We start from the raw sequence: 55,396 nt of genomic DNA, 5'->3' as shown, positions 1-55,396 counted from the left end.
ATGCTGGCCACGGCCGACCCGAGGGCCAGGTTGAAGCTCGTCTGGATCTTGTTACGGGCGGCGGCCCGGACAGCGGCGGCGGTCTCGGGGAGCAGCACCAGCAGGGCGATCACGACGCCCACCACGGCCCGCGGCGCGCCCGCCACGGCCACCACGTGCTCGATCGCCGGTGACTCGACCTTGGCCAGGCCGACCACGGCGACCAGGCACAGCAGCAGCATGAGCAGGCTGACCGCGGCGGCTTTGCGGCCGGGCGGGACGCCGTGGTCGTCGCCGTCGGTCTCCAGCGGCAGGAAGTAGTGGCGGTGCCGGATCGTCTGCACGAAGACGAACGCCGCGTACAGCACCAGGGAGGCGATGCCGGCGAAGGCGAGCTGCGGCCCGGAGTAGGTCGGCCCGGGACTGCTGGTGGTGAACGACGGCAGCACGAGGGCCAGTGCGGCGACGGTGCTGAGCGTGGCCAGCGTGGCGGTGACGCCTTCGACGTGGAACTCGACCTCGCGGTGGCGCAGCCCGCCGACCAGCAGGCACAGTCCGACCACGCCGTTGCACACGATCATGAAGGCGGCGAAGACGGTGTCTCTGGCCAGCGTGGACGGTCCGGGCGGGGCCGACGTCATCAGCATGATGATCAGGCCGACCTCGATGGCGGTGACCGCGACGGCGAGGATGAGCGTGCCGAACGGCTCGCCGACGTGGTGCGCGACGACCTCGGCGTGGTGCACGGCAACCACGACGGCGGCGACCAGCGCGATCCCGACGACCACCAGGCCCACACCGCCGACCTTGTGCCCCCAGGCCGCCACGAGCACGATCACGCATATCGGCGGGATCAGCGCCCACCACGACAGCGCGCGTGCGGCTTTGAGCATGTACCGAGGTTACGCGGACAAACCTCACCTACCGGCCATAATCCCTGCAACAGGGCGGTGGGCTGTGCCCGTACCGCGCGGTGGCACTAGATTCTGCGGGTGCTCTCCCGATCTCTGGCAGCCGTGCCGCTGCGCCTGACCGCCCTGGCCGCCGTGCTCGGACTCGCCGCCTGCGGCAGCACCGCCCCGGGCGCGGCCGGACCGTCCGATCCGGCCTTCGTGCTGCCCTCCGGCACGGCGGCGCCCTCGGCCTCCGCGACCGTGAGCCCCAGCGCGGCGGTGTCGGCCTCCCCCACCGCCGGGCCGTGCGGGATCTTCCCCGCGAGCAGCGTGTGGCGCGCCGACGTGTCGAAGCTGCCCGTGCACCGCTCCTCGGGCGCGCTGGTGAACAGCATCGGCGCGGGCGCGCACATGCACCCCGACTTCGGCTCGGGCCTGTGGGAGGGCGCACCGATCGGCATCCCCGTGACGGCGGTCAAGCCCGGCCAGAAGACCGTCAAGGTCAGCTTCGAGTACGCGGGCGAGAGCGACAAGGGCCCCTACCCCATCCCGGCCGACGCGAAGGTCGAGGGTGGGCGCGGCAGCGACGGCGACCGGCACGTCATCCTGTACGACGCCGCGGCCTGCAAGGTGTATGAGCTGTACGCGGCGTACCCGGCCGGCGCGGGCTGGCGGGCCGGCTCCGGCGCGATCTACGACCTGCGCTCCAACAAGCTGCGCCCGGCGGGCTGGACCTCGGCCGACGCCGCGGGACTGTCCATCTTCGCCGGGCTGGTCCGCTACGAGGAGGTCGCCGCCGGACGCATCACGCACGCGCTGCGCATCACCGTGCCCCGCTCCCGCAACAGCTACGTCTGGCCCGCCCGGCACGCCGCGTCCAGTTCGTCGGACGCCAACCTGCCGCCGATGGGCCTGCGGCTGCGCCTGAAGGCGAACGTCGACACCTCGAAGATGCCCAAGCAGGCCCGGATCATCGCCGAGGCGATGAAGAAGTACGGCGTGATCGTCGCCGACAACGGCTCGCCCTGGTACCTGTCCGGCGCGCCGGACGACCGCTGGTCCAACGACGCGCTGCGCGCGCTCAAGAACCTGCAGGGCTCCGACTTCGAGGCCGTCGACACGTCCGGGCTGATGGCCGACAAGAACTCCGGGGCGGTACGCGGATAACCCGGTCGCGGGGGCGGCGCGGGGCTGCCAGACTGCCCCGCCATGGGCAACTCGTACATGTACCCCGTGCTGCGCACCCCCGACCTCGCCGAGGCGTACGCCCTCGCACAGCGGCTGCTGCGGCTGGCGGAGCAGGTCGACGAGGTGGAGGTGTGGGCGACGACCACGGGCCCCGCGCTGCACCGCTACATGTCGCTGACCGAAGCCGGCCTGTCGGCGCGGACCCCGGTGTCGCGGTCGGCCGAGATGATCGCCGCCCTCGGGGCCCTGCTCCCCGACCCGGAGCGGCAGCTCTCCCGGGGACGCGACACGCTGTGGATCCACCGGCTGGATGTGCGGGCGGCCGAGCCCCTGCGCCACCTCGACGGCGTGCGGATCGACCTGTTCGTCGTGAGGGCGGTGCCCGGCGCCGTCGAGGAGCGGTTCCTGGCCGCGGTCGGCTCCGATGTGGGCTCCGTCTACTGGGACGTCGCATGGCCGGAGGTGGACGAGCTCGACCTGGACCTGTGCGTGAAATACGCCGGCGTCGAGATCACGGTGAACAGCGCCGAGCCGTTCGAAGAGCGTTACTCGGGCGACCACACCGTGTGGATCCACACCCGCGCGGACGGGAGGGCGCAGTGGCTGGCGAAGCGGGCCGGCGCGAAGGTGCTCGGCCTGTGGGTGCTCGGCAGGTAGTGGGACGGGCGGCCGGTCAGAGGACCGTCGCGGTGACCGTCGCGGGCAGGCCGAGGAATCGGCCGTGGTGGTCGGCGGCGGCCTGCACCGCCGCGGCCCGGTCAGGGTCGAGCGGGGCGTAGACCAGCGTCTCGATCGCGACCCCGGTCCGGCCGACGGTGCGTTTCCAGTGCCCCGCGACCTGGCTGTCGACGATCAGCACGCCGTTGTAGACGGGACGGTCCCAGCGCTGCCCGCCGCCCACGCCGGCGAGGTTGAGCAGGTGCTTGCTCTCGGTGTAGCCGACGATGTACTCGTCGTAGGCCTGGAGCAGGTGCGCCACGGGTCCGTCCGCGGGGACCGGCAGCACGGGCTCCCCCGCGTACCAGTAAGTCAGCCCGTCGACCTCCACGCTGCGCACCTGGTCGCGGACCATGTCCAGGCCGCGGCGGATCTCGGCCTGGGTGAGGCTGGACCACCAGCGGAAGTCCTTCACGGTGGCCGGGCCGTGGCTGCTGAAGTAACGCAGGGTCAGCTCCGCCAGCGCGGCGTCCGGGTCGAGCACCCGGGCCTGCGGCGCCCGCTCGGCCAGCAGCGCGTACGTGTGCTGCTTGCCCTTCATCGCGCCGCTGCAGATCAGGCCGTTGAGTTCGGCGTTCATCAGGATGTACGCCATCCGGAAGCCCTCGGTGCCGATGCCCGCCGCCTGGACCAGCGCGGTCAGCTCCTTGCGGGTCAGCTGCGCGCCGGTCAGCGCCTCGACCAGCAGCGCGTCGCAGCGGGCCCGAAGCTGCTCGTCGAGGCCGAGCTGCCGGTAGTAGTACGCGTTGAGCTGGTGCACCCGGGGGCCGGTCAGCGCCAGCACCCAGCCGATGTCCTCCCGGGTGACGAAGTGCCAGGTCGGCCGCAGCACGTGGGTACGCAGCAGCGCGCCGTCGGCGAAGTCATGGTGCACGCGGTCTTCGCGCGCGGCCGTGATGCGCTCGCCGAGCGACCAGGTCGCCGGGCCGTAGTCCTGCGACTGCACCGCGCCGAGCCTGCCGACCACGTCCCCGGGCGCGGCGTCGACGGGGGCGTGCAGGCCGAGGTTGTGCATCCGCCACGAGGCCAGAGCAAGTGCGTCCATCAGCGCCGATGCTAACCGCGCGGTACGACAAGGTCGCCCTCCTGCGGTGTCGTACGGCAGGATGACGGGGTGGAGCTGGAAGCCTTTCTGCGAACCGCCGAGGCGCTGCTCGCCGTGCCGTCGACCGCCGACCGCCCCGACCAGCTGCATCGCGCGCTGGACCTGGTCCTCGACACGGTCGGGCCGGGGTTCGCGGTGGAGCGGTTCGAGTCCGCGGGCAAGCCGAGCGCGCTGCTCTACCACGACACCGGCGCGGGCCGGCCGGAGTTCCGGGTGATCCTCAACGGGCACCTGGACGTGGTGCCCGCCACGCCGGACCAGTTCACGCCGCGCCGCGACGGCGAGCGCCTGTACGCCCGCGGCGCGCAGGACATGAAGATCTCGGCGCTGGTGATGGCGCAGGTGTTCGCCGAACTCGCGCCGACACTGCCGTACCCGCTGGCGCTGCAGCTGGTCACCGACGAGGAGATCGGCGGGCGCAACGGCACCCTGCACCAGTTGGAACAGGGAGTCGCCGGGCAGTTCGTGGTCATCGGCGAGTTCAGCGGCCTGGAGATCGTCACCGATTCGAAGGGCATTCTGCAGGCGCGGCTGACCGCGACGGGACGCGCGGCGCACAGCGCGTACCCGTGGCAGGGCGACAACGCGCTGCTGCGGCTGACGGGCGCGATCGCGGCGCTGCACGCGGCCTACCCGCTGCCGACCGCGGAGGCGTGGGCCACGACGGTGAACCTGGCCCGCCTGGACACCCCCAACACCGCGTTCAACCAGGTTCCGGCGATGGCCGAGGCCTGGCTGGACATCCGGTTCCCGCCCGGCGAGCCCGGCTTCGACGGACGCACCGCCGAGCAGATCGCCGCGCACCTGGGCGAGATCTGCGGGCCCGGTGTCACGGTGGCGGTCGAGCACGCCGACGCCCCGCACCACGCCGACCGGGACTCACCCGAGGTGCGCGCCCTGCAGCAGGCGGCGCGGGCCCAGGGCTACCCGGCGGGGTTCCTGCGCAAGCACGGGGCCGCCGACGGGCGCTTCTACTCCCAGCGCGGCGTCGACGCGGTGATCTTCGGCATCGGCGGCGCGGGCCTGCACGGCCCCGAGGAGTACGCCGACCTGACCTCGATCGTGCCGTACCACCGGGCCCTGCGCACGTTTCTCACCTCGATCTGACGGCCGGCGGACATCGACGGAACGGCGCTGGGAGAAGATGGCATCGTGACCGACGTACCGATCCGTGATGACATGATCCGCCTGGGCCAGTTCCTGAAGCTCGCCTCCGTGATCGACACCGGTGGCGAGGCGAAGCTGCGCATCGCCGCCGGTGAGGTGACCGTGAACGGCGAGGTGGAGGTGCGCCGCGGCCGCCAGCTGCACCGCGGCGACGTCGTCGTCATCGACGGGGAGCGGCTGCGCGTGGCCTGAGCTTGGTCGCCGCGGCCGCCGCCGCGAGCCCGAGCGCGAGTCCGAGCAGCAGGCGTGCGCCCGTGGTGTGCAGCAGGAACGCCCCGGGCAGCTGGGACGACAGCGCCGCCGCGGCGGCGGTGACCATGGCCGCTACGGTCCAGAACAGGGCGGGCCGCACCGGCCGGGCCGGTGGTGCGCCGTGCCAGGCACGCAGCAGCCGACGGCGGCCGACGTGCACGGCCAGTGCCAGTGCCGCGATCGCGCCGCCTGCGGTGGAGGCCAGGTCGAGTACCGGCGCGGGTTCGGTGACGCGGTCCCAGAGCAGGTGGCTCGCTGCGGCGAGCAGCGCCGACACCGCGCTGACCGCGAGCGCGGGCCGGGTCGCGCCGAGCACGCCGTAGTCGCGCAGCGCCAGCACGGCGGGCCGAGAGGGCAGGTGCGCGGCGACCACCGGCGCGGCCCGACGCACCAGCAACGCCCCGGCCAGCGTCACGGGCAGGCAGAACAGGAACAGGCCCGGCCACTGGTGCGACAGCGGGAAGACCGGCAGGCCCGACCCGTCGAGGGCGTACGCGAGGTCGGGTGAGGCCGCGCCGACGGTCAGCGCGACGCCGTCGAACCAGCGGGGACGCCACAGTTTCAGCGGCAGGGGCAGCGCGGCGTGCGAGGGGAACGTCAGCGGCACCGCCGCAGGCTAACCGCTCGTTTCCCGTCCCGCCGACCCGTAATGCATTTGTGGATCATGGTGGGCGGGGTCAGGATGGCGGGATGAGAATCCGTGCCGCCCTGCCCGACGACGCCCCGGCCGTGGTCGCCTTACGCGCGATCGTGTACCCGTACCTGGTGCGCGGGGTCGTCTCCACGCGGCAGATGATCGCCGAACCGCCGGCCGGCGACTGGACCGCGTTCGTGGTCGAGGACGGCGGCCGGATCGTGGGCTGGGCCTCGGCGTTCCGGAACGTCAGCTCGTCCGAGACCGGCTTCGGCGAGATCTCGCTGCTGCACGTGCACCCCGACCACCGCCGCCGCGGCGCGGGCACGCTCCTGTTCGACACCGCCGCCCGGCACCTGTCCGCGCTCGGCGTGCAGCGGGTGCGCACCTGGGCGCAGGCGGACTCGCTGGACTTCGCGCGCGGCCGCGGGTTCACCCCGAGCCGCGACCTGCGCTACTCGATGCTGGAGACCCGGCTCGCACCGCCCCCGCCCGCCCCGCCGGGCGGCGTCACCGTGGTCCCGCTGTCCGAGCTGGACGAGCGGGAGCTCTACACCGCATACGTCGCGGCCAGCTCCGACGAGCCCGGCGACATCCCCTCGGACGCGATCTCGTTCGACGACTGGTGCTACGAGGTGTGGAACAACCTCGGCCTGGACAAGGACGCCAGCGTCGCGGCCGTCGACGGCGCCGACATCGTGGCGTTCACGCTGGTCAAGCGCGACGGGGAACGGATGTGGTCGGACATGACCGCGACGCTGCCCGAGCACCGCGGCCGCGGCCTGGCCCGGCTGGCCAAGACCGTGGCGCTGCAGCGGGCCGCCGCCGGTGGCGTGACGGTCGCGTACACCTCCAACGACGAGTCGAACGCGCCGATGCTCGCCGTCAACGCCCGCCTGGGCTACCAGCCGGTCGCTGCCCAGTGGTCCTGCCTGGGCGTCCTCCAAGGTTCGTAGGCACACGACGCGGTCGTGCCGGTGACGAGCACCCGGCACGACCGCGTCCCCCCGTTGCGTCTCAGGTCAGTTCTTGTCGTACTCGTCGTGCCGCCGCCACCAGAAACCCTGCTCGTTGCGGCCGAGCGGGGCGCGGTCGAGCCACTGGTACATGCCCCACAGCGCGTCCACGCCGCGCTCGTAGGTCGAGTACGTGTGGTAGACGACGCCGTCGTCCAGCACGAACGCGCTCATGCCCGGACCCTGCTGCCGGTAGGTCGGCCAGTCCACGCCGACCGACGCCGAGATCTGCGTCATCATCGGGTGCAGGTCGGTCGCGCCGATCGGGGTCACCTCCATCGCGCGGAAGTTGTAGTCGACCGTGCCCGTCCGCCATTCCTGCTCGGTGTGCGTGACGTGGTAGTCGTGGTTGAAGTCGCCCCCGTTGGACGACGCCCACGGGAAGCTCCACCCCATGCGCTTCTTGTAGTCCTGGAGTTTCGCCAGCGGGGCCTGCGACACGGCGCACAGGGTCACGTCGTGGTTGGCCAGGTGCACCACCGAACCGTCGAAGCCGTCCGCGATCGCCGAGCAGGACGGGCAGCCCGCCTGGTAGTCGGGGCCGAACATGAAGTGGTACACGAGCAGCTGCGAGCGCCCCGCGAACAGGTCGGCCAGCGAGGCGTCGCCGTCGTCGGTCGCGAAGCGGTACTCCTTGTCCACGCGTACCCACGGCAGGTCCTGGCGCTGCCGCGCCACCTCGTCGCTGCGCCGGGTCAGCTCCTTCTCCGCCGTCAGCAGCTCCAGCCGGGCCGCGAGCCACTCCTGCCTGGTGCCTGTCCTGTGGTCGATCATCATTGCTCACCTCTTCTGTCGTCAGTGGTGCGAGCGGTGGTGGCCGCCGCGGGCGCGCCCGCCTCCCCTGCGGTCGCTTCGTGCTCCGCCGCTTCGGCGAGGCGTTTGATGGTCGCCAGGCGGCGGTCCCAGTCGGAGGCGAGCGCCGCCATCCACCGGGCCGTCGCGGTCAGCGCCGCCGGACGCACCGCGTACCGCACCTCGCGCCCGGCCCGGCGACCGGTGACCAGGCCGGCCGTGTCCAGCACGGCGAGGTGCTTGACGATGGCCTGCCGCGAGATGGGAAGGTGCTCGGCGAGCGTCGTCGCGGTCGGCTCGCCCAGCACGGCGAGCAGGTCGAGCAGCTGCCGCCGGGTCGGGTCGGCGAGGGCCGCCAGTACGGCGTCGACCGGCGAGACGTCGCCGTGGTGCTGGTCTGTCACACGGAGGATTCTTCCGCCCGTGCCTTGAGCGCCTCCAGCTCCAGCGGCCAGCCGCCCGAGTTGTCCCGGTGCGCACCACTGCGCTGCTCCTCGGGCGCGGCCAGCGCCGCGAAGCCGCTCTCCACCACACGCAGGCGGGTCTTCTTCGCGCCCTCCGCGATCAGCGTGAACTCGACCAGGGTGCTGTTGTCGTCGCGCAGCTCCTCGCCCGGGAAGGCACTGGCCCAGCGGTACGCGAGGTAGTGCGGCGGATCGACCTTCTCCACGCGGACCGGGAAGTCGCCGTGGTGCGGGTTCTTCGCGACCATCGACTCCCCCGCCACGGCCACGGTGCCGGGCAGGCTCGCCTTGTCGGCCACCCAGAACCCGGGCTGGGCGACCAGCGTCCAGACCCGCTCCAGGGACGCCTCGATCAGGGTCTCGCGCTCGATCCGGTCCTCGCTCATGAAACAGGCTCCTTCAACGCCGTCGGTTGTCGTGCAACTCCAGAGTTGCACATCATGGTTCGAGGCGCAACCCCTGGGTTGCACATGTTCCCGGTGTCGCCCGCCGCCGCTACACTCCCGGCCATGATCGAACGTCCGACCGCCAGGTGGCGGCACAAGGTCCTGCGGGAGCGGGAGGCACTCGCCGCGGGCGCGTTGTCCCCCGACGACGCCTACGCCGAGCGCCTCTGGCCGCTGGAGTTCATCGAAGCGATAGACGCCGCGCTCGCCGCGTACGAGGCCGAGGTCGCCGCCCTGCGCGACCCGTCCGACGACGACCTGTTCGCCGCAGCGGAGCGGGTCGTGCTCGCCCTCAACGACGCCGACGAAGAACACGGCGCCATCGAGACCGGCGAGCGCGAGCAACTGATCGAGTACATCGAGAACGTGCTGACCCACACCGGCGTCGACGTGCCGGCCCTGTGCGCCCGCCGAGGCAAGGACCGCGAAGCCCTGACCGGAGCCCGCGACTGGTAACCGCCGCGCGTCGCCGAAGATCGCGACGATCTTGCGTGAACTGTTGCCGATTTGCCTGTTACGGGCGTTTCAACCCCACAGTTCACGCAAGATCGTCGCGATCAAGGGTGGTGGGTGGCTAGGCGATGCGGGTGAGGGGCGCTGGGCCGGGGGCGTCCGGGACGGGTGCGAAGTCGTAGCGGAGCAGGTCCGGGCCGAGGGCGAGCAGGGTGACCGAGCTGGAGCCGTAGCGCAGGTCGTCGCCGAAGGTGTGGCGCAGGATCAGGGCGCGCGGGTCGGTGCGGTCGATGCCCTCACCTGCGGCCAGGGACGGCCAGGTGCCCCAGTCGGCGGCGGGGTCCGGGCGTGGCGTGGCGCGCAGTGCGGCCAGGAGGTGTGCGGCGCGTGGTTCGGCTGGGTCGTCGCCGCTGTTGACGATCACCGTGTAGCCCTCGGGCAGGGCCGTCTCGGTGCGGGTGTCGCCGTCCCAGCCGAGCATCACCGCGCCGGTGAGATCGGCGGTGATCAGGTAGAACGGGTCGAAGGTGCGCAGGTCGGCGGGGATCGGCTGCCCGGCGGCGGCGAGCAGTGGCAGCTCGCCCCGGGAGCGGCGGCCGTGCTCCGGCGCGAGGCGTCCCCGGCCGTTGAGCACGAACGCGGCCCGGCGGGCGGCCGGATCAACGGCCAGCCAGGTGCCCCCGGCGACCAGGTCGATCCCGCCCAGCAAGCCGGGGTGGCGCGGCCAGTGCTCGGCCGGCGGTTCCCAGGGGCGCATCAGCAGCTCGTCCCGTACGGCCAGCACCAGTATCGGCACCGGGGACGACGGCTCGAAACTGACGGCGACCGTACACATGATCGGCACTATATGCCCGTCGGCCGGCCGCACGTCCGCGAGCACATGATGGTGCGGTGACGCCGGGCTGATCGTCCTCAGGTGAGATCGACGACGGGACGCAGCAGCACCTCGTCGACGTAGGCACGGTCGGCGTTCATCTGCTCGCCGAACTCGGGGTTGCGGTACGCCGTGGCGAGCGTCGTCCAGCTGAAGAAGTCGCCCGCGCCGCCGCAAATCGCGCTGCCACCGTCACCGCCGCAGAGGATCTCCCGCTGCGAGGTCCACTCGTGGCGGTAGGGGTCCTGGCCGATCGCCAGACCCCACAGGTTCAGCCGCCGGTGCGGGCCGTTCGGCAGGTCGTAGGGGTTCTCGGCAGGCGTGTCGTCGCCCCAGCGGAACAAGGTCCGCGCCCCCGCGCCGCAGGCGTACTCCCACTCGTCGGGCGTAGACGGCCGCAGTCCGAGTGCGGCGACCGCCTCGACGGCCTCCCCGTACGACGTGTTCCGCACGAGCCGAGCGTTGGCCACCTGACCGGACGCGTCGAAGCGCACCTCGAGGCCGCCCCCAGCGGTGTAGGTCCGGATACCGCCGCCCGGCCGGGCGCCTGAGGAGGCGACCAGGTCACGCACCCGCTCATCGTCGAGGTCGAGGTCGATCAGGCAGGCGTCGAGCGCCTCGACTGCGACCAGCGACGCGGGCAGATCGACGGTGCGCACCGGAGAGGTGTAGCCGTCGAGATACTCCGCGAGGTCGGGCGCGCCGTACTCGTCGACGGTCAGCGCGTAGTCGGCAGCCTGGGCGGCGGTGGGGGTGAAGGCGGCCCCGTCGTAGCCCAGCGTGACCCGGCCGCCGGGCACCAGGGCGAACGCCAGGCCGGCCCGATCGAACAGCGCGGTCCTGTGGGCCCGGCCGGCGAACTCGTGCATGCCGAGGTCGATCAGACGCAGGCCGTGCGCGTCGGCGATCGCCGACGCGACGCGGTGCGCCGCATCACCGTCGAGGTCCATCCAGGCGGCAGCGGTCAGCTCGGCGTAGGTCACGCGCGGATTCTGCCGCCATGATCCCCCGCATGCAATGCTGCGCGATGTCGGAGGTTCCTGATCAGATCGGTGGATGGTTGATAACCGCGTCGGCGACAGCACGTCTGAGCGGCGCTTGAGCAGGATCGCCGCCAAGCTGGCGACCGTCGAGGCCTCGCCGGACCGGTGGGGCGGTGTGTTCGGCGCTGAGGAACACAGCTTCCGCCTCAGTGCGCCGATGACGGAGGCGGCGGTCGCCGCGTTCGAGGCCGGCCATGGTGTGACTCTGCCTGGCGGCTACCGGCGATTCCTCCTGGAACTGGGATCTGAGGGTGCCGGCCCGGATTACGGGTTACGTATTCCCAGCTACGAGATTTGCGGAAACTTGGCCGCCCCGAGCTTCATCGAGCCTGGCCAGGAGCGGATCACGGACTGGTCCTACGCCTATCTTGATGCCGGGCAGAAGCGCTGGCAGGGCACGTTGGCAGTCGTCGACCACGGCTGCTCGGTGCGAACTCTTCTGATCGTGACCGGAAGGTGGCGGGGCCGCTTGGCTCACGCCGACGTCGACGGCGCGTACGGGCCGTACCTGCTGGAGGACACGGATTTTCTGAGCTGGTACGAACGGTGGCTCGACGAACTTCTCAGCGGCTGCAACGTCAGCATGTTCGGTTGGCAGAAGCTTCCGGGAAACGAGCACACACTTCGACACATCCTCACCTCGGATCCGTCACCTGCGCGGCGCCAAATGGCCGCGCGATCGTTGGCTGCTCTGCCACGGCTGAGCCGAAATGGTCGGCAGGCGCTGCTGGCGAGCACTCGTGACACCGACCCCCTCGTGCGAGAGGAAGCGTTGGAGGCCCTCACCAGATCGAAGACAACGAGCTCCGGAACAGTTGAGCGCTGAAATCTCGCCAAGACCATTCTGTTTCAGGTGCCTCCGTCCGTGATGCCAGGCTGCCGTCGGCAGGAGCGGCGACAGCGGGCTCTACATTGGTCTCATGTGGGTGTGGAACGCGCTCAGTTTTCTGGGCGGCGTGCTGGCGGTGTCGTTGACCGCGTACGTCTCGCTGGCCGTCAACCGCCGGAAGATGGACGGTGAGACACTGGCGCGCTGGGAGGCGGTGCTCTTCGAGAAGAGCGCCCAACTCGCCGAGGCCGCCCGGAGCCTGCGGCACCACGCGGAGCGCTACGCCGCCGGCGCCGACCAGGACGCCCGCCGGGACCGCGTCAACGACGCGCAGGAGCGGCTGCGCATCGCCATGGAGCAGTTGCGGCTGGTGGGCAACCGGCGGGTGCAGATCGCGGCGCGGGTGGTCGTGCACCACGCCTACGCGGTGGCCATGCTCGGGGTGGACGACCGCGATCCGCGTTCGGACCAGTATCCGGACACTCCGCCCGCCGCCCGCCTCAACGACGCCCTCCAGGAGTTCTACCGGGCGGTGCGCCAGCAACTTCGGGCCGCCGATCCCGAGGACGTGCTGCACGAGGACGATTTCGACGGCATCGCCGCCGGGCTGCGGCCACTGACGCCCGAGCAGCGCTCAACGAAGGTATGAGACGTCAGCGCACGTAGCGCACCAGCCAGTCGCGGGCCAGCACGGCTGCCTGCTGCAAAGTGCCGGGTTCCTGGAACAGGTGGGTGGCGCCGGGGACTATCTCGACGGCGTGCTCGCAGGTGAGCTGGGCGGCGGCGCGTTCGTTGAGTTCGAGCACGGTGTGGTCGAGACCGCCGACGATGAGCAGGGTCGGCGCGCGTACCTCGGCGAGGTGAGCGCCGGCCAGGTCGGGGCGGCCGCCGCGGGACACCACCGCCGCGACGTCGGCGTTGCCGTTCGAGGCGGCCCACAGGGCGGCGGCCGCGCCGGTGCTGGCCCCGAACAGGCCCACCGGCAGGCCCTGCGCCGTGGGCCGGGTGCGCAGCCAGGCCAGCACCTCGCCCAGCCGCCCGGCGAGCAGCCCGATGTCGAACACGTTGCCCCGGTCGTTCTCCTCTGACTCGTTGAGCAGGTCGAACAGGAGCGTGCCGAGGCCCGCGTCGCGCAGGAAGCGGGCGACGTACTGGTTGCGAGGGCTGTGCCGGCTGCTGCCGCTGCCGTGCACGAACACGACGAGCCCGGCTGCCTGCGGGGGTATGGCCAGGTGGGCCGAGAGTGCGGCTCCGTTCACGGGGATGACGACCTCGGCCGCTGTTCCGTTGTCTCCGGACGTGACTTCGTCCACCTCTCCATCCTTGCTCGCCCGGCGGCCCGCCGCTCGTGTTGGCGGCAGTTGGCGCATCTTTACGGGCCTGAAACTTGCACGTAACCTGAGTCACACTTTGCAAGAAGTTTCAGCCGCCGCTCCCCCGGCCACCACCCCCGCTCCGGGAAGGAAGACCATGCGTCGCCTATGGAGGTCCGTGCTCGCCGCCACGCTGGTGGCAGCCGGGTTGTCCCTCGTCTCCCCCACCGCGCCCGCCCAGGCCGGGATCGACACCCAGACCCTGGGCGGCCGCTACTCCGGCTCCAACGTGAACTTCCGGGTGTACTCGTCCCGGGCCACCCGCATCGCGGTCTACGTCTACTCCGCCGCCACCGGCGCTCAGGAGAAGGCGTCCTACCTGCTCACCAAGGGCACCGGGGACGTCTGGGCGACCACGGTCAGCGTGGCGACGCTGCAGGCGGCCGGGGTCACCGGCACCGTCTACTACGGCTACCGGGCCTGGGGCCCGAACTGGCCGTACAGCGCGAGCTGGACGAAGGGCTCGACCGTCGGGTTCGTCGCCGACGTGGACTCGGCCGGCAACCGGTTCAACCCGAACAAGCTGCTGCTGGACCCGTACGCCCGGGAGATGAGCCACGACACCGCGCTGCCCGACGGGGTGGCGAGCGACTACTCGTCCGGCCCGGCCAAGCGGGCCGTGGACACCGGCACGATCGCGCCCAAGGGCATCGTGCTGGCCGCGGACGGCACGAGCTTCGGCACCAAGCCGACCCGGGCCTTCAAGGACGACATCGTGTACGAGGTGCACCTGCGCGGCCTGACCAAGGCCGACCCGTCCATCGCGGCGGCCGAGCGGGGCACCTACAAGGCGGCCGGCCAGAAGGCGGCGTACCTGGCCTCGCTCGGGGTCACGGCGGTGGAGTTCCTGCCGCTGCAGGAGACGCAGAACGACAACAACGACGTCAACCCGAGCAGCACCAGCGGTGACAACTACTGGGGCTATATGACGGAGAACTACTTCGCCCCCGACCGGCGCTACTCCTACGACAAGACCCCCGGCGGGCCGACGCGGGAGTTCAAGGCCATGGTGAAGGCGTTCCACGACGCCGGGATCAAGGTGCTGGTCGACGTCGTCTACAACCACACCGCCGAGGGCGGCGCGATCGGGGACAAGAACACGTACCACATCTTCTCCTGGCGAGGGCTGGACAACCCGGCGTACTACTCGCTGACCTCGGACATGCAGGGATCGATCGACAACACCGGGCTGGGCCACAACTTCAACACCCGCAACCCCGCCGCGCAGAACCTGATCGTCGACTCGGTCGCGTACTGGAAGAACACCCTGGGCGTGGACGGCTACCGGTTCGACCTGGCATCGGTGCTGGGCAACACGTGCCAGCACGGGTGCTTCAGCTACAGCCGCACCGACGCGAACACCGCGCTCAACCGGCTGACCACCGAGATGCCCGCGCGCCCGGCGGGCGGCGGCTCCGGCGTGGACTGGATCGCCGAGCCGTGGGCCATCGGTGCGGGCACCTACCAGGTGGGCAACTTCCCGGCGGCGTGGTCGGAGTGGAACGGCATCTACCGCGACACGCTGCGCCGCGACCAGAACAAGCTCGGCGTCGACGCGGTGACCCCGAGCGAGCTGGCGACCCGCTTCGCCGGGTCGTCGGACCTGTACGGCGACGACGGCCGCCGCCCGTGGCACTCGGTCAACTTCATGGTCGCGCACGACGGGTTCACGCAGAAGGACCTGTACTCGTGCAACGGCAAGAATAACGGGCAGGCGTGGCCGTACGGGCCGTCCGACGGCGGCAGCGACGACAACATCTCCTGGGACCAGGGCGGGGTCGCGGCCGACCAGCGCAAGGCGGCCCGCAACGCGTTCGCGTTCCTGATGCTGTCGGGCGGCACCCCGATGATGACCGGCGGCGACGAGACACTGCGGTCGGTCAACTGCAACAACAACCCGTACAACGTCGACTCGTCGGCGAACTGGCTGGACTGGTCGCTGACCACCGACGAGACGAACTTCAAGGCGTACACGTCGCGGCTGGCCGCGTTCCGCAAGGCGCACCCGGCGCTGCGGCCGGTGAGCTTCTACACCGCGTCCGACACCAACGGCAACGGCCTGGGGCAGCTGGAGTGGTTCACCCCGGCCGGAGTCGCGCCGGACGGGGCCTACTGGGGCAACGCGAACAACCACGCGCTGGCCTGGCGCATCGACGGCACGGAGTTCGGCGACAGCGCGAGCGCGCTGTACACCGCCTACAACGGCTGGTCGGGCGACGTGGTGTTCACGCTGCCCGCGCCGCCCGCCGGAAAGCAGTGGTACCGGGTCACCGACACCGCCCCGTGGGCCGAGGGCGCGGACCAGGTCGCCGCGCCGGGCGCGGAGGCGGTCATCGGCGGGGCCGGGACGGCGTACACGCTGCGCGCCCGCGCGGTGCTGCTGCTCATCGCGAAGTGACGCCGGGCGGGGTCCTGTCCCGGCAAGGACGGGACCCCGCCGCGCGAGGTCAGCCGGCCGGGAACGCGAACGACGCCGTGACCGCCCGGTGGTCGGTCCCCGGGGCGCGTTGCACACCCGCGTCGGTAGCCGTGAGGCCCCGGTAGAGGACCTGGTCGGGGCGCAGTACGGGCACCGCGGACGGCCAGGTCAGGCCGAAGCCCCAGCCGGCGTCGGCCTGGGCGTCACGCAGCAGCGCCGACAGCGGGGCGAAGGCGCGGTCCTCGGCCGAGGTGTTGAGGTCGCCGAGAACGAGCACGCGGCTCGCGTCGTCGGCGCGTAACGCGTCGGCGAGGGCCTGGATGTTGCGGTCGCGGCTCGCGGTCTCGTTGAGGCGGGCCGAGCGCAGGTGGGCGACGTAGACCGCGACGTCGCCCCGGGGCGTCTCGACCACCGCCCGCAGCCCGCGGATCCAGCCCGTCTCGCTGTCGAGGCTGCTCACCCGCGTGATCGGGTACTTGCTGAGCAGGCCGACGGTGCCCTTGACCGCGTGCTGGGGGTAGGTCTTGCGCAGCCGCCCGGCGGCCGCCGTGATGGCGCCGTCGGCGGACTCCTGCAGCGCGATGAGGTCAGGCCCCTCGGCGGCCAGCGCCTGGACGGTCGCCGCCGGGTCGGGGTTGTCCGCGTAGAGGTTCTGCGAGACGACCCGCAGCTCGGCGGGCCCGCCCTGCGGCGGCAGCAGCGCGCCGCCGAACTGCGCCGCCCAGACGGCCGCGGGCAGCGCGACGGCGAGCAGCGCCGCCCGGGCGCGGGCCGCCAGCGCGAACAGCGCCAGCACGGGCACGGCGAGACCGAACAGGGGCGTGACGGAGTCCAGCAGGCTGCCGACGCTGTAGACATTGGGCACCAGGCGGTGCCCGGCGAGCACGGCCGCCAGCAGGAACGCGGCCATGACGACCATGGCCGCGAGCCACGGGTGGCCCGGTTCGCGGGTACGGGGGGCCGCCTTCACCAGCTGAGTCGTCACTGTGCGTACGCTACCGGCGGGACGCCCCGATTCCCTTGCCTGCCGCGGATTCTGCCGTGTGACAAGTATCCATCCGCGATTAACGGTGCCTTAACACAGCTCCCGGTATGCAGGGAGGCGGACGGGCCACCTCGCCGATCGATCGTCGACCACGCGCCCGTCAGGCTACGCTGTCACCGAACGTGACCAAGGTTCGGGCATCTGTGACAGTAAGTCCGATAAACCTCATACGGTGGATATGCCGATTACATAGCATCGGCTGCATGAGGCCCGTGCTCGTCGGCATCGTCACCGCCCTGGTGCTCTGCGCGGCGATCTACCTGGGCAGCCGGGGCCTGCACCACTTCGACTCCGCCCTGGCCCCGTACGCCATCGCCAGCGTATTCCTCGCCTTCGGCATCGCCTACCGCTACACGGTATGGATCTCCTCCCCCGGCGCGCGGCGGCTGTTCAGGAAGGGCTGGGGCGCGGCGCTGTCCTGGCAGAACCTGCGGCGCACGCCGACCGCGCTACCCAGAATGATCGCCACGTACCTCGGCTTCCAGAAGTTCCTCGGCGCGCGCTCGCGGGCCCGCTGGGCGGCGCATCAACTGATCTTCTGGGGCTGCCTGCTGGCGGCGGCGATCACCTTCCCGCTGTCCTGGGGCTGGTTCACCTTCACGTCGAACACCGGGGCCGGCCCGGAGTACACCATGAACATCTGGGGCTTCCGGGTCGTCGACTTCAACGCCCTGTCGCTGCTCGGGTGGGTGTTGTTCCACGGGCTCGACCTCGCCGCGGTGCTGGTCATCGCGGGTGCGACGTACTTCCTGATCCGGCGGATGCGCGACCGGGAGGCGAGCACCGGCCAGCGGTTCGGCTACGACCTGGTGCCGCTGCTCGCGCTGATCATCATCTCGGTGACCGGGCTGCTGCTGACGTTCTCCAGCGTCGCGCTGCACGGCGGCGGCTACGAGTTCCTGGCCGTGCTGCACATGGCCGCGGTCGTGCTGACGCTGCTGTACCTGCCGTTCGGCAAGTTCTTCCACATCGCCCAGCGCCCGGCCGCGGTCGGCATGCAACTGTTCAAGTACACCGAGCACGGGGAGATCCGGCACTGCCGCAACTGCGGCGAGCCGATCGACACCACGGCGTACGTGGACAACCTGCGCGCCACCATGCGCGACCTGAAACTCGACTTCGACGGCCTGGCCGAGGTGTGCCCGCGGTGCAAGCGGCTGCGGCGCGGGCAGGCCTACCGCACGAGCGTGAAGCCGGGGTTCTGACGTGACCATCCCGCTCGACCCGAACATCACCCCGCCGGGCACCGGGCGGTTCCGCGACGCGGGCGGGCTGCCCGCCGACCGCTGGCGGGCGATCCGGGGCGAGGAGCGGCTCGTGCCGACGCACTGCTGCTTCTGCGGCGTGCAGTGCGGCATGTACCTGCGGGTCCACGACGGCAAGGTGTTCGGGGTGGAGCCGCGCGACCACGACATCAACCGGATGCGGCTGTGCCCGAAGGGTCTGAACGCGTACCAGCAGGTCAACCACCCCGACCGGCTGACGGCGCCGCTGTATCGCCAGAGCCGCGCCGACGACCTGCGGCCGGTGTCCTGGGAGCAGGCCCTCGACGTGACCGCCGAGCAGATCCAGCGCATCCAGGCCGAGCACGGGCGGGACGCGTTCGGCATGCTCGGCGGGGCGAGCCTGTTCACCGAGAAGACGTACCTGGTGGGCAAGTTCGCGCGGGTGGCGCTGCGCACCCGGCACGTGGACTACAACGGCCGGCTGTGCATGGTCAGCGCGGCCGGGGCGAACAAGCTGTCGTTCGGCATCGACCGGGCCGCGAACCCGTTCGCGGACTGCCTGCTTACCGACTGCCTGCTGATCGCCGGCTCCAACGTGGGCGAGTGCTTCCCGGTGATGACGCAGTACCTGTGGGGCGCGCGGGACCGCGGCGCGAAGCTGATCGTGGTCGACCCGCGCGAGACGAGCATCGCGCGGACCGCCGACCTCCACGTGGCGCTGCGGCCGGGCACCGACGCGGCGTTCTTCAACGCGGTGCTGCACGTGGTCGTCGCCGAGGGCCTGACCGATGAGGCATTCCTCGCCGAGCACACCACCGGCTGGGACGAGGTACGGGCGGCGGCCGCCGAATACCCGCCCGAGCGGGCCGCCGAGATCTGCGGCATCCCCGCCGAGCAGGTCACGCAGGTGGCGCGGATGTTCGCCACCGCGCCGAAGGCGATGGCCTGGCACGCGCGCGGGATCGAGCACCACACCCAGGGCGTCGAGAACTGTCTCACCGTGATCAACCTGTGCGTGGCCACCGGCAACCTCGGCAAACCCGGGGCCGGCTACGGCACCATCACCGGGCAGGGCAACGGGCAGGGCGGGCGTGAGCACGGCCAGAAGTCGGACATGCTGCCGGGCGGGCGGTCCATCAGCGACCCCGTGCACCGGATGCAGGTCGCGAACATCTGGGGCATCGACGTGGACGACCTGCCGCAGGCGGGCACGTCGATGATGGAGATGGTGCACCAGATGAGCCGCGGCGAGATCCGCGGCCTGTTCGGGCTGTGCAACAACCCGTTCGTGTCGCTGCCCAACTACGCCGTGGTCAAGGCGGGCTACGACGCGCTGGACTTCCACGCCCAGTGCGACTTCTTCCTGTCCGAGACCGCCGCCAACGCGCACCTGGTGCTGCCGGTGACGAGCTGGGCCGAGGACGACGGGGTGATGGCCAACGCCGAGGCCCGGGTGGTGCGCCACCGCAAGGCCCAGGAGCCGCTGCCCGGGGTGCGCACCGACACCTGGGTGCTGTGCGAGCTGGCGCGGCGGCTCGGCGTCGGGGACAAGTTCGACTTCGCGAACTCCGAGCAGGTGTTCGGGGAGCTGCGGATCGCGTCGCGGGGCACGGTCAACGACTACTACGGCATCACGTACGCGCGGCTCGACGAGACGGGCGGCATCGCCTGGCCCTGCCCCGACCTGGACCATCCGGGCACGCCGCGGCTGTTCGAGGGCGGGCGCACGTACCACGCCGACGGCAAGGTCCATATGCAGGCGGTGCGCTGGCACCCGCCCGCCGACCCGTACGACGACACGTACCCGATGACGCTGACCACGGGCCGGACGGTGGCGCACTTCCTGTCGGGCAACCAGACCCGGCGCCTGGGCGGGCTGGTCGAGCAGACGCCACGGCCGTGGGTGGAGGTCCATCCGTCGCACGGTTTCAGCAACGGCGACGCGGTCACCGTGGTCACCCGACGCGGCTCGGCGACGTTCCCGGCGCTGGTCACCGAGGCGATCCGGCCGGACACGGTGTTCGTGCCGTACCACTGGCCCTACCCGGTAGCGGCCAACGAGCTGACCATCGACGCGCTGGACCCGCGCTCGAAGATCCCCGAGTACAAGGTGTGCGCGTGCCGGATCGAGCCCGCCGAGGCGGTCACGCCGGTGCCCGCGCCGCCGATGCCGCCGGGGCGCGAGCCCTACGCCGACGCGCAGCGGGCCCGCGCCGAGCAGCTGCCGCCCACGTCGTCGCAGGGAAGGGGGACGTCGCAACCATGATGGGACGCACCATCGTGATCGACCCAGGCCGGTGCATCGGCTGCCAGGCCTGCGTGTCGGCGTGCCGGGAGTGCGACTCGCACCGCGGCAAGTCGATGATCCACCTGGACTACCTGGACCAGGGCGGCAGCGTCGCGTCCAGCCCGACGGTGTGCATGCACTGCGAGGACCCGGTCGCGCCGTGCGCGCAGGTGTGCCCGGCCGAGGCCATCCTGGTCACCCCGGACGGGGTGGTGCACGACGCGGACAAGAGCCGCTGCATCGGCTGCGGCAACTGCGTCAACGCCTGCCCGATGGGTGTGCCGAAGATCGACCTGGCGGCGAAGCTCCAGTTCAAGTGCAACCTGTGCTACGACCGGACGTCGTACGGGCTGGCCCCGATGTGCGCGACGGTCTGCCCCACCGGGTCGATCTTCTACGGCACCCTGGAGGAGCTGCGCACCGAGCGGCCCGGCGTCGAGGTCGCCAGCACGTTCGACTTCGACGGCTCGATCATCTCCACCGGCGTGGCGATGGTGGTCCCCAAGGGACGGCCGGTCGGCGAGCCGCTGCCCGGCGGGGCCGGCGAGCACGCCCGCGTCACCGGCAGCCCGCAACCGGCCGGGCACCTGGAGCCGTCGGCGGACAACGTGCTGGGAGATCCGCTGTGACGGTGGAGGAGCAGGAGGTCGCGGCGTTGCGGGAGCGGATCGCGGCCGACTCGCTGACCAGCCGGCGCGACTACCTGCGGCTGGCGGTCACGATGTCCGGCGGCCTCGCGGCCGGTGGCGTGGCGGTGGCGGCGGGGATCTTCCACCGGCACGGCGAGGGTTCCGCTCCGCCGAAGCTGGTCGCGGAGCAACTGCCGCCGGGTGAGTCGGTGGCGTTCAGCTACCCGGGCGCGGAGGACCGAGCCGTCGCGCTGCGCATGGCCGACGGCACGCTGTGCGCGTACTCGTCGATCTGCACGCACCTGGCCTGCGGGGTGCTGTGGCGGGCCGACCGCGGCGAGCAGGGCGAACTGTACTGCCCCTGCCACGAGGGCGTGTTCGACCCGAGGACCGGCGCGGTCACCGCCGGTCCCCCGCCGCGCCCGCTGCCGCGGGTGCTGCTGGAGGAGCGCGACGGCGGCATCTGGGCCGTGGGCACCCTGGATTCCGGCGAGGAGCAGCCATGACCGACGCGCGATATCCGCAGATCAAACCCACCAGCGGGTACGGCGACCCGCGCATCCGCAGCACCGGCCCGGGGCCCGGCGCGGGCGGCGAGACCGACCCGGAACGCTCGTCGATGCTGTCCGGGCGGCTGGCGCTGGTGCTGTCCATCCTCGTCGGCCAGCTGTGGGCGATCGGGGTCGGGCTCAACGCCTGGATGATGGGAAACACCGCGGTCGCCTGGTGGGCGGCCGCGTTCGGGGTGGCCTCGTTCCTCGTCGCCCTGTGGGCGTGGCGGCTGGGCGAACGGCGCGACCGGTGACCGCCCCGGCCCGACGGGTGCCCCGGGGCGCCTACGTCAACCTGATCCTCGCCGCGCTGGGCTTCCTGCTCACCGCGTGGGCGTGGGGCCTGATCTCGCCCCTGTCCGCGTTCTACAAGCAGCACCTCGGGCTGTCCTCGGTGCAGCAGTCGGTCCTGGTCGCGGTGCCGGTGCTGGTCGGCGCGCTGGGCCGGATCCCGGTCGGCGCGCTGACCGACCTGCTCGGCGCCCGGGTCATGCTGCCCGCGCTCGCGTTCCTGACCATCATCCCGGTGCTGCTGCTGACCGTGGCCGGCGACTCGTACCCGGCGATGCTGGCCGTCGGGTTCCTGCTGGGCGTCGGCGGCACGCCGTTCGCGGCGGCGATCCCGCACGGCAACGGCTGGTTCCCGCCGACGAAACGCGGCATGGCGCTGGGCGTCATCGGCATGGGCATGGGCGGCACCGCGATCGCCGCGCTGCTGACCAAGCCGATGCGCGAGATCGGGCCGAACGCGCAGTTCTACCTGTGCGCGGTGGTGCTCGCGATCTACGGGGTCGTGGCGTGGCTGGTGCTGCGCGATCCGCCGGGCCGCACGGTGCCCGCCGAGCCGTTCGCGCACCGGTTCACCGACGCCGCCCACCAGCCGATGACCTGGCCGCTGTCGGCCCTGTACGCGGTCACCTTCGGCGGGTACGTGTCGTTCGCCGTCTACCTGGTCACCTACCTGCAGAGCCAGTACCGCCTGGAGCAGGGCGACGCCTCGCTGAAGGCGGCCGGGTTCACGCTGGTCGCGGTGCTGTTCCGGCCGCCCGGCGGCTGGCTGTCGGACCGGGTCGGGGCCGCCAAGGTGCTGAGCATCTGCCTGGCCGTGCTCGCGGTGATGGCGGCCTGGCAGTCTTCGGCCCCGGCGCTGTACCCGTGGGCGACGATCGCGTTCCTGGTCATGGCGGCGATGCTGGGCGCCGGTGCGGGCGCGGTGTTCTCCCTGCTCGCTCAGGTCGTGCCGGGCCCGAAGGTGGGCGCGGTGACCGGCATCGTCGGCGCGGTGGGCGGGCTCGGCGGGTTCGTGCCGCCCCTGGTCATGGGCGCGGTCTACGGGGCCACCGGCCACTACACCATCGGGCTGCTGCTGCTGGCCCTGGTGGCGCTGGCGGCACTCGCCTACACCTGGACCCAGCGCAACCGCCGGCCGCCGGTGGAAGCGGCGGCCCGGCCGCCGGGCCGACCGAACCTTAATACGCGATAAAAGCCCCCGAAAAGGGCATCACGGATACGCTCAGAACACATACCGACGGGTCCGTGCTGTCCATCGCGACCTGATGGGACCGTGGCGGCCTTCGCTCTCCGCCGCGACCGGGACCCGCCCCTCCAAGGAGATGGTGCACATGCCCACGGCGACCGACCAGTTCTTCGCCGACCTCGCCCAACGCGGCGAGGAACCGTTACTGCGGCGCAGCTCAGGCAGCATCCGATTCGACATCGGCGCGAAAGGGCACGTCGAACGCTGGTTCGTCACGGTCGATCACGGCAGGTTCGCCGTGTCCCGGCGCAACCAGAAGGCCGACTGCGCGGTCCTGACCGACGCCGACGTGTTCGAAAACATCGTCACCGGCGAGGACAACGCGTTCGCGGCACTGCTGCGCGGTGCGCTCGAAGCCGAGGGCGACCCGGAGTTGCTGCTGCTGTTCCAGCGCGTGTTCAGCGGCCCGGTGCGCAGCACCCACCCGGCGGCGGTCGGCCGTGGCTGACCAGGTGCGCATCCTCAACGGCAACACCTTCGTCGTCAGCGACGAGCGCGGCGACATCGAAGCGTCCCGCACCGACCCGACCGGGCTGTTCGCCTGGGACACCCGCTTCCTGTCGACGTGGGTGCTCACCGTCGACGGCGAGCGGCTGGGCACCCTGTCCGTCGACGACCTGCAGTACTTCGAGACCAGGTTCTTCCTCGCGCCCGGCGGCGGCACCGTCTACATCGACGCGAAGCTGTCCGTGATGCGCCAGCGCACCGTCACCGAGGGCTTCCGGGAACGGCTGGCGGTGCTCAACCACGGCGAGGAGGCCGTCGAGCTGACCGTGCGCATGGAGGCGGGCAGCGACTTCTCCGACCTGTTCGACGTCAAGAACGACGAGGCCAAGAAGGGCGAGCTGTACTCCAGCGTGGAACGCGATCGGCTGGTGTTCGGCTACCGGCGGGACACCTTCCACCGCGCCACCGAGATCACTTCGGAGCCGCGCGCGATCATGGACGAGCACGGGCTCATCTACAAGATCCGGGTCGAGCCGCAGTCGCACTGGACCTGCGAGCTGCACGTGACGCCGATCCTGATCGGCCGCAACGGCAAGCGGACCCGGCTCGGCGGCCCCAAGGCGGCCGAGGACATGGGCGACGACCTGGACCGCTGGCTGGAGGGCGCGCCCAAGCTGGAATGCGAGTGGGGACCGCTGCGGCAGACCTACCGGCGCAGCCTGATCGACCTGGCGGCGCTGCGTTTCTCCCCGCTGACCTCGGCCGGGCGCAGCCTGCCCGCGGCGGGACTGCCCTGGTTCATGACCATGTTCGGCCGGGACAGCATCTTCACCAGCCTGCAGTCCCTGCCGTTCGTGCCGGAACTCGCCGCCACCACGCTGCGCGAGCTGGCAGCCCGCCAGGGCAGCCGGTTCGACGACTTCCGCGACGAGGACCCGGGGCGCATCCTGCACGAGATGCGCTACGGCGAGTCGGCAGCCTTCCAGGACCAGCCGCACAGCCCGTACTACGGCAACGCCGACGCGACCGCGCTGTTCGTGGTGCTGCTCGACGAGTACGAGCGCTGGACCGGTGACAAGGCGCTGGTCCGCGACCTGGAACTGGAGGCCCGCGCCGCGCTGCGCTGGGTCGACGAGTACGCCGACCTGCTCGGCAACGGCTACGTCTGGTACCAGCGGCGCAACGAGAAGTCGGGCCTGGAGAACCAGTGCTGGAAGGACTCGTGGGACTCCATCTCCTACCGCGACGGCAGCCTGCCCGGCTTCCCCCGCGCCACCTGCGAGCTGCAGGGCTACGCCTACGACGCGCGGATGCGCGGGGCGCGCCTGGCCCGGCTGGTGTGGAAGGACCCCGACTACGCCAACAAACTGGAGAAGCAGGCCGCCGACCTCAAGCGCCGGTTCAACCGCGACTACTGGGTCGCCGACGGCGAGTACTACGCCCTCGCCCTGGACGCCGAGGGCAGGCAGGTCGACGTGCTCACCTCGAACATCGGGCACCTGCTGTGGAGCGGCATCGTGCCGCAGTCGCGCGCCCGCGCGCTGGCCCGGCACCTGATGGGGCCGCGGCTGTTCTCCGGCTGGGGCGTGCGCACACTGGCGCTGGGCGAGAAGCGCTACAACCCGATCGGCTACCACGTCGGCACGGTGTGGCCGTTCGACTGCTCGTTCATCGCCTGGGGGCTGCGCCGCTACGGATTCAAGAAGGAGGCGGCGCAGATCGCGGCCGGCATCCTCGACGCCGCAGAGTACTTCGACGGGCGGCTGCCGGAGGCGTTCGGCGGCTACCCGCGCGAGGAGACCAAATACCCGGTGCAGTATCCGACGGCGTGCAGCCCGCAGGCCTGGTCGACGGGTGCTCCCCTGCTGCTGCTGCGGACCATGCTGGGACTGCAGCCGCTGGAGGACAGCCTGGTCGTCGACGCGGCCCTGCCCGCGGGCATCGGCCAGATCGAACTGCTGGGCATCCCCGGCCGTTGGGGCCGGGTCGACGCGTTCGGCCGCGGGCTGCTGCGCACCGACCGGCAGGGCCGGATGCGGCCCGAACTCGGCACCGCCGCCACCAAACGGAAGAGGTCCGCCGCCGTGGTGTGACCGGACGGGTCCGGCCGCCTTGACGAATCACGCTCGCCGCGCACCGGCCCGTGCCTACGATGCAGGCACGGGCGCGGGGCGGGCGGTCACATCGCTGCTTGGGAGGCATACCGCATGAGCAAGACCGACGACGTGAGCGAGTTCGAGGAGATGGGGCCGATCGACTACGTGGTGATCGAGTTCCCCGGCAACCGGATGACCGGAGAGGGCATCCCGTTGCTGCTGGATCTCGTCGACCGCGGCGTCATCCGCATTCTCGACCTGGCCTTCATCCGCAAGGACACCGACGGCACCGTCACCGCCGTGGCCGTCGAGGACATGGACGCCATGGGCGCCCGCGAGTTCGCGGTGTTCCAGGGGGCGGCCTCCGGGCTGCTGGACCGGGACGACCTGAGTGAGGCCGCCGGCGCGATCGAGCCGGGCAACTCGGCGGGCGTCATCGTGTACGAGAACACCTGGGCGGCGCCGCTGGCCCGCGCCTGGCGTCGCGGCGGGGCGCAGATGGTCGCCAGCGGCCGCATCCCGGTGCAGGCGCTGCTGGCCGCCGCCGAGTCCGGCGCGTAGCGCAGAAACGGGGGATGTGATCATGGGATTGCTTCGAGGAGTGGCGCGCACGGCCGTGGTGGCCGGGACGGCGACCGCGGTGTCCAACCGCGTGTCGCGCCGGCAGGCCGGCCGGTGGGCGGCCCAGGAGGACGAGCAGGCGGCGCAGCAGCAGGCGTACGCCGATCAGGCCGCGTACCAGCAGCAGCTGGCGGCGCAGCAACAGCTGGCGCAGCAGCAGGCCTACCAGCAGCAGGTGGCGCAGCAGCAGGCGGCGGCACCGGCCGGGCAGCCGATGGACGCGAAGCTCACGCAGCTGAAGACGCTCGCCGACCTCAAGGCGTCGGGCGTGCTGACCGACGCCGAGTTCGAGCAGCAGAAGGCCGCCATCCTGGCCGGCTGACCGCCGCCCGCGTCCATGATCGTCCGACTTGCCTGGCACCTGGGCGTATCCGGCTTCAAGATACGCACACCTGCCCGGCAAGTCCGACGATCATGTGGTTGTCGGCGGCTTCAACGCCGCCGGGCTGCTCCAGCGCTCGGCGATGGGGATCGCCGACAAGCCGTGGGCGAGCACGCTCAGCAGCACCGTGGCCATGATGAGGCTGATCGCCAGCTGCGCCGAGACGCCGGTGAGCTGCTGCACGCCGATCAGCGCGAAGATCACGCTGGGCAGCCCGCGCGGGCCGAGCCAGGACAGCAGCCACACCTCACGCGGGTAGCGGCGCAGCCCGACCAGGCTCAGCGCGACCGGCAGCATCCGCACCACGGTCAGGCTCAGCACCGCGTACAGCAGGACGCGCCAGCTCAGCAGGTCGGCCAGGGTGTGCGGGATCAGCGAGCCGAAGGCGAACCAGACACCCGCCGCCAGCAGCGCGACCACGTCGTGCGTGGTCTGCAGGTGCCGCTCGGGCAGGTGCCGGTCGACCGCGCGGACCGCCAGGCCCGCGACGAACGCCGCGACGATGCCGTTGCCGTGCAACGCGTGGGCGGCCTCGAAGACCAGCACCCCGACGGCGAGGTAGGCCAGGCGCTCGGCCCGCGCCGCGCTCCACCCCCGGTGGCGGGCCCAGCGCAGCAGCAGGCCCGCGCCCGCGCCCGCGGCGATGCCCGCGACCAGTGCGATCAGCAGCTCGACGACGGTGTGGCCGAGCACCGCGCCGGGGGTGCGCTCGGTGCCCACGGCCGCGGCCGCCGCGGCGAAGAACACCACCAGCGGGGCGGCCAGGCCGTCGTTGAGGCCGCTCTCGACGGTCACCGCGGTGCGCAGGTCGTGCGGGATGCGCTCGTCGCGCACGAGCATGGTCGCCAGGCTCGCGTCCGTGGCGGTCAGCGCCGCCGCGACCATGGCGACGACCCAGATGTTCGCCTGCGGGAACAGCGCCAGGCCGGTGGCGAGGCCGGCGAGCACCGTCAGCGGGAACGCCACGAGCAGCAGCCGCAGCGGCAGGTGGCCGGCCGACCACAGGCGGCGCAGGCTGATCTCGGTGGCGTCGCCGAACAGGATCAGGGCGAGCGTCAGCTGGAGCACGTGCTGCACCGCCGAGGAGGACATGTCCACGGCGACGAGCGGGTCGTCGCCACCGGCCAGCAGCAGGCCCGCCAGCAGCAGCGCGATCGGGAGGGTCACGCTGTAGCGCGCCGCGCGGGCCGACACCGCCGCCCAGCCGATGAGGACGACGGCCAAGGCGATCAGCCCGTACACGCGCACCGCGCGGCATGACTGGGTGATTTGCCCGGGAATGTCACCGAATCATTGTGTCACCGGTCGGGCGTCCGGCAGGGCCGCTGCCGGAGACCGGGCGGACTCAGGGCCGGGCGACCGGGATCTCCATGGTCACGTCGGCCGGGGACGGGGCCCCCGCCTGTGGTGGCACGGCCGGCCGGGCGGCCGTGCCACGGCGGCCGAGGTCCTTGAACCGCAGCGCGGGCTTCTCCACCAGGAACCAGCTCGCCGCCGCGAACGGCACGACCGCCACCACGGTCGCGGCGATGTAGCCGACCACGCCCCACGCCGTGGCCCCGGCCATCGCGAGCAGTTGCTGCAGCGGGAACGCGTAGATGTACACGCCGTAGGAGATGTCGTTGCGGCGCCCGACCTTGTGCAGCGGCAGCCGCGCGCCCAGGTACATGGTGAGGTAGCCCAGCGGCAGCGCGGCGAACGCCTTCACGGTCTCGGTCGCCCACAGCACGCCGAGCACGGCGGTCGCCGCGACGGCCAGCCACCACACCGACGGGATCACGTCGGCGTACCGCTTGAGCACGGCTCCGGCGAGGAAGAAGCTGCCGAGGCGGAAGCTCATGTTCACGATGCCGGGCACGTCCGCGTCGGTGAACTCGAAGGCAGCGGTGCCCGCGGCGAGCACCGCGAACACGGCGAGGGTCACCCAGCGCTCGCGGCGCGCGTAGCCGAACGACAGCAGCACGCCGACGCCCACGTAGCAGGCGAACTCGTACATCAGCGTCCACAGCGACAGGTTCCAGGTCGCGTCGTAGGGCGCGCTCAGCAGCGTGTGCTGGATCTTCTGCTGGACCTCGACCAGGGTCGCGTTCGCGAACACGTACCGCAGCGCCGACACCGGGTCCCAGGACGCTCCCGCGTCGAAGGCCAGCGACATCGGGGCGAGCACGAACGCGGTGACCGCCAGCGCCGCCCAGTAGCCGGGGTAGATGCGCACCACGCGGTTCCACAGGAATTGCCGCATGTCCAGCCGCAGCCGGCTGCCGGTGATCAGCCAGCCGGAGATCGCGAAAAAGCCGGCCACCGCCCAGCCGCCGATCTCCAGGTCGCCCCACTTGTAGGGGTCGCGCCACCCGGCCACCTGGGGCGCGTGGGACACGATCACCGCGGCGGCGAGCAGCAGCCGCAGGGCGTTGAGGGAGTTCTTGCGCGGGTCGATCGCGGCGGACAGTGGCGTCACGGACGCAGACTCTAACGTGCGGCGTCGGGCGCACGCCATCGGCCGTTCACCGACGGCGACACCGTCCGACCCGGTCCGTGGCAGCCGTCCTGCGCGGCTTCACCAGGGCGGATCTCCTTGCCGCGCACCGCTGTCCGGGGCGCGGCGCGCGGACCGGAGCGACGGGAACCCGTCACCGCACACGAGCGGCAGCCGTCCGGCAGGGACGGCCGCCGCTTCGGGTCGCCCATGCTCAGCCGTACGTAGGGTGCTGCGGCCAGCCGTCCGGGGAGTCCTCCCAGTCCTGCATGCGCCCGTACGGGGCCAGGTCCATGATGCTGGCGGCGAAGTTCAGCCGGTCCACGCCGCGGGCGGTCGTGCTGTAGGTGCGGTAGACGTCGTCGCCGTCGCGCAGGAACACGCTGAGCATGAACCCGCCGCCCGCGCCGCAGTCGTCGGAGAAGGACGTGCCGTGCGACGACACGAACGGCAGCGTCCAGCCGCGCTCGGCCTTGTAGGCCTCGATCTGGGCCAGCGGCATGTTGGACACGGTCTGCCAGGTGATGCCGCGGGCGGCCAGCAGGGGCAGCGCGTGCAAGGGCACGTTGTCGGTGAACCAGGTGCAGCCGGGGCAGTAGTGCTTGGGCCCGCGGTCCATGAACTGGTACACCACCAGCTCGCCGCGGCCGTCGAACAGGTCGAGCAGGCTCCGGCCGCCCTCGGGCGTGTCGAAGACGTATGGCCGGTCGAACTTCACCATCGGCAGGCGGCGACGCCGGGCGGCCAGCGCGTCCTGGGCGCGGGTCAGCTCCTTCTCCGCCTTGAGCAGGTCGTCACGCGCCTGCTGCCACTCCTCGGCGCTCACGATCGTCGGTTTGTCCATACCCGCCATACTGCCCGGCCCGTCCGACACCTTTGTCCCGGTCCGCCCACATGATCACTCGACTTGCCAGGCACCTGGTCGAATGGCCGCTCAAGATACGGCCAGGTGCCTGGCAAGTCCGATGATCTCGGGCGGCGGCCGGGTCAGGCCGCCGGGTCGGGGACGGCCAGTTCGGCGGCGTGGGGCAGTTCGTGGCCGACCGGCACGACCACGACCGGGCAGTTGGCCTTGCCGATGCACTCCTCGCTAACCGAGCCGAGCACCGTGTGCATCAGCCGGCTGGTGCCGTGGCTGCCGAGCACGAGCAGGTCGGCGTCGGCGGCCGCGGCGGCGAGCACGTCGGCGGGCCGGCCCTCGACCACCTCCCCCGCGATCGCGACGCCCTCGCGCTGGAACGAGGGCAGCGCGCCGAGTTCCCGGTCGAGCATGTCGCCGGCGAGGTCGCGGGCGGCCGAACCGATGACGTCGTCGTCGGTATCGTCCCACCGCCAGGCCGCCACGGCCTGCACGGTGCCGCCGCGGCCGGCCGCCTCGTGCACCGCCCAGCGCAGCGCGCGCCGGCCGCCCTCGGAACCGTCGACCCCGACCACGATCCGGAAGTTCGTCATGCCGCGCCCCCTACCCTCGACCGGTCGGCGCTAACGCGCCATGGCGTGTCAGTGTGTGAGCCGCACCTTCTCCCGGGTCGCCCGCTGGATGTCACCGGCGGCGACGACCAGCAGGCGGTGGCCGAGGTCGGACAGCGCCCGCGCGACGGCGAGCTCGTCGCCGATCTCGGGGATGTCCCGGTCGTCCGGGTTGAGTTTGGCCCGCCCGACGCCGATGAGCCGGTCGCCGACCTCGTCGTCGAGCATTCTGGCCTCGGCGTAGGTGCGTCCTTCGTCCTCGCCGACGAACACCTCGATGTTCCAGCGCTTCAGCACGGTCATTGCGGGTGCCCCCCTTCCAGGATGTGCGCCGAGCCCTCCAGCAGGGCCACGACCTCCTCGTCCGAGGTCTGCCGGAAGTCGGCGTAGCGTTCACCGACCGCCATGAACAGGTCCGGGGTCTCCACGCAGACGACCTCGTCGGCGACCGTACGCAGCTCGGCGGCGGTGTCCGCGGCGGCCACCGGCACCGCCAGCACCACCCGGGACGCGCCCCGGGCGCGGGCGATCTCGCAGGCGGCACGGGCGGTCGCGCCGGTGGCGACACCGTCGTCGACGATCACGACCGTGCGCTCGGCGAGCGACTCGGCGTCGCGGCCGTGCCGGAAGCGCTGCACCCGGCGCTCCAGCTCGGCCCGCTCGGCCTGCTCGACCCGGTCGAGGGCGGCCGGGCTGATCCTGATCGCGTCCAGCACGCCCGGGTTGAGCACCCGTACACCGTCCTCGCCGATCGCGCCCATGGCCACCTCGGGCTGGGACGGCACGCCGAGCTTGCGCACCACGAGCACGTCGAGCGGGGCGTTCAGGGCGCGGGCGACCTCCACCGCGACGACCACGCCGCCACGGGGCAGCCCGAGCACGACCACGTCGGCGTCGTGGAGCCAGGTCAGCAGCTGCGCCAGGCGGTGCCCGGCGTCTGTGCGGTTCTGGAACATGGCGGCACCCTCCTCCACCATGGTCGTCCCCCGGAAGCCTTCGTGACCAGGACTTTCGTGACTCAGACGGAGGTCTGCGGATGTTCGGCGCGGAATGCGGCGACGGCGGTGGGCAGGGTGTGGAAGATCCGGTCGCGGCCGACCGCCTCGGCCAGGCCGAATGACACCATTTCGTCCATCAGTTCCTGTTTGACGTGGGCCATGCCGAACACGATGCCGCGTTGGGTCAGCTCGTTGCGCAGCTCCTCGACCGCCTCCATGGCGGTGATGTCGACCTCGACGATCGCCTCGGCGTTCAGCACGAACCACTTCACGTCCGGGGCCTGGCCGACCGCGGCCAGGGCCCGGCGGCGCAGGTCCTGGGCGTTGGCGAAGAACAGCGGCGAGTCGTACCGGTAGATCATCAGACCGGGCACGGTGCGCGCCTGCGGGTAGTCCTCGACGTCGTGCATCCCGGCCACCCCCGGCACGATGCCGAGCACCGCGTCGTGCGGGCGGGCGACCCGGGCCAGCATCTCGGCGACCGACAGCGCCACCGCCGCCAGCACGCCGTAGAGGATGTCGAACAGCAGCACCCCGGCGAACGCGGCGAGCGCCAGCAGCAGCTCGCTGCGCCGGAACGCGGCGAGCTTGCGGAAGCCGGGCAGGTCGATCAGGCGCAGCGCGGCGTACACGATGATCGCGCCCAGGGCGGCGGTCGGGAACGCCGACAGCACCGGGCTGGCGAACAGCAGCGTGCAGATCACCAGCACCAGGGCCGTCAGCGAGTACACCTGGCTGCGCGCGCCCGCCGCGTCGGCCAGCGCGGTGCGGCTGCCGCTGCTGCTGACCGGGAAGCCGCGCAGCACGCCCGACCCGAGGTTGGCCACGCCGAGGGCGAGCAGTTCCTGGTCGGCGTCGACCTCCTGGCGGTGCCGGGCGGCGAACGCGCGGGCGGTGAGCATGTTGTCGGTGTAGCCGACGAGCATCACGCCCACGGCGGGCAGCAGCAGGTCGGCGAAGTCGGTCAGGTCGGGCCACGCGAGCGACGGCAGCCCCGACGGGATCTTGCCGATCGTCGCGATGCCGTAGTCCTGCAGGCCGAACAGCGCGGTCGCCCCGGTGGCCAGCAGCACCGCCAGCAGCGGGCCGGGCAGCTTCGGGAACTGCCGCTGGACCAGGTAGAGGAACGCCAGCACGAGTGCGCCGAGCACCACCGTGGCCAGGTGGATCTGCCCCATGCCCTTGATGAACGACCACACCTCGCCGAGCAGCGTGCCGCCGTCGACCGGGATGCCGGTCAGCCGCTCCAGCTGACCGATGATCATGATGATGGCGACGCCCGCCATGTAGCCGACCAGGATCGGCTTGGACAGCAGATCGGCCACGAAACCGAGCCGGATCGCCCAGCAGACCAGGCACAGCAGGCCGACGATGACGGCCAGGCCCGCCGCGAGGGCCGCGTACCGGCCGGGGTCGCCCGCCGCGAGCGGGGCGATGACGGTGGCCGTCATGAGCGCCGTGGTGGACTCCGGGCCGACCGACAGCTGCCGCGACGAGCCGAGCAGGGCGTACAGCGCCAGCGCGGGCAGGGCGGCCCACAGTCCCGCCACGGGCGGCAGGCCGGCCAGTCCGGAGTACGCCATCACCTGCGGGATGAGGTACGCCGCGACGGTCGCCCCGGCGAGCACGTCCCCGCGCAGCCAGCCGCGGTCGTACGCCCGCAGCGTCACCACACCGGGCGCCTGCGGAATCCATCGTGGTCTGTCGGCCATGGTCACTTTTACCGCATGGCACCTCCGCGCGAAACCCCGCCGCCGGGACCCGGACATGATCGGCTACGGTCGGGCGGGTCCTACGACGACGGAGGTGCCCGGTGGGTGGACGGTCCTACATGCTCGCGACCCGGATGCCGATGTCGCGCGACGGCTTCGACGCGTGGCTGTCCACACCGCTGCCGGACCTCGGCGTGATCGCGAACCCGGACGAGATGTGGCGCGGCTGGGCGGCGGACGACGCCACGCCCGACTGGGCCCTGACCGAGCTCGCCGGCTCACCGGCCGCCGCCGCGACCTACCGCGCGAACCGGACCCGGACCCCGCTGGAGCTGCTCGCGGCGCGGGCCGCCGGCGGGTACACGCTCGCCCGCCACCACGAGGGGGCGCTGGAGGTCTACCTGTACGACTACCACGCCGACCACTACGCCACCCAGACCGACCTGCTCATGCTCGCCGGGGCGGGACGGTTCGCCGACGGCGACGCCGAGGTCCCGGTTCTGTACTGGGGCGGCGATGTCCATCCCGGCCTGCCCTTCGACGACGGCTCGGTGCTGTCGCTGCTGCTGGTGGGCGGCACGCAGGCGCGATTCAGCGCCGCGTACCCGTTCGCAGCGCTGGTCGAAGGGCTGCGAACGGTGGAGGTCGCATTCCTCGGGGCGGTCGTCGACCCGGACGGCGACGATCCCGGCTGGGACTCCGCGGGCGTGCTGGACCCGGCGATCGCCGTGCAGGCCGGTACCTGACTCACCCCGCTGCGCGGGCCGGACAACGCTTGTGATCGTGTCGGCGGATGACCAGATCTGCCGAGGAGATCCGCGCGCACCTTCGCCTGAAGGTCAACTACGCGCTGCGCCGGCCGGGCATGTGGGGCGGCGAGAGCACCCTGCGTGTGCTCCTCGAAGCGCTGGCATTCGCCGACGGCATCGAGGCGCAGTGGCACCGCGAGACTGAGGACCTGCGCGAACGCGGGTTGTTCCTGCCGACCGGCGTGCTCGGCACGGCCAAGCGGGTGATGCCGGACGACCCGGAGCCCGACCAGGTCATGGCGTCGATGTACGCCGAGTTCGCCCACCGCGTCGGCTGGCTGGACGTGGAGCGTCGGCTGACGGCGGCGGAGCACGCCGACCTGCTGGCGCGGCTGCCCGACTGGTGTACGGCCGACCGGACCCTGTCGGACGTCGTCGCGGCGTTCGGCGAGTCGTCGTTGCCGTACGGCCGCGCGGGCTCCCCGTGGCCGACCACTCTGGTCTACGCGGCGGACCCTGGCCTGCCGTTGATCTGCCTGCACACCTGGAACGTGATCGTCGGGCCGGGCGTGCAGGCGGCCCACCCCGAACCGGTGCTGCTGGCAGCGCATATCGGCGGACGCCCGTTCGAGACGGCCTTCCTGCGCACGCCGGAAGGACTCCGGCTCCGCCCGGAGGAACCGGACGACGACGAGGACGTGGAGGAGGCGTAACCACCTCGACCGTCCCCGGCCGGCACGGTGCGGGCGGATCGCGCACCAAGGTCCACCGACTTGCCAGGCACCTGGGCGAATGACGGGTCAAGATACGCACACGTGCCTGGCAAGTCGGATGATCGAGGACGGCCCGTCGCCGGGTCAGCCGGGCGCGCGGGGCACGACCAGGACCGGGCAGTGGGAGTGGTGCAGGACCTGGTGGCTGACCGAGCCGAGGAGCAGGCCGGTGAAGCCGCCGCGGCCGTGCGCGCCGACGACCACGAGCTGGGCCTGCTTGCTGAGATCCACCAGCACCTTGGCCGGCTTGCCGCGCAGCAGGTGCTCGCGCACCGTCACGTCGGGGTGGTTCTTGCGCTGCTCGGCCAGGGCCTCCTCCAGCTGGTGGCCCTCCTCCTCGGCGACGGTCGCGCTGTCGTGCCTGTGGTCGTGGTGCTCGCCGTGCGCGTGCCCGCCGGCGCGGGTCCAGGTGTGCACCGCGGTCAGCTCGGCCTTGCGCATCTCGGCCTGGGCGAACGCGGCCTCGACGGTCGGGGCCGAGTCGGGTGAGCCGTCCGCGCCGACGACGACGGGGCCGCTGTCGCGTTCCTCGCCGCGTACGACGAGGACCGGGGTGCGGCCGTGCGCGGTGCACTGCACCGCCACCGAGCCGACCAGCAGCCCGGTGAAGCCGCCGAGGCCGCGGTCGCCGATGACGAGCAGTTCGGCGTCGTGGGCGGCGCGCAGCAGCACCGGCGACGGCGCGCCGGTGACCAGGTCGGTGAGCACGGACACGGACGGGTCGGTCTGGGCCGCCAGGGCGGCGGCATCGGCGAGCAGGCGTTCGGCGTCGTGGCGCAGCCCGCCCTCGTGCGGCCCGGCCTCCGACGGGCCCATCTTGACGTGCATGAGCGGCCAGATGAACGCGTGCACGATACGCAGCGGCAGGTGGCGCCAGGCGGCTTCGCGGGTGGCGAGGCGCACCGCGGTCAGCGACGACGCCGAGCCGTCGACGCCGACCACGACGGGGCGGGCGCCGCCGTCCTCGGTGTTCATCGCCGGACCGGCACCTGCGTCGAGGCTGTTCATCGGCTCAGGCCCGCCCCGGCCAGGTCCAGTCGGTGATGTCGGGGGCGTCCTGGCCGTAGGCGCGGGTATGGTCGCGGGCCCGCTGGCGCGCGTCGGTCATGTACTGGCGCAGCCCGGCCGCGGTCACGCCCAGCCCCGGCACCCGGTCGATGACGTCGATGACGAGCCGGAACCGGTCCAGGTCGTTGAGCATCACCATGTCGAACGGCGTGGTGGTGGTGCCCTCCTCCTTGTACCCGCGCACGTGCATGTTGCGGTGGTTGGTGCGTTTGTAGGTGAGCCGGTGGATCAGGCTCGGGTAGCCGTGGTACGCGAACACGACCGGCCGGTCGGTGGTGAAGATGGCGTCGAACTGCGGGTCGGGCAGGCCGTGCGGGTGTTCGGTCTCGGGCTGCAGCCGCATCAGGTCGACCACGTTGACCACGCGCACCCGCAGCGTCGGCAGGTAGCGCTGGAGCAGGTCGACCGCGGCCATGGTCTCCAGCGTCGGCACGTCGCCCGCGCAGGCCATCACCACGTCCGGCACGCCCCCGGCGTCGTTGCCCGCCCAGGCCCAGATGCCCAGGCCGCGTCGGCAGTGCAGGGCAGCGTCGGTCATGTTCAGCCAGGACGGCTGCGGCTGCTTGCCGGCCACCACCACGTTGACGTAGTTCCGGCTGCGCAGGCAGTGGTCCATCGTGGACAGCAGGGTGTTCGCGTCCGGCGGCAGGTAGATCCGGGTGATCTCGGCCTTCTTGTTGACCATGTGGTCGATGAAGCCCGGGTCCTGGTGCGAGAAGCCGTTGTGGTCCTGCCGCCAGACGTGGCTGGACAGCAGGTAGGTCAGCGACGCGACGGGCCGTCGCCACTCGATCCCGCGGGTCACCTTCAGCCACTTGGCGTGCTGGTTGACCATCGAGTCGACGACGTGGATGAACGCCTCGTAGCTGGTCAGCAGGCCGTGCCGGCCGGTGAGCAGGTAGCCCTCCAGCAGGCCCTGGCACAGGTGTTCCGACAGCACCTCGATGACCCGGCCGGTCGGGGCGAGGTGGTCGTCGCCGTCGAAGATGCGCGCGTCGAACTCGCGGTCGGTCACCTCGAACACCGCGCCGAGCCGGTTGGAGTTGACCTCGTCGGGGCCGAACAGCCGGAACCGGTCGGGGTTGGACCGGATCACGTCGCGCAGCCAGACGCCCAGCACCCGGGTCGCCTCGGCCTGCGGGACGCCGGGCTGGGGCACGTCGACGGCGTACCCGCGGATGTCGGGCAGGACCAGGTCGCGCAGCAGCAGGCCGCCGTTGGTGTGCGGGTTGGCGCTCATCCGCCGCGAGCCGCGCGGGGCCAGCGGCGCGAGGAAGCCCATCGGCGCGCCGGTGGCGTCGAACAGCTCCTCCGGCCGGTACGAGCGCATCCACTGCTCCAACTCGGCCAGGTGCGCGGGGTTGTCGCGCACGCCGGCCAGCGGCACCTGGTGCGCCCGGAAGGTGCCCTCGACGGGCACGCCGTCGACGACCTTCGGACCGGTCCAGCCCTTCGGGGTGCGCAGCACGATCATCGGCCAGCGCGGGCGCTCGCCGTCGGCACCCTGGCGGGCGTGCGACTGGATAGCGGCGATCTCGTCAAGGGCCAGGTCAAGGGCGTACGCCAGCTCGTGGTGCACACGGACCGGGTCGCTGCCGGACACCAGGATCGGGTGGTAGCCGAATCCCTGCAGCATCGACATCAGGTCGGCCTCGGGGATGCGGGCCAGCACCGTCGGGTTGGCGATCTTGTAACCGTTGAGGTGCAGGATTGGCAGCACCGCGCCGTCGCTGACCGGGTTGAGGAACGTGTTGGCCAGCCAGCTGCACGCCAGCGGCCCGGTCTCGGCCTCCCCGTCGCCGATCACGCAGGCGACCAGCAGCCCGGGGTTGTCCAGCGCCGCGCCGTACGCGTGCATCAGCGAGTAGCCCAGCTCCCCGCCCTCGTGGATCGACCCGGGGACCTCGGCCGCGACGTGGCTCGGGATGCCGCCCGGAAACGAGAACTGGCGGAACAGCCGGCCCATGCCGAACTCGCTGCGGTCCACGCTCGGGTACAGCTCGCTGTAGGTGCCCTCGAGCCAGGTGTTCGCCACGATCGCCGGACCGCCGTGGCCCGGACCGCAGATGAAGATCGCGTTGAGGTCCCGGTTGGTGATGGTCCGGTTGAGGTGCGCCCACAGCATGTTCAGACCCGGGCTGGTCCCCCAGTGGCCCAGCAGCCGGGGCTTGATGTGCTCGGGCCGCAGCGGCTCGCGCAGCAGCGGGTTGGCCATCAGGTAGATCTGGCCCACGGTCAGGTAGTTGGCCGCCCGCCACCAGGCGTCGAGCCTGCTCAGATCATCGTCGCGCAGATGCGTCACACCGGCGGTGTGTCCGGCGCCCGGTCGCTCTGTCACCGTCATGTGCCGATCCTCGCGCGCCGGAAGCCGCCGCGCAGGCATATTGTCCGCTTTCCCGGCGCGTCTTCGCAGCTCAGCAACCGGCCTCGGGGCGAGTGACCGGGACCCGCCGCCGGGTGGCCGAACTATCCGCATTCGCCCTGGTATGACCATCTGGCTGCTATAGCGTGGCCTGAAGTGTGGGAAGAGGAGGAGCGATGGTGGCTTCCCATCTGCCGGACGCCGTGCAGGGACCGGGCCGGGTCGACGTGGTGCTCAACGTCAACGGCGCCACGCACGTGGTGCGCATCGAGCCGCGGGTCAGCCTGCTGGACTGCCTGCGCGACCACATGAACCTGACCGGCGCCAAGAAGGGCTGCAATCAGGGCGCGTGCGGCGCGTGCACGGTGTGGGTCGACAAGCGGCGCGTGGTGGCCTGTCTGACCCTGGCCATCGCGTGCGAGGGCCGGGAGGTCACGACCATCGAGGGCATGGCCGAGAACGGCAGCCTGCATCCGATGCAGAAGGCGTTCCTGTCCGAGGACGCCCTCCAGTGCGGCTACTGCACCCCCGGGCAGATCATGTCGGCGGTGGCGCTGCTGGCCGAGGGGCACGCCGGCTCCGACGCGGAAATCAGCGAGTGGATGAGCGGCAACATCTGCCGCTGCGCGGCATACCCGAACATCCGCACGGCGATCCGCGATGTGCGCGACGGTGTGGGAGGTGTGGGCCATGCGACCGGTTAGCTATTCGCGGGTGGCGGACGTGGCCACCGCCATCGCCACCGTCGCCGCCGACCCGACCAGCGCGTACCTGGCCGGCGGCACCACGAAGATCGACATGCTGCGCATCTACGCCGAGCCGTCGCAGCGCCTGGTCGACATCAACGACCTGCCCATCGACCACATCGAGGTGCAGCCCGACGGCGCGGTGCGCCTGGGCGGCCTGGCCCGGATGAACGACGTCGCGCTGTCCCCGGTCGTGGTGGACCGCTTCCCCATGCTGTCCGAGGCGCTGCTGCTGGGCGCGTCGGCGCAGCTGCGCAACATGGCCTCGATGGGCGGCAACATGCTGCAGCGGGTGCGCTGCTCGTACTTCCGCGACGCCGAGGCCGGCTGCAACAAGCGCGCGCCGGGCACCGGGTGCAGCGCGATCGCCGGGGTCAACCGCGGGCACGCCGTGCTGGGCACCAGCCCGCACTGCATCGCCACCCACCCGTCGGACGCGGCGGTAGCGCTGGTCGCACTCGACGCGATGATCCACTTTCAGAACTCCGCCGGCCACCACGCCGTCGCGATCGACGACTTCTTCCTACTGCCCGGCGACACCCCCGAACGCGAGCACCCGCTCAACCACGGCGACCTGATCACCGCGATCGAGGTCCCGGCGCTGCCCGCCGCCCGCAACTCGCTCTACCTGAAGGTGCGCGACCGGGAGTCGTACGAGTTCGCGCTCGCCTCGGCGGCCTGCGCGCTCACGGTCGCCGACGGCACGGTCGCCGAGGTGCGGCTGGCGCTGGGCGGGGTGGCCACCAAGCCGTGGCGGGCGCGCAGGGCCGAGCATGTGCTGCGCGGCGCGCCCGCGACCCGGGAGACGTTCACCCGCGCCGCGGAGGCGGAGCTGGCCGACGCGGTGCCACAGGCCATGAACGCCTTCAAGATCGAGCTGGCCAAGCGCACGATGGTCCGGGCGCTGGAAACCCTCACCGCGCGAGGAGGAGCCGCATGAGCACCGCGATCGGGCGTCCGCTGGACCGGGTCGACGGGCACGCGAAGGTCACCGGCGCGGGCCGCTACTCGGCGGAGGTCGCGCTGCCCGGCCTGGCGCACGCCGTGCTGGTCACCTCCCGGGTGCCCAGCGGCCGGGTGGAGCTGCTCGACACGTACGACGCGGAGCGGGCCGAGGGCGTGCTCGCCGTGCTGAACCACCTGAACCTGCCCAAGGGCGGCTCGGTGCCGCCGCTGCTGCCGTCGCTGTTCGGGGCAGCCGCGTCCGGGCAGACGTTCTTCCCGATGCAGGACGAGGTCATCCACTACGCCGGGCAGCACCTGGCCGTGGTCGTCGCCGAGACCCTCGACCAGGCCGAGCACGCGGCCCGGCTGGTGCGGGTGACCTACCAGGAGACGGCGTCGATCACCACCGTCGAGCAGGGACGCAACCAGGCGTACGAGCCGGAAAGGATCTTCGCCGGCTTCATGCCCGGCCGGACGACCCGCGGGGACGTGGCGGCGGCCCTCGACCGTGCGCAGGTGACCGTGGAGAACACGTACCACTGCGCGGCCAACCACCACAACCCGATCGAGTGCTCGGCGACCACGGCGGTGTGGGAGGGCGACCGGCTCACCCTGTACGACGGAACCCAGGGCCCCAACGCGACCCTGCACACCGTCGCCGAGCTGCTCAACGTGATGCCGTCGCACATCCGGGTGGTCACCGACTACGTCGGCGGCAGCTTCGGCTGCAAGGCGATGATCTGGGACCATCCGGCGCTGGCCGCGCTCGCCGCGCGGGCCGTGCACCGGCCGGTGCGGCTGGCCCTGTCTCGCGAGCAGATGTTCAGCTCCGTCGGGCACCGCGAGGAGCAGGAGCAGCGGCTGACGCTGGGCGCCGACCGCGACGGGCGGCTGACCGCGATCCGCCACCACAAGCTGTCCCCCACCTCGCACTTCGACGACTGGGCCGAGCCGTCGCTGAGCGTGGCGTCGCAGATGTACGCCTGCCCGAACTACGAGGGCGTCTACAGCCTGATCAAAGCGAACACCATGACGCCGACGTTCACCCGCTGCCCCGGTGAGGCGACGGGCATGTTCGTCATGGAGACCGCGATGGACGAGCTGGCCGAAAAGCTCGACCTCGACCCCCTCGAAGTGCGGCTGCGCAATTACGCCGAGGCCGAGCCGATGACCGGGCACCCGTGGTCGAGCAAGGGCCTGCGCGACTGCTACCGGCGCGGCGCGGAGCTGGCCCGCTGGTCCGAACGCGACCCGCGGCCGGGCACGACACGCGACGGGAACTGGCTGCTCGGCTGGGGCATGGCCAGCTCCGCGTACCCGGTGACGCCGCCCGGCGGCCCGCAGCGCGCCCGTGCCCGCATCTTCGCCGACGGCAGCGCCGTGGTGCAGTCCAGCTTCGCCGACTTCGGCACCGGCTCGGCGACCGCGATGACCCAGGTCGCCGCCGACGGCCTGGGCCTGCCGCTGGAGCGGGTACGGGTCCAGTACGGCGACAGCGACCTGCCCAACACCGCCGCCGCCGTCGGCTCGGCGGGGGCCGGCATGGTCAGCGCCGCCGTGCACATCGCCGCGACCGCGCTACGCGACCAGCTCATCGCCCAGGCCGTCGCCGACGAGCGCTCGCCGCTGCACGGCGCCGACCCGAGGCAGGTCGTGGTCGGCGACGGCCGGATGGCGCTGCGGGACCGGCCCGGCATCGGCGAGACCTACGCCGAGCTGCTGCAGCGCTCGTTCATGGCCGACGCGGAGGCGCTGGGCACGTGGAACCCGCCCGGCATGGACACCCCGTACGGCACGATGACCTTCGGCGCGCAGTTCGCGCAGGTGGCGGTCGACCCCGAGCTCGGCCTGTGCCGGGTGCGGCAGCTGATCGGGGTGTTCGACCCTGGTCGCGTGCTCAACCGCAAGACCGCGCACAGCCAGCTGATGGGCGGCATGCTGTGGGGCATGAGCCACGCCCTGCTGGAGGGCACGATCATGGGCCCGGACGGCCGCTGGGCCAACGCCAGCCTCGGCGAGTACCTGGTCCCGGTCAACGCCGACGCCCCCGACGTGCGCATCGAGACGATCGAGACCACGGACACAGTGGTGAACCCGCTGGGTGTCAAGGGCGTCGGCGAGGTCGGCATGGTCGGCACCGCCGCCGCGATCGCCAACGCGATCTGGCACGCCACCGGCCGCCGGCACCACCGGCTGCCCATCACCGTCGAAGACCTGCTGTAGCCGAGGGCCGCCGGTGACCGAGCCCGCTCCCGTACCCGACGACGAACCCGTCTCGGTGCTGTTCACCTGGGCTGTGGTGCCCGGCCGGGAGCCGGACTTCGAACGCTGGCTGGAGGAGGTCAACGCGGCGTCCTCGCGTTTCCCCGGGCACCAGGGCGTGACCTGGCTGCGCCCGCGGGAGACCCGGCCCGGCGACAAGCCGATCTACCACTGCGTGCTGCGCTTTCGCAACGGCCGGGACTTGAGTCGGTGGCTGACCTCGCCGGAGCGGGAGGTGGTCGTGCGCCATCTGGCCGGCATCGCCGAGGAGGCCGAGCCCCGGGAGACCACCACGGGCATGGAGACCTGGTTCAGTCTGCCGGGCCGGCCGGTGCTGCCCCCGCCGCGGTGGAAGATGGCGATCGTGTCGTTCCTCGGGGTGTACCCGTGCGTGCTGGTCTTCCAGCTGCTCGGCGCGGAGCATCTGAGCGAGCTGCCGTTGCCGATGGTGGTGCGTGCCGCGATCCTGCCGATGCTGCTGGCGCCGATCCTGACGTATCTGGTCATGCCCTGGCTGAGCCAGATCCTGCGCGGCTTCCTCTACGACCGCCGCTGACCCTGCGCGCTCGCGACCACCCGCTTTTGATCGACGTTGGCCTATCACATCGACTTTGATCGCGAATTAGTCGATGAGATAGGCCAACGTCGATCGTGTGGCGCCAACCCGGAGGCGCAGCGCAGGCGTCGACGGGCTGCGGCGTGATCGAGGTCGCCCTATCCTGGCCCACGACACGGGGTCGGACTGCGCAGGCGGTCTGCACCGTCCCCATCGGAGCAGTGGGCGCGAGCCGTCCCGACCACGAAGGAAGTCGCATGACCAGCCGACCACGGCACACCGGGCGCAAGACGATCATCGGCGCACTGCTGTCGGCGGCCGCCGCCGCGACAGCACTGTCCGGCTGCGGCGCGCCGCCCCCGGGCGCGACGCCCGCACCGGCCGGGCCGACCCCGTCGCTGTCCACCCTGGGCGAGACGCCGCAGCAGCTCGCGGGTGGCTGGCAGGTCGTCGCCGCGGGTGACCGGGTGCTCGACCGCACCCGCAACGCCTACGTCGCACTGACCATGCCGCGCGGTGGCGTAATCGACCCGACCGGCAGCCGGTATGCCACCGACAGCGGGCAGCTGAGCATCGTCGAGGTCGCGGGAGGCAAGACGACCAAGGTCGACCGGGTGGTGCGGCTGGGCTCACCCGTCGATCCCTGGTCGGCCGACGGGGCCAGACTCGTCGCCACGATCAACCGCAAGGACCCGTACGCGGTGGGCTTCGCCGTGATCGACGCGGCCACCGGGAAGTTCACCGAACACTGGCTCGACCGCACCAAGTACGACTGCAGCAACTGCGCCTTCGTCTTCACCCGCGACGGCAAGGAGGTCGCCATGGCGATCCCGGACCGCTCGCAGGGCGAGGCCGCCGAGCTGGTACGCAGCGTGCAGCTGTTCGACGCCGGGACCGGCGAGCCGACCCGGTCGCTGCCGGTCAAGGCGATGCCGCAGAGTCCGTTCGCCTGGTCACCGGACGGGCGGCAGATCGTCGCCAACCCCGACATCCTCAAGGAAGGCGACCAGGTGCTGGTCGACACGACCACCGGCGAGGCCAGGCCGTTCCCTTACCCGGCGGTCTGGGCCACGGCCGACACGCTGCTGGCCAAGTTCGACGACGGCGTGCTGACGCTGCGCCCCGACGGGACCGTCGTCGCCGACGCGAGCCTCGCCGCCCCGCTGAGCGCCCCGCTCGTGCTCGGACCGCCCGCCTCCTGACCGGCGTCACCGAGGGTTTCCCCGATCGCACGGAAACAGGCTGTTTCGGACGTCCGCGACGGGGTAGGTGCGACCCGATGGAGAGGAGCACGAGATGAGCTGGGCCGACAAGCCGAACTGGAACGACACGTCGCGGCGGGCCGGCACGGCCGACTTCGACGGCGACATCGCCGTCCTGCGTCAGCGGGGCAGACACCTCATCGCGGAGCTCGTCCGGCTGTCCCGGCAGCTGGCGGACCTGCAGAAGGCGATCAGGTCCCGCCACGGGGCGGCCGGCGGATCGCGGGGCAGCAGCGTCTCCGGCGGAGAGCCGCGCTGACCTGAACCTGGGCCGTGTCCTCACCGAACGCCGTCGTCCCGGGAGCCGCGCGGGCTCCCGGGACGACCGGTGTCAGTAGGCCTTCAGCGTGATCGCGTCGGCCTTGCCGGCCTGGATCTGCAGCAGCCGGGAGAACGGCCGGCGGGTCATCACCCGGGTGCTGACGTCGCGCAGCCGGATCGCGGCCGCCGACATCGGCAGCATGCCGCTGACCCCGCCGGGCGGCAGCTTCTGGCACTGCTCGACATAACCGCGCATCTGCTCCTCGTACGCGGCGAACGCGGGCACGTGCTCGCCGCCCGCCGCGGCCAGCTCGCCGGCGAGCACGTACGCGCCGACCAGGGACAGACTGGTGCCCAGGCCGCTGATCGGTGAGGCACAGTAGCCCGCGTCGCCCAGCAGCGCGACCCGGCCGGAGGTCCAGTGCGGCAGGTGGACCTGGCCGACGACGTCGAAGTAGAAGTCCGGGGCGTCCCACATCGCGTCAAGCATGACCGGCACGCGCCAGCCGTCGCCCGCGTACACCTGGGCCAGCAGTCGCTTCTGCGCCTGCACGTCGCGCGGGTCGACGACGTGCCCGGCCGAGCGGAAGGTCAGCATCGCCTTGGCGGTGTGCTCGTTCTCCGGCCGGATGCCCGCGCAGCGCCCGCCCGGGATGCCGTGCATGAGGAACCAGTGCGGGTCGAGGTCGGGCTGCGCGGGCATGGTGAAGTACGCGGTGTAGGCGCCGAGCTGCTTGATGAACCGCTGCTCCGGCCCGAAGGCCAGCCCGCGGACCCCGGAGTGCACCCCGTCGGCCCCGACGACCAGGTCGTAGACCTCGGCGCGGCCGCTGCGGAACTCGACCTTGACGCCGTCCGCGCCGTCGGCCAGCGCGGTGATCCGGTCGCCGAAGCGGTACTCGACGTCGCTCTTGGTCAGGTCGTGGAGGATGTCGGCCAGGTCGCCGCGCAGGATCTCGTACTCGGCGACGATGCCTTCGCCGCCCGCCAGCGTCGCGGGCATCTCGGAGGTCCGGCGGCCGTTCGCGTCGACCCAGGCGAAGCCCTCCTCGTGCACCCGGGCGCGGGTGATCGCGGGCATGACGCCCATCCGCGCGCAGACGTCCTTGGCGACGCCGCGGATGTCGACCGCGTGCCCGCCGGGCCGGATGCCGGGCGCGCGTTCCACCACGGTCACCGCGAAGCCGTGCCGGTGCAGCCAGTACGCCAGCGCCGGTCCGGCGATGCTCGCACCCGAGATCAGTACGGTGTTCTTCCTCATCGGTCTCTCCCCAGTCTCTGTGTACGCTGTACGCGCCGTCGAAAACACCGTAGAGAGGCGGGCCCTTGAGCTGCAACAAGGCTATCAGTGTACTAGTACACGACCTAGTACACCGGGCGAGGTGGGCGCGGTGAGCGCCCGCGAAGACGGACCTGGTGTACTAGTACGCGTGAGCACCGAAGCGCCGTTCCGGCAGATCGTCGGGCAGATCCGGGCCCAGATCGACGGGGGGCAGCTGCGCCCCGGCGACCGGATCCCCTCGGCCCGCCAGATCACCGCCGAGTGGGGCGTGGCGATCGCCACCGCGACCAAGGTGCTGGCCACGCTGCGCGCCGAAGGGCTGGTCGAAGCGGTGCGCGGGGTCGGCACCGTGGTCGCCGACCGCGACGAGCCCGCCGAACCCGCCCGGCGCGACCGCCGCCCGCGCCCGGCCGCCGCCGAACCGACCCGCGAACAGGTGGTGCGCCACGCGATGGCGCTGGCCGACGCCGAAGGCCTGGAGGCGGTGTCCATGCGCCGGCTGGCGACCGAGTTCGGGCTGGCCACGATGAGCCTCTACCGCTTCGTGCGCGGCAAGGACGACCTCGTCCGGTTGATGATCGACGCCGCGTTCGCCGAAGCGCCGCTGCCAGCCGTACCCCCCAAGGGTGTGCACGCGCAGCTCACCCTGGTCAACCGCCGGCTGTGGGGCATCTTCCGCCGGCACCACTGGCTCGCCCCGGCGATGTCGATCACCAGGCCGGAGCTGGCGCCGCACGGCATCAAGTACACCGAGTTCGCGCTCGCCGCGCTCGCCCCGCTCGGCCTTTCGGTCACCGAGATGATGCACATCCATCTGGCCGTGTTCGCGTTCGTCCGCGGCCTGGCCATGGGCTTCGCCACCGAGGCGCAGGCCGCCCAGCACACCGGCATGACCAGTGACGAGTGGATGGACCGCCAGGGCCAGGCCTTCGACGACCTGGTCGGCTCCGGCCGCTTCCCGATGGTGGGCCGCGTCGCCGAGATCCCCGACTTCGAACTCGCCCTCGACGCCGTCTTCGACTACGGCCTGCCCCGCTTCCTGCAGGGCATCCTGCCGAAGTGATGGGAAGGGCACCTTGCACAACGCATGGCGATGTGAAGGTGCCCTTCCTTGCATCAGGACTGGTAGGGGTTGGACGTGTAGGTGCGGGAGAGGGCGCCGGGGATGGTGAAGTACTCCACGGCGAGCTTGGCCGGGTCGGTCGCGAGCTGGCCGCGGCCCGGCAGGTCGTTGCCGTCGTCCCAGCCCCACGGCGCGTTGGCCGAGTTGGTGGTGCAGTCGTAGGTGCCCGCGCCGCAGTCGCCGGAGTCGTCCCCGGCGAACGTCCCCGCGCTCGCGAACAGGCCGGCGTTGGCGCGCTGCGCCCACAGCCCGCCCGCGGCGAAGATGTCGATCAGCTGGTATCGCACGTCGCGGTCGTCGCCGCTGCTCGGCGTCTCGGCGACGGTGGACGGGTAGTACACGATGCCGTCGCCGTTGATGTTGTACTGCGGGTACGCCTTCAGGCCGTGGCCCTTGGCCTCCTGCGCGGTGACCGGGTGCGCGAAGCCGTCGTGCGGCGAGGACTGCAGCTGCAGGGTGCCGTCGACGCTCTCCCGGCCGCTTGACCAGGTGCTGCCGGACGGGGTGTACGAGAAGAAGTCGGTGTGCGCGACCGTGACCGCCGCGCGCAGCACCCCGTAGTCGGAGCCGTCGCGCTCGACGACCAGCAGCACGCCCTCACCGTCGTTCTCGTGCTCGGTCTCGAAGAACGGGTGGTCGGTCCAGTCACGCGGGTGGAAGAACAGGTAGGTCAGGTACCAGTGGGTGCTGGTCTCCACGACCGAGTAGTAGGCGTGCGCGGCCAGAGACACCCCGGCCTGGCCGGTGCGGTCCCAGTTGTTGCGGCCGTTGAGGTCGCCGTCGAAGTCGACCTTCGTGATGTAGTCCGACCTGCCGCTCAGCGCGTGGCTGCCGGTGGCGTCGACGTCCTGGTAGTGGATCGGCGCCCAGCGTAACGCCAGTTGCGCCCGGGTCACCGCCGCGGCGGCGGGCGCCGGAACGGCCAGCCCCGCGGTCGTTAGCGCGGCCGTCAGCACAGCCACCACGAGGGATCGCCCGGTGGTCCTGAACCTGTCGAGCATGAGTGCTCTCCCTGCATCCGTATCGATAGATGGATGCAGATGCTATGCGCCCCGAGGGCCGTCGCATATGGCCGCGCGGCGAATCGCCGGTGGACGGTGATCGAAGATCCCACCCGTGCGCGGACAGGTCCCGGCGTCGGAGTTCACATCTATTTTGATGTGGGCACATCAAAATAGATGTGAACGCACGCCGAGACACCACTCCCGGCGGTGCCGGAATCGGCCCGACGCCAAGGGCTGCCGTTCAGGCGGGTTCGGCGGCGACCTCCGGCGCGGGGTCGCCGGGCAGCCAGCGCACCGCGGCCAGCCCGACCAGCACGATCGGCACGGCGAACAGCGCCGCCAGCGGCGCGATGCCCAGCCACAGCGAGCCGAACCCGAACGCCCCGTACACGGCCAGCGCGCCCAGTTCCGCGCCGAACCCCGACACCGACAGCACGGTGGCCCGGGTGTGCCCGCTCATCGTGTGCTGCAGCCGCGCCTCGGTCAGCACCCGGGTCAGCTGCAGCAGTCCGAAGCAGACCGCGATCGGCACCAGCCCCGCCACTCCCCCGGCCAGTGCCCCGACCGCCAGCGCCGCACCGGCGACCGCGATCGTCAGCCCGGTCGCGAGCGGCGTCGCCCGCCAGCGCTCGGCCAGCAGGCTGCCCAGCGCCATCGCCGCGATCAGCGCCGCGATGACCAGCGGCACCCCGGCGGTCGCCACGCCCAGGTCACGTACGAGCAGCGGCCCGTACTCGTCGAGCGCGCTCAGGCTCGGCACGGCAGCGGCGATCAGCACCGCGTGCCATACCCGCCGGTCCGTGCGCACCTCGGCCAGGCCGTCCCGGAGATTACGCAGGTAGGTCCACCCGCGGACCGACTCGCGGCGGGCCCGGGGCCGCTCGGGCAGGGCAAGGGCGGCCGCCGCACTGCCCAGGCAGGCCAGCACGCTGCCCGCTGCGATCAGCCCGAAACCGCCGAGGGCGTACGCCGGGGCGGCCAGCGCGCTGGCGGCCAGCATCGACACCATCGCCACCGTCGCGGCCCGCCCCGCGAGCGCGGTGTAGCGGTCCGTCGCGCCCTCGGCCGCCAGCTCGTCGTAGAGCAGCGCCTCCTTGGTCCCGGAGCTGATCGCGCTGCGCACTCCCCACAGCACGAACCCGGCCGCGAACCCGGCGTACGTCGGCCACAGGAACCAGGTCGCGAACCCGGCCCCGCGCAGCAGCGCCCCGACGGCCAGCAGCCTGCGGCGGGAGTACGTGTCCGCCCACGCCCCCGACGGCACCTCCAGGGCGAACGCGACCGCGCTCCAGATCACCAGCAGCGAGGTCAGCTCCGCGGTGGACAGGCCCGCATCGGCCATCAGCAGCGTGTACACGGGGAAGAACAGCACACCCTCGTCACAGGCGCGCAGCGCCGCGTAGATCCGGCCGAGCCTGCGCACCGGCGGCGTCATCGCCGTCCCCCGTGGATCGCCATGCCCCCAAGCCTGGCGGGACTCCCGATCGGACGCAATCCGCGCGGACTCGCGTCGTGACCCCGCGGCCGGTCCGGAGCGCGGGATCACGACGGCCGGCGACGGTCAGTTCGCAGTGCCGCCCGGCGGCGTCGGACGGGCCAGGCACCGCGGCACCGTCACGACGACCCACGGGCGCACCATCGTGCTGTGTGCCTGCTCATCGATGGCGTAGCCGATGACCAGCTGGTCCGCGGCCGGGATGTGCTGCGGACGGATGACGACGTACACGCCCTCGTCGCGCAGCTGGTAGTCGATCGGGGACGTGGCGTGCGCCGGAGTCCCCGGCAGCGGAAACTCGTACGTCGTATCTACCGGCGGCTGCTCGGCGCACTGGTCGGCGGGCAGCATCCCCATCACCACGGTCCGCGCCCCGGCCTGCGCCAGCTCGGCGTTCAGCTGTGCCGGGTCCGTCAGCTCGTCGGCCCGGAAGCTCACCACCACCGACCCGTCGGCGTTCACCCCGACCGAGTACGCGGGCGCGGCCCACGGCTCGGCCACCGCCAGCACCCCGGCCGCCGCGACCACGACGGTCCCGGCCAGCGCCGTCGCGAGGCGGCGGCGGGCCGGGCGCGGCCGGACGGGCGGGCTGTCCTGGGTGGCCAGCACCCGGTCGAGCATGGCGCGGGCGTAGGGGTCGTGCGGGTCGGGTGCGGGCAGGGCCGGGTCGGCGGCCCTCAGCCGGGCCAGGGCGGTGCTGTTGCGGTCGTTCATGAGCTGGTGCTCCCTTCGGCGACGATCGACGGCATGGGCGGGCGGGATGTCGCCTGGGCGGCGGGTTCCTCCGTGGCCAGCAGCCGGGCCGCGAAGCGCTTGCGGGCACGGTGCAGGCGCACCTTCACCGCGGTCCGGCCGCAGCCCAGCACGAGGGCGACCTCGGCCACGTCCAGGCCCTCCCACTCGGTCAGGCGCAGGACCTCCTGATCGGCCTCGGAGAGCCCGGCGAGCACGGCGCGCACTCGCAGGTGCTCGCCGACCTGCCCGGCGTGGTCGGCCACGGTGGCGTCCGCGTCGACGGCCGCCTTGGCGGACAGCCGCTCCCGGCGGGCGCGGGCCCGCAGCTCGTTGGCGATCACGTGCCGCGCGGTGGCGTACAGCCAGGCCCGGGGGTGTTCGGCGGGCACTTGCGCGAAGCGCCGCCAGGCGACGAGGAACGTGCCGGAGACGACGTCCCCGGCCGCGTCGGGGCCCACCCGACGGGTGGCGAAACGCGTCAGCTCCGCGTAATGGGCGTCGAACAGCTCTTCGAAGCGCTCTCTGGCGGCCGCGTTGTCTGGTTCCATACCCGGGAATGTCCACCTGTCGCGCTCGGGTTACCGGTCGGCGCAGATCATCTCGCGAGATCGCCGAGCAGTGCTCCCCCGGGCGGCCGCCGTCAGGCCGATCCGTCCGGTTCGGCCAGGCTGAGCCGCCACGCGTCGACCAGCGGGGCGAAGCGTTCCGCCGCGTCGAACAGGGCGTCCGGGCCGAGCCGGTGGGCGTCCAGATGCGACAGCATCTCCATGCCGAGGTAGAGGGCGACCGCGGCGGTGGCGACCTCGCGCACCGGGATCAGCTCGGCCAGCGGCGTGCCCGCGAGCAGGCGCTCGATGACCCCGGCCGCGAAGTCCTGCCACACCGCGGTCTGCACCTTCACCTGCTCGGCCAGCCGGGCGTTGGCGTTGGCCGCGGCGACCAGCTCCTGCACCGCGGCGATGTGCCCCGCCGCGCCGTCCTCGTCGTACAGGCGGCGCAGCCGGGCCAGGGTGTCCGTGGCCGTGGTGACCCCGTCGAGTTCGGCCCGGTAGCGGGCCAGCCGGGCCTCGCTGGTGAACTGCGACGTGGCGACGAACAGGTCGTCCATGTCGGTGAAGTGGTAGTAGATGACGCCGGGCGCGAACCCGCCGGTCTTGGCGACGGCGCGGGCGGTGCAGCGGCCGTACCCCTCGTCGGCGAGGGTGCGGGCGGCCGCGTGCAGCACCCGCGTCCGGGTGTCGGCGCGAGGCGGCATCAGATGACCCGGACCGGTCGCACGCCCGCCGCGGACAGGTGCGGGTCGAGGCGGCGGGCCAGCTCGGGCAGGCGGTGGCTGGGGATCTGCGGGTACAGGTGATGCTCCAGGTGGTAGGTCAGCTCGAGGAAGATCGCGGGGATGACCCTCCCGCGCAGCGTACGCGTCTGCGTGAGCGGCTCGTCGCCGTAGTCGTGGTGCGGCAGGTAGACGGTGAGCAGCGGGTAGACCCAGCTCCCGGCGATCGCCATCACTGCGTACACCAGCAGTGCCGGGGTCACCGGCCACAGCAGCACTCCCCCGGTCAGCGCGGCGAACGGCATCGCCGCCTCGGCCAGCAGCCACGTCCGCAGCCTCCGGTCGCCACGGGCCCGCCGCCACGACCACCACCACAGCCGGGCCAGGAACACCGGTCCGTACAGGACGGCCCCGAGCAGTGACAGGTTCGCCGGGTAGCCCTCGGGGTCCTCGTCGCTCGGAAACAGCCGGTGGTGCTGCAGGTGGGTGGACCGGTACGCGTGCCCGCTCTCCAGCAGCACCAGCCCGGTGAAGAACAGCGCCCACTCGGTCTGCCGCGCGGACAGGCCCAGGGCGCGGTGCACCACGTCGTGCGTCACGGTCACCACCGACACGAACACCCCGAACACCACCAGCGGCGTCAGCCACCACCAGCCGGCCCACGCGACCAGCGCGAAGACCCCGATCATCGCGTACGGCCGCACGAGCGCGACCCGGGTGCGCCACCGCGACACGGCCAGCAGGTCCGTGCCGACCTCGCTCAGGCTCGGCAGCTTCGCGCTCATGCCCGCACCCCGGTCGAGCACAGCACGTCCTCGGCGACCAGGCGGCTGCCCAGCACGCACGCCACGGTGCCCAGCCCCGGCCACGTGGTGTCGCCGACCTGCCAGAACCCGGGCAGCGCGGTGCGGTGCGGCACGGCGAACTGGTTGGAGTTGCGCAGTGTCTGTCGCACCCCGCCGACCGCCCCCCGGGGCCGCCAGGTGAACCGTTCGTAGCTGCGCGGTGTGCCGACCTGCCGGACCACGGCCTGCTCCCCCAGCCGCGGGTAGACCCGCCGCGCGTGTTCGAGCAGGCGCTGCCCGATCTCCTGCTTGCGCGCCGCGTACTCCGGTTCGGACAGCCCCTGCCACCCGGCCAGCTCGGTGTGCGTGGAGATCATGACTGCGCGGTGGCCGGGCGGCGCGCTGACCTCGTCGCCGGGCGAGGACACGGACACGAACATGTTGTTGCCCTCCCCGAGCGGCCGCGCGTAGTCCTGCATCAGCTGGTGGTGGGTGAACTCCTGCTCGGCGACCTCGTGTTCGGGCACGCCCAGGAACACCACCACCGCCCCGCCCAGGTCGGGCTCGTCGCGCTCCAGGTACGGCCGCAGCCCCGCCGCGACCGGCGTGCCGGCCGCCACCTGCGCCGTGACGGGTGCGGGCAGGGCGCTCACCACGGCGGCGGCCTCGACGTCGCCGCGCGCGGTGTGCACCGTGTAGCCGCCGGCGTCACCACCTCTACGCCGTCCTAGGAGGCTGCCCTGCTGCTGTCCGGCGCGGGGGGTCACGCGCTCAACGCGGCAACCGGTGCGCAGGTCGCCGCCGAGCGCGCGGTAGTGCCCGACGAGCACCCGCCAGAACCCGTGCATGCCGCCGCGGTGGCGGGTGAGCCCCGCCCCGCGGATGGTCACGCCGAGCGCCGCGTTGATCAGCGGGGCGCGGTCGACGGTGCTGTGCACGGTGTCCTCGACCAGCATGCCGAGCAGCGATACCAGCGAGTCCTGGCCGCGCAGCCCGTGTGCCCGCAGCGCGCCGCCCATGGTCCGGCCGAGGTGGCGGACCAGCAGCAGGTGCCGCAGCCCGACCGCGCGCAGATCGTGCAGCGCGTCGGCGGGCGTGCGGATCGGCAGCCGGATGCCGGACCGGCTGGCCGCCCAGAACACCTCGGCGAGCCGGTCCAGCTCGGCCCAGAAGCGCCGGTGCGCACGGGTGTCGCCTAGGGTGCGCAGCCGTTCGGCGTGCCAGCGGGCCTGTTCCCGGTGCAGCGTGACGACCCGGTCAGGTAGCCAGGCCACGTATCCAGGCAGCCGCTCGGCGTCGAGCGCGGGCGCGCCGGTCGTGGTGAGCAGCTCGTCGCCGACACCACCGGGCGCGAAGTCGACCAGAGTCGTCGCGCCCACGTCGAAGGAGAAGCCGCGGTGGCGGAAGTAGCCCGCGCAGCCGCCGGCGTGGCCGTGCGCCTCGAAGACGATCGTGGACAGGCCCGCCGCCTGCAGCCGCAGCGCCGTGGCGAGCCCCGCGAGTCCGCCGCCGAGCACCGCGACGTCGCAGCGGCGGGGCAGGTCACGGGACCGGGCGAGGGGCGGCGTCCGGGAGAAGCCCACGGGCGCACCATGATTCTGAACATCTGTTCTGAACACATGTTCAAATTAGAACTCGCCAGCCATCGAGTCAATGCCATGTTTCGAACACCCCACCGACCAGCGGACCCTCACCTGGAGACGGACCTTCAGCCGGTTTTCACACCTCTGCCAGGTTGCTTCGTGGATCGACCGTTAGGGTCACGCCGATCACAGCAGCGTGGCGAGCCCGGACCCGGGTGTCGGCGCGGCCCTATGATCGACTCCGTCACCGCCGACCTCCTGGAGATTTCATGTCGAGCACCGCAGGCCGCTGGTTCCGCTACGCCGCCATCGCCGAGACCTTCTCCTGGGTCGGCCTGCTCATCGGCATGTTCTTCAAGTACATCGTGGTCAAGAACGACATCGGTGTGTTCGTCTTCGGCCGGGTGCACGGCGCGATGTTCGTCTTCTACCTGGTGACCCTGGTGTGGACGGCCCGCGTGCACCGCTGGAGCTTCGCCCGCCTCGTCGTGGGCGGCGCGGCGTCGATCCCGCCGTTCCTCGGGCTGCTGTTCGAGCGCTGGGTCGCCAAGCGCACGCCCGCCGCCGCACCCGCGGAGGCCGAGTCCGCGCTCACCCCGGTCCGCTGAGCTACTCCAGCACGTCCGAGCCCGCCGGGGCGTGGTGGCTCATGAAGATCCCGAACGGGATCGACAGCAGCCACATCGCCGCGGCCAGGGCCGTGCCGACGAAGAACGCCACCGGGATCGACAGCAGGAACGCCACGACCGGCGACAGTGCCATGATCGAACCCCAGCGCATGATCGCCGGGGTCACCCTCACCCGCAGCAGGCCGGCCTTCCAGGCGTACCGCAGCAGCACCACCTCCAGTCCGCTGACGATCGCACCGGTCACCGCGTACGCGCTGACGGCCAGCGGGTTGCCGAAGTAGTCGCCCAGCAGCGCGGTCGGGAACGGCATGAACGCAATGAACGCCAGGTAGAGCAGGTTGCGGGCGATGAGGCCGTAGTCGACCCCGCGCATCACGCTGAACATCTTGTGGTGGGCCAGCCAGTACCGGCCGATCAGCGCGAACGACAGGAAGAAGCCGGCGAACTCCGGCAGCAGGTCGGCGAGCTTGGCCAGCAGCTCGTGAACGCTGCCGACGTCGCTCAGCCGGGGCACGCCGACCTCGACGATGAGCAGGGTCATCGCGATCCCGAACAGGCCGTCGCTGAACGCGGTCACCCGGCCGAACTCCACCGAGTCGCGCGCCCAGACCCGCGCGGAGCCTCGTACCACCTGATCACTTTAGGTCGCGAACGGGCCGTGAGCGGCCGAAACCGGCATGCGCCCACGATCACCGAGGGCTAGCCTGTCGCGCGTGTCCCCCTTCGTCGCCGCCGCGCTCCACGCCAACGGGCAGCTGCCCTCCGAGAGACTGCCGTGGCTCGCGGCCGACTGGCTGGCCGCGGGCCACGACGGACCCGCGCTGCGCGAACTCGCCGGTCTGAGCGCGAACGACTACCGGGAAGCCGCCGAACTGCTGCCGGCGGCGCTGGCGGAGACCGGTCTGGCACCGCCGACCAAGGAGTCGGGCGCCCGCGCGTACCTCGACCACCTGTACACCTGCGTGCTCGACGGCACGCTGAGCGAGGGCGAACTCTGCTGGAAGGTATCCGACATGCGCAATTTCACCCACGAGGTGCGCGGCGTCTGGCCGTTCGACGAGCTGGCGGAGTTCGAATACCAGTTCAACGTCCGCTACGACTCCCCCACCGACGTGCAGGAGCAGCTCGTCCGCAAGCTCTGCCAGGACCACCGGGACCGGTATTTCGGCGGCGAACCCTTGGGCTACGGCGTGTTTCAAAAGTGATCGGCGGGGGCGTCCGTCACGCATCCGGGGGAAGCAGTTGAGCTCCTGGTCATCAGTGTTTGTCGGTGGGGTGTGGCAGGGTGCTGCCGTGGCCCGTTTCACCACGTTCCGGTTCTGTCTGGACCCGACGGTCGAGCAGGAGTTGGTGCTGCGTCGGCATGCGGGTGCGGCCCGGTT

58 protein-coding genes and 1 pseudogene (1 of these 59 cut by a window edge) are annotated in these 55,396 nt (G+C 71.9%); 31 read left to right on the top strand and 28 right to left on the bottom strand.

Annotated features, from left to right (window positions below; genetic code table 11):
- Positions 1-872, bottom strand: the 5' portion of a protein-coding gene (locus AB0B66_RS39555) for an ionic transporter y4hA (RefSeq protein WP_360540040.1). 208 nt of this gene lie to the left of the window's left edge; the window shows 872 of its 1,080 coding nt (coding positions 1-872); its start codon is at positions 870-872; its stop codon lies beyond the left edge, outside the window.
- A 99-nt stretch (positions 873-971) separates the two neighbouring features.
- Between AB0B66_RS39555 and AB0B66_RS39550 the strand changes: the two genes are divergently transcribed.
- Positions 972-2,039: a hypothetical protein gene (locus AB0B66_RS39550; RefSeq protein WP_360540038.1), complete on the top strand. Its 1,068-nt coding sequence runs from the start codon at positions 972-974 to the stop codon at positions 2,037-2,039.
- A gap of 42 nt (positions 2,040-2,081) precedes the next feature.
- Positions 2,082-2,717 (top strand): hypothetical protein, encoded by a 636-nt coding sequence (locus AB0B66_RS39545; protein WP_360540036.1) that lies wholly within the window; start codon positions 2,082-2,084, stop codon positions 2,715-2,717.
- Between the two features lie 16 nt (positions 2,718-2,733).
- Here the strand turns inward: AB0B66_RS39545 and AB0B66_RS39540 are convergent, their stop codons facing one another.
- Positions 2,734-3,822, bottom strand: a complete 1,089-nt coding sequence (locus AB0B66_RS39540) for a winged helix DNA-binding domain-containing protein (protein ID WP_360540034.1) — start codon at positions 3,820-3,822, stop codon at positions 2,734-2,736.
- Between the two features lie 69 nt (positions 3,823-3,891).
- Between AB0B66_RS39540 and AB0B66_RS39535 the strand changes: the two genes are divergently transcribed.
- Together AB0B66_RS39535 and AB0B66_RS39530 are read left to right on the top strand one after the other, a co-directional pair.
- A complete protein-coding gene (locus AB0B66_RS39535) occupies positions 3,892-4,989 on the top strand; it encodes a M20/M25/M40 family metallo-hydrolase (RefSeq protein WP_360540032.1) in 1,098 nt (365 codons plus the stop codon).
- Positions 4,990-5,061: 72 nt separating this feature from the next.
- Entirely contained in the window at positions 5,062-5,241 is a 180-nt protein-coding gene (locus AB0B66_RS39530) for an RNA-binding S4 domain-containing protein (protein ID WP_360540050.1), read from the top strand.
- On the opposite strand, the gene AB0B66_RS39525 is transcribed toward AB0B66_RS39530, so the two are convergent.
- Positions 5,210-5,908, bottom strand: a complete 699-nt coding sequence (locus AB0B66_RS39525) for a DUF4184 family protein (RefSeq protein WP_360540030.1) — start codon at positions 5,906-5,908, stop codon at positions 5,210-5,212. The two genes, AB0B66_RS39530 and AB0B66_RS39525, sit on opposite strands and share 32 nt — an antisense overlap.
- 83 nt (positions 5,909-5,991) lie before the next feature.
- Between AB0B66_RS39525 and AB0B66_RS39520 the strand changes: the two genes are divergently transcribed.
- On the top strand, positions 5,992-6,891 hold the full coding sequence (locus AB0B66_RS39520; RefSeq protein ID WP_360540028.1) for a GNAT family N-acetyltransferase: 900 nt from the start codon (positions 5,992-5,994) through the stop codon (positions 6,889-6,891).
- Positions 6,892-6,957: 66 nt separating this feature from the next.
- On the opposite strand, the gene AB0B66_RS39515 is transcribed toward AB0B66_RS39520, so the two are convergent.
- The 3 genes from AB0B66_RS39515 to AB0B66_RS39505 are packed head-to-tail and all read right to left on the bottom strand — an operon-like array spanning position 6,958 to position 8,593.
- Positions 6,958-7,725, bottom strand: a complete 768-nt coding sequence (locus AB0B66_RS39515; protein WP_360540026.1) for a DUF899 domain-containing protein — start codon at positions 7,723-7,725, stop codon at positions 6,958-6,960.
- Complete coding sequence (locus AB0B66_RS39510; protein ID WP_360540024.1) at positions 7,725-8,147, bottom strand: metalloregulator ArsR/SmtB family transcription factor; 423 nt, start codon at positions 8,145-8,147, stop codon at positions 7,725-7,727. The genes AB0B66_RS39515 and AB0B66_RS39510 overlap by 1 nt, the downstream gene beginning before the upstream one ends.
- Positions 8,144-8,593 carry an SRPBCC domain-containing protein gene (locus AB0B66_RS39505; protein WP_360540022.1) on the bottom strand — a complete coding sequence of 150 codons (450 nt, stop codon included), beginning with the start codon at positions 8,591-8,593 and terminating at the stop codon, positions 8,144-8,146. The genes AB0B66_RS39510 and AB0B66_RS39505 overlap by 4 nt, the downstream gene beginning before the upstream one ends.
- A gap of 123 nt (positions 8,594-8,716) precedes the next feature.
- On the opposite strand from AB0B66_RS39505, the gene AB0B66_RS39500 reads away from it, so the two are divergent.
- A complete protein-coding gene (locus AB0B66_RS39500; RefSeq protein ID WP_360540020.1) occupies positions 8,717-9,109 on the top strand; it encodes a hypothetical protein in 393 nt (130 codons plus the stop codon).
- A 118-nt stretch (positions 9,110-9,227) separates the two neighbouring features.
- Here the strand turns inward: AB0B66_RS39500 and AB0B66_RS39495 are convergent, their stop codons facing one another.
- A complete protein-coding gene (locus AB0B66_RS39495) occupies positions 9,228-9,941 on the bottom strand; it encodes an NRDE family protein (RefSeq protein ID WP_360540018.1) in 714 nt (237 codons plus the stop codon).
- Positions 9,942-10,018: 77 nt separating this feature from the next.
- Complete coding sequence (locus AB0B66_RS39490) at positions 10,019-10,963, bottom strand: hypothetical protein (protein ID WP_360540016.1); 945 nt, start codon at positions 10,961-10,963, stop codon at positions 10,019-10,021.
- 73 nt (positions 10,964-11,036) lie between these two features.
- Between AB0B66_RS39490 and AB0B66_RS39485 the strand changes: the two genes are divergently transcribed.
- A complete protein-coding gene (locus AB0B66_RS39485; RefSeq protein WP_360540014.1) occupies positions 11,037-11,849 on the top strand; it encodes an SMI1/KNR4 family protein in 813 nt (270 codons plus the stop codon).
- 94 nt (positions 11,850-11,943) lie between these two features.
- Complete coding sequence (locus tag AB0B66_RS39480; RefSeq protein WP_360540012.1) at positions 11,944-12,501, top strand: hypothetical protein; 558 nt, start codon at positions 11,944-11,946, stop codon at positions 12,499-12,501.
- Between the two features lie 4 nt (positions 12,502-12,505).
- Here AB0B66_RS39480 and AB0B66_RS39475 read toward each other — a convergent pair whose 3' ends face one another.
- Positions 12,506-13,165, bottom strand: coding sequence for a dienelactone hydrolase family protein (locus tag AB0B66_RS39475; RefSeq protein ID WP_360540010.1), 660 nt, complete (start codon positions 13,163-13,165; stop codon positions 12,506-12,508).
- 157 nt (positions 13,166-13,322) lie between these two features.
- Between AB0B66_RS39475 and AB0B66_RS39470 the strand changes: the two genes are divergently transcribed.
- Positions 13,323-15,623, top strand: a complete 2,301-nt coding sequence (locus tag AB0B66_RS39470) for an isoamylase (protein WP_360540008.1) — start codon at positions 13,323-13,325, stop codon at positions 15,621-15,623.
- A gap of 49 nt (positions 15,624-15,672) precedes the next feature.
- Here AB0B66_RS39470 and AB0B66_RS39465 read toward each other — a convergent pair whose 3' ends face one another.
- The gene (locus AB0B66_RS39465) at positions 15,673-16,629 is read right to left on the bottom strand and encodes an endonuclease/exonuclease/phosphatase family protein (protein WP_360540006.1); all 957 of its coding nucleotides are present in this window, start codon (positions 16,627-16,629) and stop codon (positions 15,673-15,675) included.
- A gap of 263 nt (positions 16,630-16,892) precedes the next feature.
- Here AB0B66_RS39465 and AB0B66_RS39460 point away from each other — a divergent pair, with 263 nt between their 5' ends.
- The 10 genes and pseudogenes from AB0B66_RS39460 to AB0B66_RS39415 all read left to right on the top strand — a co-directional run bounded on the left by AB0B66_RS39460 (position 16,893) and on the right by AB0B66_RS39415 (position 26,405).
- On the top strand, positions 16,893-17,894 hold the full coding sequence (locus tag AB0B66_RS39460) for a hypothetical protein (RefSeq protein WP_360540004.1): 1,002 nt from the start codon (positions 16,893-16,895) through the stop codon (positions 17,892-17,894).
- A gap of 1 nt (position 17,895) precedes the next feature.
- Positions 17,896-20,181 (top strand): molybdopterin oxidoreductase family protein, encoded by a 2,286-nt coding sequence (locus tag AB0B66_RS39455; protein WP_360540002.1) that lies wholly within the window; start codon positions 17,896-17,898, stop codon positions 20,179-20,181.
- Positions 20,178-20,831, top strand: coding sequence for a 4Fe-4S dicluster domain-containing protein (locus AB0B66_RS39450; RefSeq protein WP_360540000.1), 654 nt, complete (start codon positions 20,178-20,180; stop codon positions 20,829-20,831). Before AB0B66_RS39455 ends, AB0B66_RS39450 begins: the two co-directional genes overlap by 4 nt.
- Entirely contained in the window at positions 20,828-21,337 is a 510-nt protein-coding gene (locus AB0B66_RS39445; RefSeq protein ID WP_360539998.1) for a Rieske (2Fe-2S) protein, read from the top strand. Before AB0B66_RS39450 ends, AB0B66_RS39445 begins: the two co-directional genes overlap by 4 nt.
- Complete coding sequence (locus AB0B66_RS39440) at positions 21,334-21,636, top strand: DUF6755 family protein (protein WP_360539996.1); 303 nt, start codon at positions 21,334-21,336, stop codon at positions 21,634-21,636. The genes AB0B66_RS39445 and AB0B66_RS39440 overlap by 4 nt, the downstream gene beginning before the upstream one ends.
- Positions 21,633-22,865, top strand: coding sequence for a NarK/NasA family nitrate transporter (locus AB0B66_RS39435; RefSeq protein ID WP_360539994.1), 1,233 nt, complete (start codon positions 21,633-21,635; stop codon positions 22,863-22,865). Before AB0B66_RS39440 ends, AB0B66_RS39435 begins: the two co-directional genes overlap by 4 nt.
- 139 nt (positions 22,866-23,004) lie before the next feature.
- Positions 23,005-23,367: an SCP2 sterol-binding domain-containing protein gene (locus AB0B66_RS39430; RefSeq protein ID WP_360539992.1), complete on the top strand. Its 363-nt coding sequence runs from the start codon at positions 23,005-23,007 to the stop codon at positions 23,365-23,367.
- Positions 23,360-25,378 (top strand): annotated as a pseudogene (locus AB0B66_RS39425) (glycogen debranching N-terminal domain-containing protein); the annotation flags it as partial. The gene AB0B66_RS39430 and the pseudogene AB0B66_RS39425, both read left to right, overlap by 8 nt.
- 195 nt (positions 25,379-25,573) lie before the next feature.
- Positions 25,574-26,023, top strand: a complete 450-nt coding sequence (locus AB0B66_RS39420; protein ID WP_360539990.1) for a DUF6325 family protein — start codon at positions 25,574-25,576, stop codon at positions 26,021-26,023.
- Between the two features lie 22 nt (positions 26,024-26,045).
- Positions 26,046-26,405: an SHOCT domain-containing protein gene (locus AB0B66_RS39415; protein ID WP_360539988.1), complete on the top strand. Its 360-nt coding sequence runs from the start codon at positions 26,046-26,048 to the stop codon at positions 26,403-26,405.
- Positions 26,406-26,495: 90 nt separating this feature from the next.
- Here AB0B66_RS39415 and AB0B66_RS39410 read toward each other — a convergent pair whose 3' ends face one another.
- The 7 genes from AB0B66_RS39410 to sulP form a co-directional block, all read right to left on the bottom strand.
- Positions 26,496-27,713 carry a cation:proton antiporter gene (locus AB0B66_RS39410; protein WP_360539987.1) on the bottom strand — a complete coding sequence of 406 codons (1,218 nt, stop codon included), beginning with the start codon at positions 27,711-27,713 and terminating at the stop codon, positions 26,496-26,498.
- Positions 27,714-27,810: 97 nt separating this feature from the next.
- Positions 27,811-28,923 carry an acyltransferase gene (locus AB0B66_RS39405; protein ID WP_360539985.1) on the bottom strand — a complete coding sequence of 371 codons (1,113 nt, stop codon included), beginning with the start codon at positions 28,921-28,923 and terminating at the stop codon, positions 27,811-27,813.
- A 232-nt stretch (positions 28,924-29,155) separates the two neighbouring features.
- Positions 29,156-29,785: a DUF899 family protein gene (locus AB0B66_RS39400; protein WP_360539983.1), complete on the bottom strand. Its 630-nt coding sequence runs from the start codon at positions 29,783-29,785 to the stop codon at positions 29,156-29,158.
- Positions 29,786-29,928: 143 nt separating this feature from the next.
- The gene (locus AB0B66_RS39395) at positions 29,929-30,393 is read right to left on the bottom strand and encodes a universal stress protein (protein ID WP_360539981.1); all 465 of its coding nucleotides are present in this window, start codon (positions 30,391-30,393) and stop codon (positions 29,929-29,931) included.
- A 48-nt stretch (positions 30,394-30,441) separates the two neighbouring features.
- Positions 30,442-30,714, bottom strand: coding sequence for a DUF1876 domain-containing protein (locus AB0B66_RS39390; RefSeq protein ID WP_360539979.1), 273 nt, complete (start codon positions 30,712-30,714; stop codon positions 30,442-30,444).
- Complete coding sequence (locus tag AB0B66_RS39385) at positions 30,711-31,367, bottom strand: phosphoribosyltransferase family protein (protein ID WP_360539977.1); 657 nt, start codon at positions 31,365-31,367, stop codon at positions 30,711-30,713. The genes AB0B66_RS39390 and AB0B66_RS39385 overlap by 4 nt, the downstream gene beginning before the upstream one ends.
- A 62-nt stretch (positions 31,368-31,429) precedes the next feature.
- The gene (gene sulP / locus AB0B66_RS39380) at positions 31,430-33,121 is read right to left on the bottom strand and encodes a sulfate permease (RefSeq protein WP_360539975.1); all 1,692 of its coding nucleotides are present in this window, start codon (positions 33,119-33,121) and stop codon (positions 31,430-31,432) included.
- A gap of 101 nt (positions 33,122-33,222) precedes the next feature.
- Here sulP and AB0B66_RS39375 point away from each other — a divergent pair, with 101 nt between their 5' ends.
- The gene (locus tag AB0B66_RS39375) at positions 33,223-33,867 is read left to right on the top strand and encodes a hypothetical protein (protein WP_360539973.1); all 645 of its coding nucleotides are present in this window, start codon (positions 33,223-33,225) and stop codon (positions 33,865-33,867) included.
- A 47-nt stretch (positions 33,868-33,914) separates the two neighbouring features.
- Positions 33,915-34,583, top strand: coding sequence for a hypothetical protein (locus AB0B66_RS39370; RefSeq protein WP_360539971.1), 669 nt, complete (start codon positions 33,915-33,917; stop codon positions 34,581-34,583).
- 144 nt (positions 34,584-34,727) lie between these two features.
- Here AB0B66_RS39370 and AB0B66_RS39365 read toward each other — a convergent pair whose 3' ends face one another.
- Positions 34,728-35,618 carry a universal stress protein gene (locus AB0B66_RS39365; RefSeq protein ID WP_360540049.1) on the bottom strand — a complete coding sequence of 297 codons (891 nt, stop codon included), beginning with the start codon at positions 35,616-35,618 and terminating at the stop codon, positions 34,728-34,730.
- 37 nt (positions 35,619-35,655) lie between these two features.
- Entirely contained in the window at positions 35,656-38,055 is a 2,400-nt protein-coding gene (locus AB0B66_RS39360) for a phosphoketolase family protein (RefSeq protein ID WP_360539969.1), read from the bottom strand.
- Positions 38,056-38,249: 194 nt separating this feature from the next.
- Here AB0B66_RS39360 and AB0B66_RS39355 point away from each other — a divergent pair, with 194 nt between their 5' ends.
- The 6 genes from AB0B66_RS39355 (at position 38,250) to AB0B66_RS39330 (ending at position 44,103) form a co-directional block, all read left to right on the top strand.
- Positions 38,250-38,777: a (2Fe-2S)-binding protein gene (locus AB0B66_RS39355; RefSeq protein WP_360539968.1), complete on the top strand. Its 528-nt coding sequence runs from the start codon at positions 38,250-38,252 to the stop codon at positions 38,775-38,777.
- Positions 38,764-39,759, top strand: a complete 996-nt coding sequence (locus AB0B66_RS39350; RefSeq protein WP_360539966.1) for a xanthine dehydrogenase family protein subunit M — start codon at positions 38,764-38,766, stop codon at positions 39,757-39,759. The genes AB0B66_RS39355 and AB0B66_RS39350 overlap by 14 nt, the downstream gene beginning before the upstream one ends.
- Positions 39,756-41,987 carry a xanthine dehydrogenase family protein molybdopterin-binding subunit gene (locus AB0B66_RS39345; protein ID WP_360539964.1) on the top strand — a complete coding sequence of 744 codons (2,232 nt, stop codon included), beginning with the start codon at positions 39,756-39,758 and terminating at the stop codon, positions 41,985-41,987. Before AB0B66_RS39350 ends, AB0B66_RS39345 begins: the two co-directional genes overlap by 4 nt.
- A gap of 13 nt (positions 41,988-42,000) precedes the next feature.
- The gene (locus AB0B66_RS39340) at positions 42,001-42,582 is read left to right on the top strand and encodes an antibiotic biosynthesis monooxygenase (protein ID WP_360539962.1); all 582 of its coding nucleotides are present in this window, start codon (positions 42,001-42,003) and stop codon (positions 42,580-42,582) included.
- Between the two features lie 257 nt (positions 42,583-42,839).
- Positions 42,840-43,784: a hypothetical protein gene (locus AB0B66_RS39335; protein ID WP_360539960.1), complete on the top strand. Its 945-nt coding sequence runs from the start codon at positions 42,840-42,842 to the stop codon at positions 43,782-43,784.
- A 94-nt stretch (positions 43,785-43,878) separates the two neighbouring features.
- On the top strand, positions 43,879-44,103 hold the full coding sequence (locus AB0B66_RS39330) for a hypothetical protein (protein ID WP_360539958.1): 225 nt from the start codon (positions 43,879-43,881) through the stop codon (positions 44,101-44,103).
- A gap of 72 nt (positions 44,104-44,175) precedes the next feature.
- Here AB0B66_RS39330 and AB0B66_RS39325 read toward each other — a convergent pair whose 3' ends face one another.
- The gene (locus AB0B66_RS39325; RefSeq protein ID WP_360539956.1) at positions 44,176-45,366 is read right to left on the bottom strand and encodes an FAD-dependent monooxygenase; all 1,191 of its coding nucleotides are present in this window, start codon (positions 45,364-45,366) and stop codon (positions 44,176-44,178) included.
- Between the two features lie 169 nt (positions 45,367-45,535).
- Here AB0B66_RS39325 and AB0B66_RS39320 point away from each other — a divergent pair, with 169 nt between their 5' ends.
- Entirely contained in the window at positions 45,536-46,450 is a 915-nt protein-coding gene (locus tag AB0B66_RS39320; protein ID WP_360539954.1) for a GntR family transcriptional regulator, read from the top strand.
- A gap of 53 nt (positions 46,451-46,503) precedes the next feature.
- On the opposite strand, the gene AB0B66_RS39315 is transcribed toward AB0B66_RS39320, so the two are convergent.
- The 7 genes from AB0B66_RS39315 to AB0B66_RS39285 form a co-directional block, all read right to left on the bottom strand.
- Positions 46,504-47,511 carry a hypothetical protein gene (locus AB0B66_RS39315; protein WP_360539952.1) on the bottom strand — a complete coding sequence of 336 codons (1,008 nt, stop codon included), beginning with the start codon at positions 47,509-47,511 and terminating at the stop codon, positions 46,504-46,506.
- A 244-nt stretch (positions 47,512-47,755) separates the two neighbouring features.
- On the bottom strand, positions 47,756-48,949 hold the full coding sequence (locus tag AB0B66_RS39310) for an MFS transporter (protein WP_360539951.1): 1,194 nt from the start codon (positions 48,947-48,949) through the stop codon (positions 47,756-47,758).
- Between the two features lie 126 nt (positions 48,950-49,075).
- Positions 49,076-49,723: a hypothetical protein gene (locus tag AB0B66_RS39305; RefSeq protein ID WP_360539949.1), complete on the bottom strand. Its 648-nt coding sequence runs from the start codon at positions 49,721-49,723 to the stop codon at positions 49,076-49,078.
- Positions 49,720-50,292, bottom strand: a complete 573-nt coding sequence (locus tag AB0B66_RS39300) for a sigma-70 family RNA polymerase sigma factor (protein ID WP_360539947.1) — start codon at positions 50,290-50,292, stop codon at positions 49,720-49,722. Before AB0B66_RS39300 ends, AB0B66_RS39305 begins: the two co-directional genes overlap by 4 nt.
- A gap of 92 nt (positions 50,293-50,384) precedes the next feature.
- Positions 50,385-50,999, bottom strand: a complete 615-nt coding sequence (locus tag AB0B66_RS39295; RefSeq protein WP_360539946.1) for a helix-turn-helix domain-containing protein — start codon at positions 50,997-50,999, stop codon at positions 50,385-50,387.
- Positions 50,999-51,802 carry a fatty acid desaturase gene (locus tag AB0B66_RS39290; protein ID WP_360539944.1) on the bottom strand — a complete coding sequence of 268 codons (804 nt, stop codon included), beginning with the start codon at positions 51,800-51,802 and terminating at the stop codon, positions 50,999-51,001. The genes AB0B66_RS39295 and AB0B66_RS39290 overlap by 1 nt, the downstream gene beginning before the upstream one ends.
- Complete coding sequence (locus AB0B66_RS39285) at positions 51,799-53,385, bottom strand: NAD(P)/FAD-dependent oxidoreductase (RefSeq protein WP_360539942.1); 1,587 nt, start codon at positions 53,383-53,385, stop codon at positions 51,799-51,801. Before AB0B66_RS39285 ends, AB0B66_RS39290 begins: the two co-directional genes overlap by 4 nt.
- A 269-nt stretch (positions 53,386-53,654) precedes the next feature.
- Between AB0B66_RS39285 and AB0B66_RS39280 the strand changes: the two genes are divergently transcribed.
- Entirely contained in the window at positions 53,655-53,993 is a 339-nt protein-coding gene (locus AB0B66_RS39280; RefSeq protein WP_360539940.1) for a DUF3817 domain-containing protein, read from the top strand.
- Position 53,994: 1 nt separating this feature from the next.
- Here AB0B66_RS39280 and AB0B66_RS39275 read toward each other — a convergent pair whose 3' ends face one another.
- Positions 53,995-54,645, bottom strand: a complete 651-nt coding sequence (locus tag AB0B66_RS39275; RefSeq protein WP_360539938.1) for a TMEM175 family protein — start codon at positions 54,643-54,645, stop codon at positions 53,995-53,997.
- A gap of 82 nt (positions 54,646-54,727) precedes the next feature.
- On the opposite strand from AB0B66_RS39275, the gene AB0B66_RS39270 reads away from it, so the two are divergent.
- Together AB0B66_RS39270 and AB0B66_RS39265 are read left to right on the top strand one after the other, a co-directional pair.
- Complete coding sequence (locus AB0B66_RS39270) at positions 54,728-55,219, top strand: hypothetical protein (RefSeq protein ID WP_360539936.1); 492 nt, start codon at positions 54,728-54,730, stop codon at positions 55,217-55,219.
- Positions 55,220-55,274: 55 nt separating this feature from the next.
- On the top strand, positions 55,275-55,396 hold a 122-nt coding region (locus tag AB0B66_RS39265; RefSeq protein WP_360540047.1), incomplete at its 3' end, for a helix-turn-helix domain-containing protein.

The organism is Catellatospora sp. NPDC049111 (genome assembly GCF_040648615.1).
GTDB classification, from domain to species: Bacteria; Actinomycetota; Actinomycetes; order Mycobacteriales; family Micromonosporaceae; genus Catellatospora; species Catellatospora aurea.
Note: the sequence above shows the minus strand (reverse complement) of the source record. Positions and strands in the feature narration are given on the sequence as shown.

Excerpts from the sequence above, each read along its gene's own strand:
- AB0B66_RS39545 (WP_360540036.1), top strand. The coding sequence starts at position 2,082 with ATGGGCAACTCGTACATGTACCCCGTGCTGCGCACCCCCGACCTCGCC.
- AB0B66_RS39540 (WP_360540034.1), bottom strand. The coding sequence starts at position 3,822 with ATGGACGCACTTGCTCTGGCCTCGTGGCGGATGCACAACCTCGGCCTG.
- AB0B66_RS39530 (WP_360540050.1), top strand. The coding sequence starts at position 5,062 with ATGATCCGCCTGGGCCAGTTCCTGAAGCTCGCCTCCGTGATCGACACC.
- AB0B66_RS39520 (WP_360540028.1), top strand. The coding sequence starts at position 5,992 with ATGAGAATCCGTGCCGCCCTGCCCGACGACGCCCCGGCCGTGGTCGCC.
- AB0B66_RS39515 (WP_360540026.1), bottom strand. The coding sequence starts at position 7,725 with ATGATCGACCACAGGACAGGCACCAGGCAGGAGTGGCTCGCGGCCCGG.
- AB0B66_RS39505 (WP_360540022.1), bottom strand. The coding sequence starts at position 8,593 with ATGAGCGAGGACCGGATCGAGCGCGAGACCCTGATCGAGGCGTCCCTG.
- AB0B66_RS39500 (WP_360540020.1), top strand. The coding sequence starts at position 8,717 with ATGATCGAACGTCCGACCGCCAGGTGGCGGCACAAGGTCCTGCGGGAG.
- AB0B66_RS39495 (WP_360540018.1), bottom strand. The coding sequence starts at position 9,941 with ATGTGTACGGTCGCCGTCAGTTTCGAGCCGTCGTCCCCGGTGCCGATA.
- AB0B66_RS39485 (WP_360540014.1), top strand. The coding sequence starts at position 11,037 with ATGGTTGATAACCGCGTCGGCGACAGCACGTCTGAGCGGCGCTTGAGC.
- AB0B66_RS39480 (WP_360540012.1), top strand. The coding sequence starts at position 11,944 with ATGTGGGTGTGGAACGCGCTCAGTTTTCTGGGCGGCGTGCTGGCGGTG.
- AB0B66_RS39470 (WP_360540008.1), top strand. The coding sequence starts at position 13,323 with ATGCGTCGCCTATGGAGGTCCGTGCTCGCCGCCACGCTGGTGGCAGCC.
- AB0B66_RS39460 (WP_360540004.1), top strand. The coding sequence starts at position 16,893 with ATGAGGCCCGTGCTCGTCGGCATCGTCACCGCCCTGGTGCTCTGCGCG.
- AB0B66_RS39450 (WP_360540000.1), top strand. The coding sequence starts at position 20,178 with ATGATGGGACGCACCATCGTGATCGACCCAGGCCGGTGCATCGGCTGC.
- AB0B66_RS39440 (WP_360539996.1), top strand. The coding sequence starts at position 21,334 with ATGACCGACGCGCGATATCCGCAGATCAAACCCACCAGCGGGTACGGC.
- AB0B66_RS39430 (WP_360539992.1), top strand. The coding sequence starts at position 23,005 with ATGCCCACGGCGACCGACCAGTTCTTCGCCGACCTCGCCCAACGCGGC.
- AB0B66_RS39420 (WP_360539990.1), top strand. The coding sequence starts at position 25,574 with ATGAGCAAGACCGACGACGTGAGCGAGTTCGAGGAGATGGGGCCGATC.
- AB0B66_RS39415 (WP_360539988.1), top strand. The coding sequence starts at position 26,046 with ATGGGATTGCTTCGAGGAGTGGCGCGCACGGCCGTGGTGGCCGGGACG.
- AB0B66_RS39400 (WP_360539983.1), bottom strand. The coding sequence starts at position 29,785 with ATGGACAAACCGACGATCGTGAGCGCCGAGGAGTGGCAGCAGGCGCGT.
- AB0B66_RS39395 (WP_360539981.1), bottom strand. The coding sequence starts at position 30,393 with ATGACGAACTTCCGGATCGTGGTCGGGGTCGACGGTTCCGAGGGCGGC.
- AB0B66_RS39390 (WP_360539979.1), bottom strand. The coding sequence starts at position 30,714 with ATGACCGTGCTGAAGCGCTGGAACATCGAGGTGTTCGTCGGCGAGGAC.
- AB0B66_RS39385 (WP_360539977.1), bottom strand. The coding sequence starts at position 31,367 with ATGTTCCAGAACCGCACAGACGCCGGGCACCGCCTGGCGCAGCTGCTG.
- sulP (WP_360539975.1), bottom strand. The coding sequence starts at position 33,121 with ATGGCCGACAGACCACGATGGATTCCGCAGGCGCCCGGTGTGGTGACG.
- AB0B66_RS39370 (WP_360539971.1), top strand. The coding sequence starts at position 33,915 with ATGACCAGATCTGCCGAGGAGATCCGCGCGCACCTTCGCCTGAAGGTC.
- AB0B66_RS39365 (WP_360540049.1), bottom strand. The coding sequence starts at position 35,618 with ATGAACACCGAGGACGGCGGCGCCCGCCCCGTCGTGGTCGGCGTCGAC.
- AB0B66_RS39360 (WP_360539969.1), bottom strand. The coding sequence starts at position 38,055 with ATGACGGTGACAGAGCGACCGGGCGCCGGACACACCGCCGGTGTGACG.
- AB0B66_RS39355 (WP_360539968.1), top strand. The coding sequence starts at position 38,250 with ATGGTGGCTTCCCATCTGCCGGACGCCGTGCAGGGACCGGGCCGGGTC.
- AB0B66_RS39350 (WP_360539966.1), top strand. The coding sequence starts at position 38,764 with ATGCGACCGGTTAGCTATTCGCGGGTGGCGGACGTGGCCACCGCCATC.
- AB0B66_RS39345 (WP_360539964.1), top strand. The coding sequence starts at position 39,756 with ATGAGCACCGCGATCGGGCGTCCGCTGGACCGGGTCGACGGGCACGCG.
- AB0B66_RS39335 (WP_360539960.1), top strand. The coding sequence starts at position 42,840 with ATGACCAGCCGACCACGGCACACCGGGCGCAAGACGATCATCGGCGCA.
- AB0B66_RS39330 (WP_360539958.1), top strand. The coding sequence starts at position 43,879 with ATGAGCTGGGCCGACAAGCCGAACTGGAACGACACGTCGCGGCGGGCC.
- AB0B66_RS39325 (WP_360539956.1), bottom strand. The coding sequence starts at position 45,366 with ATGAGGAAGAACACCGTACTGATCTCGGGTGCGAGCATCGCCGGACCG.
- AB0B66_RS39315 (WP_360539952.1), bottom strand. The coding sequence starts at position 47,511 with ATGCTCGACAGGTTCAGGACCACCGGGCGATCCCTCGTGGTGGCTGTG.
- AB0B66_RS39310 (WP_360539951.1), bottom strand. The coding sequence starts at position 48,949 with ATGACGCCGCCGGTGCGCAGGCTCGGCCGGATCTACGCGGCGCTGCGC.
- AB0B66_RS39305 (WP_360539949.1), bottom strand. The coding sequence starts at position 49,723 with ATGAACGACCGCAACAGCACCGCCCTGGCCCGGCTGAGGGCCGCCGAC.
- AB0B66_RS39300 (WP_360539947.1), bottom strand. The coding sequence starts at position 50,292 with ATGGAACCAGACAACGCGGCCGCCAGAGAGCGCTTCGAAGAGCTGTTC.
- AB0B66_RS39295 (WP_360539946.1), bottom strand. The coding sequence starts at position 50,999 with ATGCCGCCTCGCGCCGACACCCGGACGCGGGTGCTGCACGCGGCCGCC.
- AB0B66_RS39290 (WP_360539944.1), bottom strand. The coding sequence starts at position 51,802 with ATGAGCGCGAAGCTGCCGAGCCTGAGCGAGGTCGGCACGGACCTGCTG.
- AB0B66_RS39280 (WP_360539940.1), top strand. The coding sequence starts at position 53,655 with ATGTCGAGCACCGCAGGCCGCTGGTTCCGCTACGCCGCCATCGCCGAG.